Origin of the sequence: Nitrosovibrio sp. Nv17 (assembly GCF_900119085.1) — a bacterium.
In the GTDB taxonomy this organism is placed as follows: Bacteria; Pseudomonadota; Gammaproteobacteria; order Burkholderiales; family Nitrosomonadaceae; genus Nitrosospira.
In genome coordinates this window covers 1-55,697 of sequence record NZ_FPIQ01000006.1, presented here as the reverse complement: position 1 = coordinate 55,697, position 55,697 = coordinate 1, and the positions used below count along the sequence as shown (strand labels likewise).

Here is a 55,697-nt window from a genome sequence, read left to right as displayed (position 1 = left end):
CCTGTGGAATTTCGCGATGATGTGGAGATCATTAAAGGTGTGGGGATTTATCAACCCCGAACCATGATTATGTATGCAGAAGCCCAAAGTCCTGGAGGGATGTCATCGGCAGGGAAGAGGGGCTGGGCAAGATGCAGTTTCGTTGGATTCATTACAAAGTATCAGTAAAAGACGCTTCCCGCCGGGAACACCCACCCGTCGACCAGATGGTCCACCGGTACTTTCAGTGCGTGCGCGAGAACGGGCAGCACGGCTATCGCGCCGATTCCCGTTGCGCCCGATGAGCCGGATGCCGCCCGCCTGCAATCCCTTTCCAGTCAACGCGGGCGGCAGGCCATCACTGTCCACCGGAACGGGAAGTCCGCGATCCTCCCGAGCCCGAGGCTCCCGAGCCTCCCGTGGCCGAACTCCTGTTACCCTCTGCCGACCCGCCCTGCCCGGAGGCGGCGCCTTGCCCGGCCGGGCGTTCCTTTTCCCAGGTATTGTTCCTCTCGAGATTGTCCTTGGCGCCCCGGCCCTCCTTTTCCTCGATCGCCGCCTTGCCGGGCGATCCGTTCCGTTCCGTCTCCGCCGCATCCCGGCCGTGGCCCGTTCCCTCCGCGTGCGCGAAAGCGGCGAAGCCGGCTGCCAGGGCCGCATGCGCCAGGAATCGGATGAAGCGGTTCTTCAATGCAGCCATGCCTGTCATGATGGAACTCCTTTATTCGATGTGTGAGAAAACCGGCCCGGGCTTGCGGCCGGTCTTGAACGCGGCGGGGGTGCCATGGGCGTCCCCGCTGCCGGATCACGGCATGAAACTACCGGTTCTTGTGACTCTGCCGACCCGCTTCCGCATGCTGGGCGGAGGAGCCTCCCCGGGAAGCGCCGAGGTTGTCGCGGCTTCCGCCGCCGTGGCTGCTCTGGCCTCCTTTCCGGCCCGCCGCGCGCGCCTCCTCGGAGTCGAACTCGTGCGCGGTGCCCTTCGCGTGGGCGGCCTTGCCGCCCTTGCTGGCGATCTCGCGCTGCCTGCCTTCATCCATGGAAGCAAACCCACGGTTGCCGGTACCGCCCTGCTTGCGATCGTCGTCTCGATTTGAAGCCATTTTTTCCTCCAGATGAGAATATAAAGGCCCCTCTTCCTCAACACATTCGTTGTTCCCCACCCCTTCCGCTTTCCCGGAAGGATGGTTCCAGCATACTCCCGGACGCAGGATTCTCCGTTCGGTCGGTTACATACCTTGCCCTGCCGGCGGAATCCGCGCCTTCACGGCGTCGCGCCGGGACTATCGTCCCGCATCCGCCTGCGTTGACTACCGTACCGATCGACAGATGTTTATCGGTTACCTTCGACGAAACCCCAAGTGAAGGAAAAAGACAGGAGGGAAAAGGTGCGTTCCTGAGGCGCCGTGCAGGATGGCCGGGGCGGCAATCGGCCCATGGAACGGAACCGGCACCGGCAGGGTCAGGCGCACCGGCATATCGCCCGGCCCAGACGCCTCGCCGTTGCATGACACATCCCGCCCCGCGACACGGCCGCTCCCCGCGCCGGGCCGGCCTGCCATCCCGAGCGGATGGTTCGCCAGGCGCCCGAACATGACGGCCAACCCCGCCTCGGCAAGCCCACGGACATCGATCGTATCGTTGCGGTTCGCTCCCGCCGATTCTTACAGGCGCAACCGCTCCACAGGCATGCTCCCCGACGTCGAAGCCGCTGCGCCACTTGCGCCGGCATGCAGAAGTGTTATTCTAGGGGCTGTCAACAGGCGCCGGGAAACGCCTGCGGCCGTCATGGCCGGCCCGCCGCCGATCTCTCCGAAACCGATTTCCGGCATGCGATCCTTCCTTTCAATTCGTCATTCCAGCCACCTGGAAAACCCAGGCGTACCATGTTCCATCCGGCATTCTCGAAGATCGGGCACCGGAGCCGGGCCATGAGTTTCAGAAACCGCCCCCTGCCCGCGCTCGGCGCCGCCATGCTCGTGTCGATGGGCATGCTTGCCGCCCCGGCGGCCGACGCCTGTACGCGCCTCGTCTACCTCGGCGCCCATGACCAGGTGATCACCGCGCGTTCCATGGACTGGAAAACCGACGTCGGCACCAATCTGTGGGCGTTTCCCCGCGGCATGAAGCGTTCGGGCGAGGCCGGCCCGGATTCGATCCGGTGGATCTCGAAGTACGGCAGCGTGATCGCCTCGGGCTACGACGTCTCCACCACCGACGGCATGAACGAGGCCGGCCTCGTCGCCAACGTGCTGTGGCTGGTCGAGTCCTCCTACCCGAAACACGACGGCAGCAAGCCCGGCCTGACGATTGCGGCCTGGGCGCAGTACGTCCTCGACAACTACGCCACCGTGCGGGAAGCGGTCGAGGCGCTGGCACGGGAGCCCTTCGCCATCGTCACCGACGACGTGCCGGGGGAGGAGCGGCTGGCCACCCTGCATCTCTCGCTCTCGGATGCCGGCGGCGACAGCGCCATCGTCGAATATATCGACGGCAGGCAGGTCATCCACCACAGCCGCACCTACCAGGTGATGACCAACTCCCCGATCTTCGAGAAGCAGCTCGCCATGGAGGAATACTGGCGGCAGATCGGCGGCACCGTCATGCTGCCCGGCACGAACCGCGCATCGGACCGCTTCGCGCGGGCAGCCTTCTACGTGGAAGCGATTCCCGCAGGCGAAAATCCGGTCGAGACCATTGCCAGCGTCTTCAGCGTGATCCGCAACGTCTCCGTTCCCTATGGCATCGCCACCCCGGACCAGCCCAACATCTCCTCCACCCGCTGGCGCACCGTCGCCGATCACAAGCGCAAGCTCTATTTCTTCGAATCCGCCCTTACTCCGAATATCTTCTGGGTCGATCTCGCAAAGATGGATTTCTCCGAGCGGACGGGGAAGGTGCTGAAGCTCGACCTGGGGCCCAACCAGGCCCGCATCCACTCCGGCATGGCCAACGCCGAGTTCAGGGAAGCCGTGCCCTTCAGGTTCCTTGGACGGTAGGGGATTCGATCCCGGCGCGGCCATCCGCACATCGACCGCGTCAACCTCCCCAGCGGCCCTGCGCCGCATGCATGGCGCCTACCTTGCCCGCCGCTTGACGGCGTAGCCATACTGGATGGGCCACTCAGGCTCCATTCCCAGCGCCTGCTGCGCCTTGAGAGCCCAGTAGGGTTCCCGCAGCAGTTCGCGGCCGATGAAGACGAGATCCGCCTGGCCGCTGGTGATGATCTCATCCGCGTATTGCGGGTCGGTGATCAGCCCCACCCCGCCCGTTCGGATGTGGGCTTCCTCCCGGATCCGCCGGGCAAACGGAACCTGGTAACCCCTGGCCACGGGAATCCTGGCATCCGGGGCGGTGCCGCCGGATGACACGTCGACCAGATCCACCCCGAGCGACTTCAGTTCCCGGCAAAGAATGATCGATTGCTCCACGTCCCAGCCGCCATCGGCCCAGTCGGTTGCGGAGATCCGCACGAACAGGGGCAGTTCCGGCGGGATGGCTTCGCGCAGGCGCCGGGCCACTTCCAGCGGAAACCGCATGCGGTTTTCCAGGCTGCCGCCGTAGCCGTCCGTGCGATGGTTGCTCAAGGGCGACAGGAACTCGTGCATCAGGTAGCCGTGCGCCGCGTGCAGTTCGATCACCTTGAAGCCCGCGGCCAGCGCCCGGCGGGCGGCTGCTCCCCATGCCTCGACGTATGCCTCGATGTCCGTTTCCGACAGGGGCACGGGAACCGGATCACCGGCGTAGAACGGCAGGGGGCTCGGGCCGACCACCGGCCAGCCTCCTGCCGCCGCGGTCTTCAGGCTGCCGCCGCCCTTCCACGGAGCATCGCAGCTGGCCTTGCGCCCGGCATGCGCGAGCTGAATCCCCGGCACCGCGCCCTGCCTCTCCACGAACCGCGCAATGCGGGCCAGCGGCTCGATATGCTCGTCCTTCCAGATGCCCGTGTCTCCCGGCGAGATGCGGCCCTCGGCAGTGATGGCCGTCGCCTCCACGACCACGAGCCCCGCGCCGCCGACAGCCCGGCTGCCCAGATGCACGAGGTGGAAGTCGTCGGCGAAGCCGTCGTGGGCCGAATACATGCACATGGGCGACATCGCGATCCGGTTGCGCAGCGTCACGCCGCGCAGGGCAAGCGGGGACATCAGGTCCACTTCCGGAACTTCCCGGTCGTGCTCGCTCTGGCATTGCGTCCGGATGGCGGCACCTGCCGGCCGGCGATCGCCGTTCGAAGCGGCGGGGGCGGCAGCGGAGCCCGCCTTGCCCGGGGGATCGGAAGCTGCAGCCGCGCCGCGCGGGTTCTCGTCATGATGGGACATGGGTTTCTTCCTCACTGAAAGTTGCAGGCGACCTCATGGTCTGCCTGACACACCGGGGCGGACAATCGACGATCGGGCGCGCCGATCCCGGGAACGGGACGCCGCCCTCCAGATCGCGCTCCTATTTCCGGGCATTATCGAACGATATTCGCCATCCTGCACGAAACCAATGATTTTTTGACATTAACTGAATATTTTTCTCACATCTGGAATGATACCTTCATCGTTCGATCTTCCAGTTTTTCCAATGGTTATTTCTGAGGAGGTATTTCATGCCCAAGCCATCCGCATGGCGCCTGCCGCGCGCTCTTCTTGCTTATCCCTTTCTTTTCATGAGCTTCGCTGCACAGGCCGACATCCTGGACGACAAGCTCGAATTGATGGAGCAGCAGAGTCCCATCGACATCCGCTCGGACAATACCACCTACGCCCCGACGCTTCCCGCGCTGACATTCAATTTCAGTTCCAGCACTGCTCTGGACGTCATCAACAACGGTTCGCCGGGCGCGGAATCGACCGTGAGGGCCAACGTGCTCCCCGGGGCCGGCACCCTGACCACCTCGGGAGAGACCTGGAACCTCGTCCAGTTTCACTTCCATACCCCGTCGGAGCACCTGGAGAACAGCCAGGCCACCCCCCTGGAAATGCACCTGGTATTCAGCGACGCCGCGGATCATCTCCTGGTCGTGGGACGCTGGATCAACTACGGGGCAACCAACGTCTCGCTCGATCCCATTTTCTCCCAGTTGCCCCAGACCATCGATGACCACCTCGCGGTGAATGCCTTCGACCTCAATACCCTGCTCCCGGCAGACAACCTGCAATCCTTCCGCTACACCGGTTCGCTGACCACTCCCCCGTTCTCCGAAGGCGTGGCCTGGATCAATCTGGCCGATCCGCTGTACATGTCGCCGGGCCAGATCCAGGAATTCCAGAACCTTTTCCCCGACGGGGATGCGCGGCCGATCCAGCCGCTCAATGGCCGCATCATCCTGACCGACGTTCCGGGATTCGCCCAGCCCGTCCCCGAGCCGGAAACCTATGCGATGCTGCTGGGCGGCCTGATGCTGCTGGGATTCATGGCGAGGCGGCGCGCGTCGTCCGGCAATCCCGCCTGATGCCGGCGGAACTGCCGGAACCCTCCTGTCGAGCGTCATGAAGACCGCGGGTGCCTCGCATGCTGCAGCAGGGAGGTACCCTTTTGAAAACCGCCGCGACCGGCATGGCGGACCCGTGTCGGCTGCTCATGCGGGCAGGAGGGACGGAACGATGAAGGGGAAGAGATTCTTCCTGATTTGCGCCACCCTCGCCTTGATCGCCGTCGGCAGCCGCGGCGACTTGCATGCCATGGACATGAACCGGGCCATCCGGGACGCCAGGAGCGCAGCGGACTACGATGCGCTTGCAAGGTATTACGAAGATGCAGCGGCGGAAATGGACGCCAGGGTGGAGGAACACGAGGCGCTGCTGCAGCAATACGACGCGTACGCCCACCGCTACGGCCACCAGGCATCCTCCCTCCGGATGAACTGCAGCGCCTTGATCGACGCCTACAGGCTGGCTGCGGATCTGAACAGGAACATGGCGAGATCCCTTCGCCAGTTGACGGCGACACAGTAGCAGTCGATGCTCTCCTGCAAAATGGGCGCAACATTCACGCGTGCAGATCGACCACGGTCGGAAGTGCCGCGACCGGGTCACCGAGCTTGCGGCGGTTCGCGACGAGCCCGACGAAGCCGGCGAGCAGCAGCCAGCTGGTCGCGGGGAGCGGCACGGGGACCCCTTCCACGGGGAGCTCTACCGGGTCGGCGCCGTTGCCGGACGTGTCCCAGGAAAGCGAATTGATATCGTAGCTGACAAATCCATGAGTGACGAGGGCCTGGACGTTTGCGCCAGCTTCTGGGCCAGTCCGGCTCCTGTAAGCCAGGAACCACGTAGGAGCAACGCGGTTGCTGTCCGGGCGTACCCGGCCACCGACCTGCGCTTTCGCAGATACGGCGCAGCATAAGGTCAAGGCGAGAACGGGCTGCTGGCCCGTGAACGCCTTGTTTACCAGGTCCGCGCCGTCGCCGCTCAGGCCCGACAGCAGGCGAATCCGTTCCGCAACGCCTTTTGTGGCCTCGAAGATGGCATGGAAATGGTTTTCGTCCAGCAGCTCGGCACGGCACTAGTTCAGCACTTCCGCGTGAACGACACGTCTTCCCAGTGCGGCTTCCGGTCGTCCCGCTCGTGCGCGCGCGGCATCAAGTGTCGTTGCCTTGTCGGCGTACCCGACCTTGCCATCTTCGCGCACGTAGAAGTCGGAAAATGCAAGGACAACATTGAGTTCGTCACGCCGCCAAGCGAACGTCGTGCGATCGCGGGCGTGGTTCACCGGATTCATCGCACGGTTGATGAACATGATGAGATGGTTGCCGATCTGGTGCTGATTCCGTGCGTCGGCCAGCGCGTTGAACAACCGCTTCCACTTGATCATGCCGGGTGACGTGTCAGCGACCTCGATTTCTTGCAGCAGGCGCTCGATCTGCGTTCCGCTCAGACCTCGTTCGGTATCGGCGAGCACACGGCAAGCCGCTTCAAGATGTTGTGAGCTGAAAGGGTCGATGCGCGTCGCCAAACCTGTCTCCCTCAGGGGGCATCAGATGATGGCCTGCAAGCCCTTTTCGGCGATGATGTTCAGCAGTTTGAGTGCCGGGCCAGTGGGACGTGTTTCACCTTGCTCCCACTTGCGCACGGTCGATGCCGACGTATGCAGATGGAGCGCAAACACCGGCTGGCTGAAATTCAAGCCTTCGCGCAAGCGCTTGATGTCAGCAGCACCGAACTCCCGCACCGGAGGCGGACAAATAGCGTCGAATTCGCGCATCGTCACCTTGCTGATCGCTCCGGCTTCATGGAGCGCCGCCAGGTCGCCACGCAGCGATTCAATGATCTTGCTCACAATGCACCTCCACTAAAACACCCGACCGCAACGCCTTCGACAAGGCTTCAGCAGACAGTTCCAAGAACACCTTGCCGGCGAATTGCAGCGCCTTCTTTTCGTCCCGCGTGATGTTCGCCTTGTCGTTCTTCGGGAACCCATGCAGGAACACATAGCGATTGCCGATCCTGGCCGATACCAGCGTACGGTAGCCGCCGCTCTTGCCACCGCCGGGGCGGGCCACCCGCTTCTTGTAGAGGAAGCCGCCCAAGTCCGCGTCGATCAGACCGTCCTCCATCTCCTGAACCGCCTTGCACAAGGCGGCATCGGGCAACTTCTCACCCGCCTGCCACCGAGCAAAATCCTTCCGCTTGAGAATGCTCGTCATCTCGACGCCAGAACTATACCCAAAACGGGCACACTTATCAATACGTCCCCATGGGGTCGCCCGAGAAGGGGTGACACACCCGATTATCGTGACGGCGACACGACAATCGCAGCAAGGAAGGCAGAGGGTACCGTGCGCTGGATCGTCGGCGACACGGCCAGTGGCTCGGGTGCCGACCTGCGCTTGAGCGTACTGGTCAAGCCTGACCGGTGCGGCGCTGATCACATTGCTGGGCATCGGCGCCGAACTGGCCGCACCATAGAACCGCCAGGATGGCGACCGCATCGCGATCGCCGGGCGCGACAGCCTGCAGGACAGCATCAACCAGGTCGGGCAGGAGATGGCTCGGCGCAACATGAACATGCAGCCGACGCCGACCCTGCGGCCCGGGCTGCCGTTGCGGGTGCTGGTCTCCAGGGACATCGTGTTGCGTCCCTGCCAACCGCTGTTCTTCAACACCCGGAGCGCCATGCCATGAGCAAACCAAATGCCCTGAGCCTGGGTGCGTTGCCGGCAACGCATCAGTTCAATTCACCATTGCGGTGACCGCTGACCTCAAGGCATTACTCGAAGCCTATGCCGAGGCCCACGGCCACCAGCACGGCCCGAGCTGGCGGCCTTCATCGCGCGCGATCGGGGGCTTCAAAGCACTACAGGCGAAGGCCGCACGGCCGCGTCAGGGCGTATCCGGCCGGTCGGGATCGGGCGGCACCACGCCGACCCGGTAATCGGCCACGAAGCGCGGCCAGTCCGCGTGATCCGGCAGGTCGATGTCCTCGCTCACGATGACTGTGTCCTGCGCGCGCTCGAACAACGCAATGCTGGCGGCCGGATAGTTGTTGCGCGAGGGGTAGAGCACTTTGTCGAACAACGGCATGCCCCGCGCATCCTTCATTCCATGCACCTGGCGGGAGACCCATTGCGTGTGCAGGTAGCCGCGACTGGCGAGCTGCTCTAGGTTCAACCCGAAGACCCCCGCCATCACCCCGGCAACCGTGAGGTCGGCCAGGCGCAGCGGCTGCACCACGCCGACGGCACGGACCAGGCGACTTTCGACCTCGGCCGGCGCAATGGATCGACTGGTGTCCTTGTCCCATTCGTGCTGTGGAACACCGACTCCATCAAGGCGGTGGGCAAATCGCGTCCCAAGTACAGCACGCCGTAGTCCCGCGCCGGGGCATCGTAGCGATTGCTGCCGTTGCGGCCATAGAACAGCGGCGTGCCCCGGTAAGCCACGCGGCTCACGTGCTGCAGCAGATCCCCGGCATCAATGCGTTGCGAGGTAAGCGCGATGGCCATACCGGCGTCAGTGCACGCCAAGCACGTTGAACACCGCCCGGGTCACGGCTTCGAGCGATTCGGCCGCCACCGCTTCCACCGGCGAGCGTCCGCCCATCCCTTCGAGCGGCTCGGAGAGCGCGCGGTACAACGTCCACGTATCCACTCCGGGTGCGCCCTGCAGCACCGCCTGCGTCAGTTGTTGCCCGAGCGGGTCGAGCTGCCAGTCCGGCAGCCGTTGGCCGCGCGGCCCCACGTTCAGCGCCAGCAGGCGGCGGGCCTGGATGTCCTTGTAGATCTGCTGGCGGGACTTGTTCGCCAGCCGGGCGAAGTCGACCAGAGGCAGGTTGCATGGCTGCTCGAAGGCCGCCAGCAGGGCCGCACGGCCGCGCTGGATGTCGGTCTCGCCAGGATGCCAGCGGTCAGCGGCGCGCAGCGCGGATGCCTTGCGGGCCAGGGCCTGCTCTACCGATTCCGCCTCGATGGCCACGCCGGCCGAAACCAGATACTCCTGCAAGAAGACTTCCAGTTCGGCCGCGAAGGCCGGCGCGTTCCGAATGTCCACCGTATCGGTGAACCGCCGCACTTCATCCAGCGTCACGCGGGGCCGCTGGATGGTCTGGAATTCGAGGATCTTGGGCATGGCGACCTCCTGGGGAAGCGATAAGCGCCAATGCAATCTCTATTGTCTCGTTTGTCAACTATGTAATCCATTTGCACCATGGGCACCGCATCCGATTGTCCGTATGCCGCGGAGATCGCTGGAGGCCTTTCGAGACTCGACTTTTCGGGCATCACGGGAGTTGCTTCGCCATCCTGCTCCTGCTGCCGCCCCCGATCCGGTGCGCCCGCTCGATGAACTTATCCAGCTGCTCCGACGGCTTCCTGGCCCCACGCAGCAGGCAGGCGCGGGGCGGCGGTCCATATTTGGTGGTTTTCTATTGATTCATCAATCAGTTATCTCGTTACCTGCCTCCGAGACGGCGCTGCTGGCGCACGCATGCCAGGCCTTCTCAAAAAAAACCGCGGGGAAGACATCTCCCCGCGGCCCCGTGGTCGTTCCGTGGTTGCGGTACCGCGTGTCCGGCTTAGGATCTCCGGCGGCCGCTCGCGGCGCCCAGCAGGCCCAGGCCCGCCAGCAGCATGGCATAGGTGTGCGGCTCCGGCACCGGGGAGAGCACGAACAGCATGGAGCTGGGGCCTCCGGAATCCTCCGCCACCAGGTAGATACGGCCCCACTCATCCACCGTCACGCCCTCGATCGCCTGGCTGGTGATGCCGGAGAGATCATAGCTGCTCAACACGTTGCCGTTGCGGTCCGCCTCCACCAGCCGGCGCGAATCCAGGCTCAGGATCAGCAGGTTGTCGGCGGCGGGCGTGCCCGCCAGGGCGTCCACCGGCGAGAGCGTCTGCACGTCGGACAGGCTGGCCAGGCCCAGCAGGGAAGCGTCGAACAGCGGCGCCATGGTCGAGCTGCCGCCGCCCGCGGCGAAGCTCAGCGTGCCGGCGCGCACCTCCATCGGGGCCGCCTGCTTGACGCTGACGAAGCTGCCGTCGCGCGGATCGTAGCTGATGCCCTCCAGCCCGTTGTTGTTGTACGGGTGGTCGGCGACGGATGCCCAGGCGGCGTTCGCCAGCGAGACGCTGCCGCCGGCGGCGTAGGTGAAGCGGAAGGCGTCGTGCAGGCGCTCCTCGGCGACCACCAGGACGCCGTTGCCGAGATAGGTCAGCCCCTCCGCATCGCTGTGGCGGGTGGCGGACGGCCAGTCGCTGAACGTCATCGTCCCCAGCGTCGCGCCCGTGAGCGAGACCTCGATCACGCCGCCGCCCTCGTCGCCGACGAAGAACAGCGAGCCGCGATCGCGGGCGTAGGTGACGGCCGAGGCTTCCAGCCCCAGGCCGCCCAGCGTGTCCAGGTTGTGGCTGCCGATCAGTTGGTAGCTGCCCAGGTCGATCGAGCTTGTGGCCTGAGCCGGGGCGCAGGCCGCCGCCACGGCGAGCGTGGCGGCCAGATATGCGAATTTCATGGCAGCCCCTCCTCAGACCCGGCGCCTGCGGGCCATGGCGCCGACCAGGCCCAGGCCCGCCAGCATCAGGGCGAAGCTCTCCGGTTCCGGCACCGCCGAGATCAGGCCGGGAGAACCGATCTCCGCGCCGTTGAAGGCGGTGAACGCGCCGTTGACGCCCACCGCGCTCAGCTGCGAGATCGCGGTGCCGCTCAGCCCGGCGGCGTTGTCGAAGGAATACCCCGTGGTCGAACTGCCGAAGGTGACGCGTGTGACGAGGCCGCCGACGCTGTCGTAGATGTTCAGCGCATCCCCGCCCGTGCTCAGGCCCACGCCCGAACCGCCGTAGTTGCCGATTGCGAGATCCGCGGGCGCGTCGGCGCCGAACCATGCGCTCCTGAACGCGGCGGCAATGCCGGCGGCATTGGAGCCGCTCGAGTTGCTCTCGATGAAGATGACCGACTGCCCCGGCGCGATGCTGGCCACTCCGCGCAACGCCACCGCCGACGCGAACGAGTTGGAGTTGTCGTCCACCCGCCAGCCGCTGATGTCCACGGCCGAGGATCCCGTGTTGGTGAGCTCGAACCAGTCCGCCTCGTACACGGTGTTGCCGCTGGCGTAGGGCGCCGCTTCGGAGATGATGATGTCCGCATGCGCCTGGAAGGCGGCGGCGGCAAGGAGCAGGGCGGCAACGCCCGCGATGGGTTTCTTCAGGGATGTTTTCATGGTTTTATCCTTATCGATGGCATGAAATGGGAATAGGTATGACATGCATGTTTTTATGGCGCGGAGCGCCCGCGGGCGGCCCGGTGGGGGACACCGGCCCGGGCCGCCGTCGCGGCTTCCCGCGACAATAGGTACTATAGACGCCGGCATGCTTCACCGTGATGACAACGGCAAGGCGTTCGCGTAAGTAGATCGGACCAGCGGAAGGACGCGGGGGCACCGGACGCGTGCATGCGGGAAATGGATGGTGAGACCCGACGCCGCGGCCACGCCGGAGTAGAAAGCGGTAGGCACGCGGGCGATTACCGCCGCTGTAGCCGCAGCGGCTGCCGCATCATGCCGGGAACGGTTCTATGCGTCCTTGCCGCCCCGGCCTTTACCCGGCCTGAAGCCGAGGGCCCGCATCGCCGGCGCGAGCGGCTGCGCCGAGGCCGCGTAGGCGGCCCAGGGCCGGTCGCCCACCGCCAGCCGGGCGCCGGGGTCGGCCGCCGACCATGCCGGGGGATGGGCCAGCGTCTCCAGCTCCTCCCATGTCATCGGCACGGAAAGCCCCAGTCCGGAGCGGGCGCGCACCGACCAGGCGCAGACCGTGGTGGCGCCGCGGCCGTTGCGCAGGTAGTCGATGAAGATCCGGCCCACCCGGTTCCGCGGACCGCTGCGGGCGACGAACCGGTCCGGGATCGTCGCCGCGAGATGCGCCACGATCGCCTGCGAGAACTCCTTCACCGCCTCCCAGCCGCGCTGCCGTTTCAGGGGCACCACCACGTGCAGCCCCTTTCCGCCGCTGGCCTTGAGAAAGGACCTCAGCCCCAGTTCCTCCAGGAAGCCGCGCAGGAGCAGCGCCGCCTCCCGCAGCTTCTCCCAGGGCGCGCCGCTGCCGGGATCGAGGTCGAACACCATCCTGTCCGGATGGACGATGGCGTTCTTCGTGGCGTTCCATGTATGGAATTCGATCGCGTTCATCTGCGCCGCCGACAGCAGCCCCTCCCGGTCAATGATCCCGATCAAGGGCGGATGCCCGGGATCCAGCGCCGGATCGAGCGCCTTGATGCCGGATATTGCGTCGGGCATCGCCGCGCCGCTCATGTGCTTCTGGAAGAAATGCTGGCCTTCCACCCCGTCGGGCGCACGCAGGAAGGACACCGGCCGGCCGCGCAGGTGCGCCAGGATGAGGGGCGCGGCCCGGTCGTAGTAGCGCACCAGATCGAGCTTGGTGAAGCCGGTGGAAGGATCGATCACCCGTTCCGGATGCGTCACGTGCGGGAAGGCCGCGGCCGCCGCCGTGGCGGAGGCGGGACGCTTCGCCGCCGGCAGGGGTTGCTCCCGCGTCACGGCGCCGCTGTCCTTGTCGGCCCGCAGGCCGTGGAATACGGCGTGGCGGACGCGCCCCTCACGGGTCCATCCGCCGAAGGCGACCTCGGCCACCAGACGGGGCTGCACCCAGCGGGCGCCGGGCGGAATGGCGGAGGCATTGGGGCTGGAGACGAAAGGGCTGGCAGCGGCGGCGATATGCGACAGGCGCGCCGCCAGATCCCGCAGGGTTTCATCGCTGAATCCGGTTCCCACCCGGCCCGCATAGCGCAGCTTCCCCTCCCCGTCATGAAAGCCCAGCAGCAGGGAGCCGAGGCCGGCCCTGCCTCCCCGGGGATCGGTGTAGCCCCCGACCACGAATTCCTGGCGCTGCCCGCACTTCAGCTTGACCCATTCGCGCGAACGCCGCGACACGTAGAAGGAACCCTGGCGCTTGCCGATGACGCCTTCCAGCCCCATGCGGCACGCCGAGGCGAGGATGTCCCGCCCCGGCGCGCTGAAGGATTCGCTGAAGCGCACGGCTCCGGAACCGTGTCCCCGGCCCGCCACCAGCCGTTCCAGCAGCCGCCGGCGCTCGGCCAGGGGGGATTGCCGCAGGTCATGGCCCTGATGGAACGGCAGGTCGAAGAGATGGTAGACGATATCCTGCGTGCGTCCGTGCTCGAACGCATTCTGCAGCGCCTGGAAATCGGGGATGCCTTTCGCATCGGGCACCGCGATCTCGCCATCCAGCCAGCTGCTGTCCAGCGGCAGCTTGCGCAGCGCCTGCACCAGATGGGGCAGCCTGCCGGACCAGTCGTGCCCGTTGCGGGTGAACATCCGGATCTCTTCGTCCGCCACCCGGCTCAGGATGCGGTAGCCGTCGAACTTGATCTCGTATGCCCAGTCGCCGCCGTCGGCGGGGGGGCTGTCCACCAGCGTGGCCAGCTGCGGCTGCAGGGTGGCCGGCAGCTCGGCCCGCACCGCGCCGGCCGGCAGATCCGCGCCCGGGCCTGGACGCGGCGCGGGCGCGACGGGTACCTTCCTCCTGCCGGAAGCCGAAGACCCTCCCTTTTTTCCTCCATCCGGCGCAGGCCGTGCCTCCGCTTCCCCGATCACGCTTGCGGGCTGCGCCTCCACGACGCTGTACTCCGCGGCCGGGCGCGCGTGGCCGTCCTTTTCCTTGATGAGCAGCCAGGCATCCTGCTTTCCCTTGCGCGCCCCCTTCATGCGCACCAGCACCCATGCCCCCTTGAGCTTGTGCCCCTCCAGTTCGAACCTGAGCTTTCCTTCGCGGTAGCCGCGTTCGGGATCCTCGAGGGGCTGCCATGTCCCGCGGTCCCAGACGATCACCCTGCCGGCGCCGTACTGCCCCGCCGGAATCCGGCCCTCGAAGCGGTTGTAGGCAATGGGATGGTCCTCGACGTGGATCGCCATGCGCTTGTCCTGCGGATCGAGGCTGGGGCCCTTGGGAACGGCCCAGCTCTTCATGACGCCGCCCAGCTCCAGCCGGAAGTCGTAGTGCAGGCGGGTGGCCCAGTGCTTCTGGATGACGAACGGGCGCGGCGCCCCATGCGGAGCGGCACCTTCTCCGTGCCCCTCCGGCTCGGACGTGAGCGAAAAGTCCCGCCTGGCGCGATAGGGCGCGAGCGCGTCCTCCGCCTGCCGCCGCCGCATCAGCCGCTGCGGCGCGCCGAGGCACGGCCGCTGGAGGTTGTCGCCCTTCCCTCGCCCTTGCCGGCGGGCCGGCGGGTGGAGACGGGCGCCTTCCCTTCCTGCCCGGGACCCTTCTTCAGGCTTTTCCGCAGCAATTCGGCGAGGTCGACAATCTGCGCGCCACCGCCGGGCGCCTCAGAAGTCGACGGGACCTGCGGGCTCACCGCGCGGATGTCGCCCTGCTCCGCCTTGCGCCGCACCAGTTCCAGGATCCGTTCCCTGAACGCATCGTGGTAATCTCCGGGGTTCCAGGGTTCGCTCATCTCCGCGATCAGCTGGCGCGCCATCTTCAACTCCCTCGCGGTGACGCCCGCGGCGGCGGCGCCCTGCTCCGGCACCTCCAGTTTTCCCGGATCATGGATTTCGCTTCCCCAGCGCAGCAGGTTGAGGACCATCGCAGGGCCGGACGGCACCAGGGCCGCCAGGTGCTGCCGGGTCTGGATGACCACCCGGGCCAGCCCCACCCGCCCCGAGTCGCGCAACGCCTCCCGCAGCAGGGCATACACCTTGGCCCCCTTGTGGATGGGAACGACGAAATAGGGGCGGGCCAGGTACACGAAGGAAATCTCCTCGCCGGGAACGAATGCCTCGATGTCGATCGTCTGCGTCGCCTCCGGATAGGCCGCCTCGATCTCCTCCTGCTCCAGCACGACGTAGCGCCCGGCCTCGTGCTCGATCCCTTTCACGATGTGCTCCCTGCCCACCTCCTTCCCGGTTCTCTTGTTGATGCGGCGGTAGCCGACCGGATCCATGGTGCGCCGGTCGAGCCAGTCGAAATCCAGCGCCTCCTCGGAGGTGGCGGAGTGCAGCGCGACGGGAATATGGACCAGGCCGAAGCTGATCGCGCCCTTCCACAACGGCCGGCTGCCGGCGGCGGCCGCAGGCTTGGTCTTCATGTCTTCCGGGTCGCGAACCCGCGTGGATGGAATGATCGCATGCTAGCGGAGACGCGCGCCCGCGTACGTGCGCTGGCGCACCCGCCGCAGCCGGAAATGGAAAAAGGACGCTTCTGTGGGATGACGTACAGAGGGGAAGGACAGGCCCCCGTACCATGGAATCGTGGCGGAGGCGGAATGCCGCCGCGCGATTCTTCCGGAGGTGCAGCATGGCGGACAAGCTGGCAGATGGACGTGTCGAACGCGTCAAGGAGGTGCCCGCGCAGCATCAGCCCCGGCAGCCCGGGGTGGAGTCGGCGATGGCGCCCCCGCCCGATACCGATGTGCAGGCGTACCGCGGCAGCGGCAAGCTGGAATCGAAGGTGGCCCTCATCACGGGCGGGGACAGCGGCATCGGGCGCGCCACGGCGATCGCCTTTGCCAAGGAAGGCGCCGACGTGGCCGTGGCCTACCTCGAGGAGCACGGCGACGCGCACACGACGCGTGAAGCGGTGGAGGAGCAGGGCCGCCGCTGCCTGCTCATCGACGGTGATGTCGGAGACGAGGAATTCTGCCGCGAAATGGTCGAAAAGACCGTCGCGGATTTCGGGCACCTGGAGATCCTCGTCAACAACGCGGCCGAGCAGCACGTATGCCCCTCCATTGCCGGGATCACCGCCGCGCAGCTCGAAGGTACCTTCCGCACCAACGTCTACGCCATGTTCTACACCGTGAAGGCGGCACTGGCGCACCTGAAGAAAGGCGCGCGCATCATCAACACCACGTCCGTCACGGCCTACAAGGGCAGCCCCCACCTGCTGGACTACTCGGCCACCAAGGGCGCCATCGTGGCCTTCACGCGCTCGCTGGCGCTCCAGTTGGCGGAGCGCGGCATCCATGTCAACGCGGTGGCGCCCGGGCCGATCTGGACGCCCCTCATCCCGGCGACCTTCTCCGCCGAGGAGGTGGCCAGGTTCGGAAAGAAAGTGCCCATGGAACGGCCGGGGCAGCCCGACGAGGTGGCGCCCAGCTATGTCTTCCTCGCCTCGGCGGACAGCGCCTACATGACCGGGCAGGTGCTGCATCCCAACGGCGGGACGATCGTGGGCGGCTAGGGCGCGACACTCATGCGAACACCCGAACTCAGGAGGCGCAAATGAGCTATGAACACCATCCCGAGGGACTCGACCAGCTGACCGAAGGCAGGGAGCCCGCCCCCCGGCTGATGTCCGCCAGATGGCCGATCGGCGAGAACGTCTACAATCACCGGGGCGAAAAGCTTGGCGATATCAAGGAGATCATGCTGGACGTGCAGGAAGGAAAGGTAGCCTACGCGGTGCTGTCCTTTGGAGGATTCCTGGGCATCGCCGATAAGCTCTTCGCCGTGCCCTGGAACGCGCTGACCCTGAAGCTCGAAACCCTGGACCAGCGCTTCCTGCTGGACGTCGAGAAGGAGCACCTCGAATCCGCCCCCGGCTTCGACAAGGACGCCTGGCCGGATTTGAACGACCCCGCCTACGTCGAGCAGCTGCGGCTGTTCTATCAGGCGCAACCTTCCGGCACGTCCCGCCGTTCGGGCACGTCCCGCTAGACGGGCCGCCCGGAACCGGGCTGTTCCTCCCACGGCGCGGGCCTGTCCCGCGCCTGCAGGGCCGGCGTCCGTGCCGTCCCCCTCCCCTTCGATGCTTCCCCTCCGGCTTGCGCGCGCCATCCCTCCCTCCATGCTTCGCGGATCGGCGCCTGCGTCGGGTAGCGCACGGTAAAGGAGCGGATTCAGGCGCATGCTGGCTTCACCCAGATTTTAAAGGAGGCATCGCCATGGAGCGGAAAGTCAGCGACTTCATCGTGGAACGCCTGGCGGAATGGGGCGTCCAGCGGATATTCGGCCTTCCGGGGGACGGTATCGGCGGCATCATGGGCGCGCTGGACCGCGCATCCGGCAAGATCGAGTTCATCCAGGTCAGGCATGAGGAAATGGCCGCCTTCATGGCCTGTGGCCATGCCAAATTCACCGGCGAAGTCGGCGTATGCCTGGCGACCTCGGGGCCGGGCGCCATCCACCTGCTCAACGGCCTGTACGACGCCAAGCTGGACCACCAGCCGGTCGTCGCCATCGTCGGCCAGCAAAGCCAGTCGGCGCTGGGCGGCAGCTACCAGCAGGAGGTCAATCTCGCCTCGCTGTTCGCCGACGTCGCGCACGAGTACGTCCACATGGTCACGACGCCGGCACAGATGCGCCACGTCCTCGACCGGGCGATGCGCATCGCCCGGTCGGAACGGACGGTCTGCTGCGTCATCGTCCCCAGCGATGTGCAGGACGCCGCGTACCAGGGCCCGCCGCACGAGCACGGCACCCTGCACTCCGGTGTGGCGTGCAGCATACCCCGCGTCCTGCCGCGCACGGAGGATCTGCAGCGTGCCGCCAACATACTGAACGCCGGATCGCGCGTGGCGATCCTGGTGGGCGCGGGCGCGCTCGGCGCCACCCGGGAGATCGTGGAGATCGCCGACCTGCTGGGAGCGGGCATCGCCAAGGCCCTGCTCGGCAAGGCGGCGGTGCCCGACGACCTGCCGGCGGTGACGGGAACGATCGGCATCCTCGGCACCCGGCCCAGCGTGGAAATGATGACCTCGTGCGATACCCTGCTCATGGTCGGATCCGGCTTCCCCTATGCCGAATTCCTGCCGGAGGAGGGCCAGGCACGCGGCATCCAGATCGACATCGACGCCACCATGATGGGCATGCGCTACCCCATGGAAGTCAATCTCGTGGGCGACAGCGCCGCCACCCTGCGCCTGCTCATGCCCCTGTTGCAGCACAAGCAGGACCGGGCCTGGCGCGCCCGCATCGAGGCGAGCGTCGCAAAATGGTGGAGGACGGTGGAGGCACGGGCGATGGAATCCGCCAGCCCGCTGAACCCCCAGCGGGTGGTGTGGGAACTGTCGCGGCGCCTGCCCGATCACTGCATCCTGACGGGCGACTCGGGCACCTCGACCTTCTGGTACGCCCGCACCGTCAAGCTGCGTACCGGCATGATGGCCTCGCTTTCGGGCGGGCTCGCCACCATGGGCTCGGCCGTCCCCTACGCGATCGCCGCCAAGTTCGCCCATCCCGACCGCCCGGTCGTGGCCCTCGCGGGAGACGGAGCCATGCAGATGAACGGCATGAGTGAGCTGATCACCGCCGCCAGATACTGGCGCAAATGGCGCGACCCGCGCCTGATCGTCCTGGTCCTGAATAACCGCGACTTCAACCTGGTGACGTGGGAGCAGCGCGCCTCGGCGGGCGACCCCAAATTCGATGCGGCGCAGGATCTGCCGGACATCCCCTACGCCGAATATGCGAAGCTGATCGGATTGCGCGGCATCCGCGTCGACCGTCCGGACGCCCTCGCCCGGGCCTGGGACGATGCGCTCCAGGCGGACCGCCCGGTGCTGCTGGAGGCGTACACCGACCCGGACGTCCCGCCCCTCCCCCCGGAAGTGACCTGGAAACAGGCGCAGTCCTACTTCTCGGCCCTGGCCAAGGGGGACTCCGAGGCGGCGGGCGTGATGCGCGAGACGATCAAGCAGCTCTTCGCCTGATGGAGACGACGGGCCGGCACACTGCGCTCCGCCCGGCTCGCCGATCGCACCAGCCATGAACCTCGTCCAGATCCTGCTACCGCTCGCCGGCAACGACGGCAAGCGTTTTCCCGGCAAGCGGTTCGCCGCCGTACGGGAAGAGCTGATGGCCCGCTTCGGCGGACTGACGACCTACCTGCAGTCGCCGGCCAGCGGGCTCTGGCGGAGCGAGGACGGCGAGACCCTGCACGATCGCTTCGTCGTGTACGAGGTCATGGTGGAACGGCTCGACCGGGCGTGGTGGTCGACCTACCGGCGCGAACTGGAGAGGCGCTTCCGGCAGGATGCCCTCGTCATCCGCGCGCACGTCATCATCCTGCTGTAGCGGCGGCCTGTCCGGGCGGAACGTCGCGCGCCGGGCATATGCCCGCCATCTGTCAGCAGGCGGGCGCGAACCTTATCGAAGACCGTGCCTGCTTTGCCAGGACTGCATCCATGATCTTGTTCTGCGCGGTCATTTAACGTAATTCTGCGGCTTCTTCGCTCCGATCGCCCACGCCCGGCCGAAATCCGCCACCGATGCCGCGCCCGGTTTCCGGCGCGGCGCCAGAATCCCGATCAGCATCAGGCCCGCGAGCATCAGGGCGTAGGCCTCCGGCTCGGGGACCGCAGAGACGGCGACGAGAATCTGCCCTTTGTTGTTGATGTCGATTGCATGCACCAGAACATATCCGGCCGGCAATTCGGCCAGCAGACTCAGGTCGGTCATGCCCACGCCGTTGGGGCCGGTGATGAAGACGTGAGCGTCGCCCGCGGCCGTGAAGGAGTGCCCCACCACCTGTCCGAGGTCGTTGATGGCACCGACGGTACTCTGCGTTCCCCCCAGCGTCCCGAGGTCGGTCATGCCCACGCCGTCGGGGCCGGTAATGAAGGCACCCCACCCCCCTACAGCCGCGTTGTAGTAAGTTCCCGCCACCTGCCCGGCGTCGTTGATGGTCAAGCTGTACCTTCCTCCCCCCGTCCCGAGATCGGTCATGTCCACGCCATCAAGGCCGGTGACGAAGGAGTGAAAGCCGCCTACAGCCGTGGCGGCCGTTCCCACCACCTGTCCGGCGTCGTTGATGTCACGGGCAAAACTCTCACGCCCTCCCAATGTCCCGAGGTCGGTCATGCCCGCGCCACCGGGGCCGGTGATGAAGGCATGAAAGTAACCTGGATTCTCAGCCATGCGGAACTCCCCCGTCACCTGCCCGGCATCGTTGATGCCGTAGGCGGCGCTGTACCTTCCCCCCAGCGCTCCGAGATCGGTCATGCCCACGCCGTTGGGGCCGGTGATGAAGGCACGGACATCACCTGCGGCCGTGCCGGACCACCCCGCCACCTGCCCTGCACCGTTGATGGCAGTGGCGACGCTGCCGCGTCCCCCCAGCGTCCCGAGGTCGGTCATGCCCGCGCCATTGGCGCCGGTGATGAAGGCGTGATAGTCGCCTGCAGCCGTGCGGAACTCTCCCACCACCTGTCCGGCGTCGTTGATGGCGTAGGCGCCGCTGTGATCCCCCTCCAGCTTGAAATCGGCGAGCACCTTGCCGCTGGAATCCAGGATGAAATAACCTGCATAGGCAGGGAAACCCAGCGAGACAGGGGAAAGAAAGTAACCTGCATAGGCAGGCGGGACAAGGCACAGCCCGATGCCCAGGGCTGCCGCGGACATGAGGCTGCGAATGCTGGAATTACCGGCGGCTTTCATCGTTTTCCCTCCATGAAAATAAGAATTATTATCGTTCAAGCGCAGATTAAAACTGAGCAGGAGAAAAGTAAAGGAGTCGAATAGCCTATACAGCCGGGAATCCCGCATCCATCCGATCGTCGTCCCCCCAGAGGCGCAGCAGGGGGGAAATTCCGGGGCAGTGGGCGTGCTGCGCAACTATATCGACACCTGAACCGCCGGATTTCTCCTCCCGCAGCCCGGCCCCGAAATCTCGCTCCTTCCGCCGGCGAGCGGGGTGACCACGATCCGGGTGCCGATGCGTTCCTTGAGCGTCGGCACATGCGAAATCACCCCGATCAGCTTGCCGTCCTGCTGCAGATTCCCCAGCGTTTCCAGTGCGGTATCCAGCGCTTCTTCATCCAGCGTGCCGAAGCCTTCGTCCAGGAACAGCGAATCCACGCGGACGTTTCTGCTGGCCATGTGGGACAACCCCAGCGCCAGCGCCAGGCTGACGATGAAGCTCTCGCCGCCGGACAGGTTCTTCGTGGATCGGATCTCGCCCGCCTGATAGTTGTCGATCACGTTGAGCTCCAGCGGCTGGGCGTCGTCGCGGATCAGCAGATAGCGGTCGCTCATTTTCCGGAGCTGCCGGTTGGCATGGCCCACCATCATCTCGAACGTCAGCCCCTGGGCAAAATTGCGATACTTCTTTCCGTCCGCCGAGCCGATCAGTTCATGGAGATTTTCCCAGCGGCGGCACTCCGTTTTGCGGGCCTCGATCGCCGCCTGCGTCGCCTCCAGCCGCTGCCTGGCGGCAGCATTCTCGTCCAGCCTGTGCCGGACGCGGGCAATGGCTTCCCGCAGCTGTCTCAAGGATTCCTCGCCACCCCCGAGTTCCGCTTCCAGCGCCTCCAGCGATCTGTCGGTGATCCTTTTGGCAGCTTCCGCGGCCAGGCGCGCTTCCCTGTCCTTTCTTCTCGCCTGCAGGTCCGCTTGCCGTTCGTCCAGTTCTCTTGCCTTTGCGGACAGCGCGTCCCTCTGCTCGACACCGAGCCTCGCTGCATGAAATTCCTTTTCATCCGGAAAGCCCGTCGAGCCAAGCGCTGCCGTGAATCCGGCTTCCAGTGCCCGCAGTTCCGGGGCTCTCCGGTCGATGCGCGTTTTCAGCAACTCGACTTGAGTCCTTGCCGTATTCAATTTCTGCTGGAGATCATGGTGCAGGGCTCTGGCCTTCCTTTCCGCCTCCTCCAACGCGGAAACGTCCTTGTTCAAACGAAGCTCTTCATCATCAGGATTTTTATCGCCGTACAATTCCTTCCGCTCATCGCATCCGGCGGCGTAATCCTTTTTGAGGGACGCCAGATGTTCCCGTTTTTCGTTCAATGCAGTGCCTTGAGTTTCGATGACTGCATCCAGGCGCCTCGTCTCGCTGTCGAGACCCGCAATCAGTTTCTCGATCTCGGCCTTTTTCCCGATCTGCGCCTGCCATGCCTCGAGGCGCTCACGCAGCGACTCCAGCAGCGTCGCCACGCCGGCGTCCGGAATCTCCGCGATGCCCAGCGGCAGGAGCTTGGCGGAGACGGCGAGCCTGCGTCCGCCAAAATCGGCACGCCGGTTTTCCAGCCCTTCCTTCAGTTCGGCAAGGGCCTGCCCGGCCGCTTTTTCGCCATGGATCGCCAGTGCCTCCTGCTTTTCGGCGTCCGCCAGATTTGCACGGGCCGTGGCTTCGGCCGCTTCCAGCCCCCGGATAACGTTTTCCTGGCCCTCGGCCTGGCCTATCCGACTGGTGAGCGCCGCGATCTTCCTCTCGATTTCATCGGGAACAGGAACGTTGCCGGCCGCGTACGGGTGCGCCGTCGCACCGCAAAGGGGACAGGGTTTCCCATCCTCCAGATGGGCCCGATGGCCTTCGAGCTTCGCTATCCTGGTCAGAAAGGCCATTTCGCGAAGCAAGGCCTCCTTCTCGGCGCGATGCTCGCGCAACAGCCGCCCCTCCAGCAAGCGACCCAATAAATCCTTTCCCTGCCGCAGTCTTTCCGCGGCAGCCTCCAGCTCCCGCCTCCGGGTGCCGGACTGTTTCCGGCACCCGGCGAGTTTTCCTGCCGCCTGCTCCAACGCCGCCGCGGCCTTCTCCGCAGCGGCCGCCTTGCGGGCCACTTCGTCCTGCAGCAAGAGCAGGCCGCCCAGCTGCTCCTCGACGCCCGCCAGGCCGCCGACCAGCCACGCATCCTGCGCATGCTCCCTGAGATAATCTGCAGCCACCTTCAGGTTCTTTTCCGCATCGATGCGTTTTTGCTGCTCCCTGAGCCTGGCCTGCCGATCCGCATCGATGCGTGCGGCATCTTTTTCGCAGGCGGCTTCATCCTTCGAAACAGCCTTTTTCCGATCGGCAAGTGTCTGGTCGAGGGAGCGCACCTTCCTGATGAGCGGCGCGGCGGCTTCCCGTGCCGCCCTGGCCGCGGCGAGTTGCTGCTCGGCCGATTGCAATGATTCGGCATGTTCCCGGGTGGAGGACTCCAGCTGGGGAAGGGCCTCATCCCCGGCCTTCAGCGCTTCGCGATCCTGCGCCTGCTGGCTGCGGATGGCTGTGAGCGTGGCGTATGCGCCCTCCAGCAGCGCTGCCTGGATTGCGCGATCGAGCCGGGCGCGCTCCGGCTTGAAAATGTCGGCATCGCCTTGCAGCGCGCCCGCTTCCGCCGCCAGGCCGCCGACCTCCTGCCTCAGCCCCTCCACCGCCTTCAACCATGCGACGGACCTGCCCGTCTCCGCCGATCGCGCGGCTAGATCGGCCTCTTCCTTCCGCCTCGACGCCAGCTCCTGTTGAAGCTCGTTTTCCTGCACCTGATCCAGGATCGGGATGCCTGCCGTTTCAGCCTGGAGCAGATGCAGTTTTTCCCGTTCCTCGCGCTGGCGCTCATGGACGCGCATGGATATCCTGCTGTAGATTTCCGTGCCCGTGATCTGTTCCAGGATCGGCGCCCGCTCATCCGGCAAAGCCTGCAGGAAGGCGGCAAAGCCTCCCTGCGCCAGCAGCATCGAGCGGGTGAAGCGGTCGAAATCCATGCCGGTGGCCGTTTCGATCCGGCCGGCGACGCCCCTGACACTCGATTCCAGAATCCGGCCCGATACGTCATCGGCGATCTCGTGCTTCGGAGCCTGAAGCTCTCCATCGAATCTCTTGCGTGCCCGGCGCTGGCTCCAGTGACAGCGGAAACGGCCCGCCTGTGTCTCGAACGTCACCTCGGCGAAGCATTCCCCGGTCTGGCGGGACATGATCTCGTTCCCGCCCTTCGTCACCTTGCTCAGCCGGGGTGTCCGTCCGTAGAGGGCCAGGCAGATGGCGTCGAGGAGGGTCGTCTTGCCGGCGCCGGTCGGGCCGGTGATGGCGAAGATGCCGTCGGAGGCGAACGCCGGGTGCGTCAGGTCGATTTCCCACTCGCCCGCCAGGGAATTCAGATTCCCGAACCGTATCTGCAGTATCCGCATCGCGCCCTTCTATTCCGCTCGCATGTCTTCGTCATGGAGGGACGCGAGCGTCTCCCGATAGGCATGGATCAAGGCCGGCCGCTGTTCTTCGGGCACCGCGTGCGCAGCCAGGCAGCGCTCGAACACCTCGTCCACGCCGAGATCGTCCAGCGTTTCCTCCTCATGGATTCTTCCGAGCACGCGATCGACGATGCGGTTGTTCCGCACCCGGAGGATCTCCATGCGGCTGCCGGCAAGGGCCGCGTCCAGGCGCTCACGCAGATCGCCCACGACTTCCTCGCCCTCGTAGACGACTTCGAGCCACGCCTGCGAATCGGCCGCGGACAGGCTGCGAATCCGCGCCGAGATGCCGCTCCAGTCTCCCTTGACGCGTTCGAGCGCCTGGAACAGCGGCACCTCGATCAGCCGGACGGACGCCGCCGTGCCGCGGAATTCGACCTGGCAGACGCTCTTGCGCTGCCCGGCTTCCCCGAACCCCATGGGCAGCGGGGAACCGCTGTAGCGCATGGCGTCGGAGCCGCCCACCCGCTGCGGGACGTGGAGGTGCCCCAGCGCCAGGTAGTCGATGCACCTTGGGAAAATCCCCGTGGCCACGTGGGCCAGCGAGCCCACGTAGAGGTCGCGCACGCCGTCGCCCTCGACGGTTTCGCCGCCGGCGGCGAACAGGTGGCCGGTGGCCACGATGGGAATGCCGGCGCCAAGCTCCCCGCGCCTGCGTTCGGCCAGCGCGGCGACGGCGGCGTAGTGCCTGCGGATGCCGTCGAGCAATTTCCGCTCCTTGTCCTCGACGCTCTCGCCGGCTTCCGCCACGCGGATGTCCCTGTCACGCAGGTAGGGCACGGCGCAGACGATCAGTTCTGCTTCACCGCGCCCGTTCCGAAGCACCAGGACCTCGTCCTCGAGGGATTCGCACGCGCTGCCGATGACGTGGACATCGAGAGCCTTCAGCAGCTCCCGCGGGGCATCCAGGAACGAAGGGGAATCATGGTTCCCCGCGACGACCACCACGTGGCGGCAGCAGGAAGCCGCCACCCTGCACAGGAAGCGATAGTAGAGCTGCTGGGCGCGGTTGCTCGGGGCGCTGCTGTCGAAGACGTCGCCGGCCACGATCAGGGCGGCGGTTTCGGTGCTCTGGATCGTTTCCGCCAGCCAGTCCAGGAAGGCCTCGAATTCCTCGTAGCGCTTCCTGCCATGGAGGGTCCGGCCTATGTGCCAGTCGGAGGTGTGCAGGATTCTCATCGGGGCGCCCCGATCATCATGGATCCTGCTTCGACAGGCCCCGCGCCCGCCGCACCGGATTCACACGCAATGCACATCCTTTCGCTACCTCGTCACGAATGACTCGTCCTCGAACGCCATGGGATCGGTTCCATATGCGACGGCCAGTCCGGCAACGAGCGACGGTCTGGTCTCCGCTGCACGACGCCGCCAAACACGAATGTTGAGCGCTGGGTATCGAGATCGATTTTTCGCTGTCCTCCGAACGTCATTCGCAGTCCCGGGCATATCATCGGCAAACCCAAGAAACGCAGCAGCGGAACGCCTGTGTCGCACACTTCCACCGGGCTGCGTGTCATGAGGGTTGTCCTAATATATCATCGGAACAGCCTGACCGAGGTCCGATGTACGACCATCTGCTGGATGTGGAATCATCCTCATAAGAAACGGCCTTGTTTTTATAGGCTACGAATATTGGCAGGAGATATTCTTCCCTTGACACTTTATGGTGGTTCCACCATATTATCGAGATGCAGGAAGCTAGGGCCTGTTAACACTTGTTTCGTGGTCGCGTTGCTGTGCGAAAAGCGCGAGGGCAAGGCGCAAAGCGCAGGGCATAGCTGGCTATGGCCAAGCTTTGCAACGCCGCACTCGCGTTTTTTCGTGCGCAACCCGCAGGGACGGGACGGAATTTCACCCGGCCCATCGTTACTCGCCGTTTGCAGAGCCTGCTCTGCTGCACGGCTCGCGCCTCGTTCCAACTGAAATCCGTCACCGTCGCGAGCATGAAACAAGTGTTAGCAGGCCCTAGGAAAACGATAAAACCCGTGAAGTGGGTCGGCTCGAGTTTCAAGGATTTCCGCGCTTTTCCCGATGCGGTCAAAGATGAAATGGGTTATGCGCTGCACCAGGCTCAAACAGGCGGAAAAACCACCACTGCCAAACCGCTTCAGGGTTTCGGCGGAGCTGGGGTCCTTGAAATTGTAACCAACGAGATGGGGGATACGTTTCGCGCTGTCTATACAGTGAAATTCGCAACGGCAATCTACGTACTGCACGCTTTTCAGAAGAAATCGAAAAGTGGAACTAAAACACCGGTTGAAGACATGAAACTGATTGAACGGAGATTTAAAGCAGCTGAAGCCGATTACAGGCTTCAACTCGAAAAAGGGAAAAAATCATGACTCAGGATATTGAAAACACTATCATGCGCGGGTCTGAAAACATTTTCGCAGACCTCGGTTATGTCGATGCTGAGACACACCTGCTTAAAGCTGGCCTGGTGAGTCGTATTCAGGATGTCATCCATGCGCAGAAAATGACACAAACCGTTGCAGCAAAACGCATGGGGCTTAGTCAACCGGATGTGTCACGTCTGCTGAAGGGACATTTTCGGGACATCTCAGTAGAACGTCTTATGCGCATGCTGACCAAGCTTGGTTATGAGGTCGATATCGTAATCAGAGAACACGGCAAAAAGCCTTCGCGGCGAAATATCATTCGCCTGGGAGCCCTGGCCCACGCTTCAGCATAAACCCTCCATTGAGGGTCTGGATCAATAAATCTTATTAAGTGCGCGATGAAGGGTTACTCGATTCACGTTTGCAAGAACCCCCATATCCGGAACCGTTTCCCGCCGCTCACGGACATCTGCGCGGCATCACTCAATCGTCGAAGCGGCAGGCGTGATCCTCAAGGCTCAGGCTGGCGCTGCGCGCCCCCACGGCAGAGTTGTCTTTCTGTTCTCGTCACAGGTCTTCAGGCGGGATTCCACCTCCGCCCTGGCATCGGACGACACAGGCATCTCGTCCTGTTCCAGGCTTTCGGAAATCGGCTCCAGCAATTCCAGTTTCCGAGCTGGTGTCCGTTTCCTGATATCTTCCTCGTCGGCGACTTCATGGATGTCCCTGACATGCAGGAAAAATGTCCAGGAAGGAAGGAGCCGCGAAGGCGGGATAGACGCATCAGTCCAGCCGGATCGAGGGCCGCAGCCGGGAATTGAGGCAGTCGACCAGCCACAGCAGGCTCCCGCGCCAGAACCCGTGCAGCCGCGACTGGTGGCGCCGGTACAGCATGACGTGGCTGAACTGCGCCAGGCGGCCGCGCAGGGTCCCGCCCTCGAAAAAGCCGAACTTCCCCAGAGAGGCGAAGGCGTCGTAGTCCGCCAGGGAAACCATCGATCCGAAATCCCGGAACCTGAAGGGTGGCACCGGCGTGCCGCGCAATGCGCCCGGCAGGTGGCGGATCAGGTGCCGCGCCTGCTGGTGCGCGACCTGGGCGGTCGGCGGCAGGGGCCGCCCGGCGCCCGCCGGCACCAGACTGGCGCAGTCGCCCACGGCATAGACGGCAGGATCGCGCGTCGTCTGCAGGGTGGGACGGACCAGCAGCTGATGGCTCCGGTTCGTCTCCAGGCCATCCAGATGCGCGAGGAAGTCGGGCGCCTTGACGCCGGCCGCCCACACCAGCAGCGAGGCCGGCACGAAGCCGCCGTCCTCCAGCGCAAGACCATCCGCCCGCGCCGCGACCACGCCGGTCGAGATCCGCACGTTCACTCCCAGGCTTTCCAGCCGCGCCCGCGTCGCCTCGGAAATGTCCTGCGGAAAGGAGGCCAGCAGCCGCGCATCCCGCTCCACCAGGGTGATGCCGATGCGGCGCTCGAGTTCCCGCGCCCCGTACGCCACGGCCGCATGGGTCAGGTGCACCAGCTCGGCGGCCAGTTCCACGCCGGTGGCGCCGCCCCCCACGATCGCGATGTCCAGCCGGGCGTCCTGGCCCAGGCACTGCATCATGCGGACGCGGATTTCCCGGCTGAACGCATCCGCCTGCGCGCGCGAGTCGATCATGTGGCAGTGCTGCCTGACCCCGGGAATGCCGAAGTCGTTGGCCTCGCTCCCCACCGCCAGCACCAGGATGTCGTAGGCCAGGCATCGCTCGGGAATCATGACGCGTCCATCGGACGCCAGCAGGGCCGCGATGCGCACGCTGCGGCGCGCCCGGTCGAGCCCGCACAGCTCCCCCGGCTGGTAGACGAAGCCCGCATCCCGCGCCTGCGCCGCATAGGCGGTCTGCTGCTGCGAGACGTCGCTCGTTCCCGCGGCGATGGTGTGCAGCATGGGCTTCCAGACGTGGACGGAATCCCGGTCGACGAGAACGACGGACGCCGCCTCCCCCGCCTGCCGCCGGCGTCCGCGGCGGCCGAGCGCCGTGGCGATCTCCAGGCCCGCCACCCCGCCGCCCACCACCACGATGCGGTTCCCGTGCGGCTCGCTCATCCCGCACCCCGCATCCGGGGCGGGCAGCCGCGCATCCTGTACGGCGGACGTTCCATCTGCTTCAGGGATGAATGGGTATAATGGTGAAAAATAGCATACCTCTCCCTCTCCGGGCGTGGGACAGATAACAGAACGGGCGCACGCCTGGCATGCGACGAACGGAAAACGACACCCCGGGGACACGATCTTGAATGCGATCATGTCCCCATGGCCGGCAGCGGCGCGTTTCATGGCGTCCATCCCGCATACGGCGGCGGTGCTCGCCGCCGCCGCGCTCGCCGCAGGCTGCGTCACGCAGGGCGGCGCGCTCTGCGCCCCGGAACCCGCCATGGTCATCGGCCTCCAGGGCGGGGGCAGCGAGGATCTCGCCGTGCTGCCGCTGGACGCGGCAGGCACCACCACCCGCCTCTTCCTGCGCGAGATCTGCGACGGCACGGACGCCCCCCGGTGCAGGCCGGGGCAGTGGCGCGTGGGCAGCGTCGACGTCGGGAAGGATAACGTGCCGGCGTCCACGCGGCATGCGTGGCGGCCCGAAGGAAAGGAAGGGGAGCACACCTTCGAGCCGCTGGGCATGTCGCTGGTTCCCGATGACGCGCCGGGCGCCGCGACGCTGTTCATCGCCGACATCGGCAGGCGGGCGGCGGTGCGCATCTGGCAGCTGCGCATCGAGGGCGGTGAGGTGGTCGATGCCCGCCTCGCTGCGCCCGCCGACGCGGATGCGGGCAGCCGGCTCGCAGGGGCCAACAGCCTGCAGCCGGTGCGCGACGGCAGCGGTTTCCGCCTCTACGTCACCCGCTTCGACGAGTACGGCCTGCTGCCGTGGCGGCCCACGCCCTGGCCCGCGCTCGTGCAGGTACGCGACGGGCGCCTCCTGGAACCCGCGAACCAGGACTTCCGCAATGCCAACGGAATCATCGATGCCTGCCCCGGCTGCAACCACCTGGTCGTCGCCAGCTACTGGGAGCGCAGGCTCCGGTTCGCCTCGAAGAACAGCGGCGAGATCGGGGGCTACGCCTCGGCCGAGCTTCCCATACGGCCCGACAACCTCAGGCTCGACGGCGAGCGCATCCTCATCGGCGGCCAGCACCGCGTGGATCTGACCGCCCTCAACCTGCTGGTTTCCTCCCGCATCCCCTCGCCCTCCGCCGTCTATGCCGTCGACGCGCGGTCGCTCGGCCCCGACGCCGTCCCCACGTTGCTGTGGGAAGGCGGGTGGAGGCAGGGCCACTCCGTCACCACGGCGGTGGCGCTGCCGAACGAGCGCCTTGCCATCGGCCAGATCAACACCCCCACCATTCTCGTCGTCGACTGTTCCGCCCGCCCCTGAACGGCCGGCGCCGCGCCTTCTGTACGACAGCGTACGGAAAAATGCCGGCAACCGCTCCATATTGAAGGCCTGTCACGCGCATTCGCCGCACTGCCGGGGAAACCTCCACCGGGGAATATCTCGACTTCACCCGGAAAACGCGCGCCTTCCCCCGCGAATGCACTTCCATACCCCGTCCTGAAAGAGGAGTGAACCATGGAAAACGAGCGACCCGTCAACCTGCCATGGCACGGCCATGAAACCATCGCCGCGGTTCCCGTATTGCTGGCCCAGGGGCAGCAGCTCGAGATCACCCTGCCTGCGAACTACAACCATTCCCTGTTCGCCGCCCTGCATCCGCACGCCCCACCTGCCCATCCGGAGCAGATCGACGTCTCCGGCGGGCCGGAGCTGCTGACGGACATCGCCACCGTGGCCGGGCTGGAAGAATTCTCCGAGCTGACCGAGACGCTGAAGGCGGCGCGCGCCGGCGTGCGCATCGTCAGCCCGCCCACGATCATGATCGGATTCACGGGATCCTAGCGCATTCCGAGATGGCGACGGCCGCTGCGCCCGGATCCATTCCCATCCTGGTCCCGGGCCGGAACTGCTGGCGCGTCGAGCACGCGGCGCGGCTGGCCTTCCTGGTGGACGGAGCGGATTTTTTCCGCGCCTTTCGCGAAGCGGCCAAGGCGGCCCGGCGGTCGCTGCTGATCGTGGGATGGGACATCGACAGCCGGGTCGAGCTGCTCAGGGAGGCTGCCGCCCCCGGCGAACGGCGCACCCACGCGGAAGACGGGTTGCCTGTCGCCCTGGGCGATTTCCTGCACGCCCTGCTGCGGCGCAACCGCGACCTGCGCATCCACGTGCTGGACTGGGACTTTACCATGCTGTTCGCCCCCGCACGCGAGTGGATGCCCCTCTACAAGGAAAAATGGACAGCCCATCCGCGGCTTTTCTTCCACCTCGACGACCACCATCCCGTGGGCGCCTGCCATCATCAGAAGATCATCGCGATCGACGACCGCGTAGCCTTCGCCGGCGGCCTGGACCTGACCCGCGGACGCTGGGATACGTCCCGTCACGACCCCGGCGACCCGCTGCGCAGGGATCTCGCGTCGGAGGCCGTGCCCCCGCCCTACCACGACGTGCAGGCGATGGTGGAAGGCCGCGTGGCCGCCGCCCTGGGCGAACTTGCGCGCCGGCGCTGGCAGCAGGCGACGGGCGAAGCGCTGGAAGCTCCCGTCTCCGGTGGCGCGGCGTCCTCGATCCCCGTCTGGCCCGCCGGCCTGCCACCCGCGCTGGAAGATATCCCCGTCGCCATCGCCCGCACCCTGCCCCGCTACCGCGGCCAGGATGAAGCGCGCGAGGTGGAACGCCTGCTGCTGGACGCCATCGCCGCCGCCCGCCACGCCATCTACACGGAAGCGCAGTACCTGACCTCCACCCGCGTGGGCGCCGCGCTGCGGCAGCGCCTCGAGGAAGCCGACGGGCCCGAGATCATGATCCTGCTGCCGGAGCACACCGACGGCTGGCTCTCGCAGAACACCATGGACGTGCTCCGGGAACGCCTGCTGAGGATGCTGCGATCGGCGGACCGGCACCACCGCCTGCGCGTGTATTGCCCCTGCATCCCGGGATTGGGGGATCAGTGCGTGAACGTGCACTCCAAGATCCTGTTCGTGGACGACGAACTGCTCCGGGTCGGCTCGGCCAACCTGAACAATCGCTCCATGGGACTGGACAGCGAGTGCGACTTGGCCGTCGAGTCCGGGGACGACCCGCGCATACGGGAAGCGATCCGCGCCTTCCGCAGCCGGCTCCTGGCCGAGCATCTCGGCGTGGATGCGAGCGAGGTCGAGGCGCGGCTGGCTGCCACCGGATCGCTCATACGCGCCATCGAGGCGCTGCGCGGTGGCAGACGCACCCTGCTCCCGCTGGAAATCCCGACCGGCGCCGCGGAAGATGCATGGACGCCCGGTAGCGAGATCGTCGATCCGGACCGGCCGCTCGAAACCGACGGCTGGATCGGCGAGCTCGTACCGGAAGAGCGCCCGGCGCATGCAAGCCATCGCCACTGGCTCGTGCCGGGGATGCTGGCCGCGGTCGCAGTCCTCGCGGCCGCCTGGCAATGGTCGCCCCTGCGCGAATGGGCGGACGTGGACAGGCTGGCCGCCGCGGCGGGCGAACTGGCGCAGACACCTGCCGCACCCGCCGTGGCGATAGGGATATTCGTGGCGGGCGGACTGGTGGCATTTCCACTCACCGTCCTGGTGCTGGCCTGCATCCTGGTATTCGGGCCGTGGCCGGGGCTCCCGTATGCCCTGCTGGGCGCACTGGCGAGTGCGGCCCTCACCTACGGCGCGGGGCACGCGCTGGGGCGCGGCGCCGTCCGCAAGCTGGCGGGAAAGAGGCTGAGCGAGCTGAGCCGGCGCATTGGCCGCCACGGACTGGTCGCGGTGGCGCTGGTGCGCGTCGCGCCGGTCGCGCCGTTCACCCTCATCAACATGATGGCGGGCGCGTCCCACATCCGCTTCCGCGACTTCATCCTGGGCAGCGCGCTGGGGCTGCTGCCCGGCATGCTGGGCATCTCCCTGTTCGCCGACCGGCTGGCAGCCCTCATCCGGACGCCGGGACCGGCCGCCTTCGCGCTGCTGGTCGCGGCGGTAGCGGCCATCGCGGCAGGTTTCTGGTTCTTTCTCCAATGGGAAAGACGGCAGCGGGATACGCGCCTGAGGATACGCAAAGACTGACGCGGAGGCCCCATGAACGGCATTCGCACGACCGGAAGGCGGATCGATGAGTGAACTCAGCCTGGCCACCTACAACATCCACGCATGCGTCGGCACGGACGGCCGCTTCATGCCCGAGCGCACCGCGCAAGTGCTGCGGGAGATGGACGCGGACGTCGTCGCCCTGCAGGAGGTCGAGCACCACGAGGTGAACGGCGCGGACCTGCTCGAGTACCTTGCGGCAGAAACCGGGCTGGCTGCGATCGCCGCACCCAACCGGGTGCGCGGCACGCGCCACTACGGCAACGCGATACTCACCCGCCTGGCGCCGGTGCACGTCGACCGCGTGGATCTCACGCTGGCCGGCTGCGAGGCGCGCGGCGCCCTGGACGCGACCCTTGCGGGGAACGGGCGCCTGATCCAGGTGGTGGCCACGCACCTCGGCCTGCGCCCGCTGGAGCGCCGCGAGCAGGTAAGCGCACTGCTCAGGCTGTTCAGGATCGGGTCGGCCAACCTCTACGTGCTGATGGGCGATCTCAACGAATGGTTCCTGTGGGGGCGGCCGCTGCGCCGGCTGCACGCCCACTTCCGCGAGGCCCCGCACCGGGCCACCTTCCCCGCGTGGCGACCGTTCATGGCGCTGGACCGGATATGGGTGCACCCGAGAAACCGGCTCCGAGTCGTGGAGGTCCATTCCACCCGGCTCGCCCGTACCGCCTCCGACCATCTCCCGCTCAAGGGAATCGTGGAGATCTAGCGCCTGCATGCCTGGCCCTCTGCCTGCCGAGACCCTTCCCGGCCGTTCCGGAAAGCCCTGAACTGCCCTTCCGTATCCTCCTGCATCCCTCGAATCCCTTGAGGTTCCTGCAGCTCCAGCGTTCATCGCAGCCTCGATCCGATGGAAATATCCATCGGGAGGGAACTCGGTCGACTTCACAATGTCTTCACATATGGACAACATATTCTTAACAAATTGCCGACATCTGAGATGCTCCGTCGCTCAAAGGTGATTTGATCCTGAAAATGAGGAATGATCATGAAAAAAGGAAAATTTCTTGCCATTTCATACATCCTGAGCATGGCCGCGGCCATGATGCTGCTCTCGCCCGTGGAAGCCGCGGGGCATAGCGGGAGCAAGGAGGCGGGGATGGATCGCACCGTTGCGATCGTGAACCATCATGATGCCAGGGCAAAGTTCCACGAGGATACGGCTCTGGAAATGCAGGCCAGGGCACGGGAGCAGAAACGGCTCCTTGAACGGTATGAAACCAAAAGCTACCTCTACGGCCGCAGGGCCCAGGATCTCCAGGCACATACCGATGCGCTGATCCGCAAACTCGACCGGTCTGCGAAGGAGCATGTGAGAGAAGCCGCCCTGCATCGCCGGATGGCGGTGCAGTGCGCGGAGAATGCCTTCTGTGCCCCGAATCCGAAGGCCGAGCTCTGCTGAAATCCACTCCCCCGCTCCCTCATGGCCGGTGAGGCATCACCGCATGAGGGGCACTGGAAGCCCGATCCCGGCCGCCTCCTGAAAATGGATGGGATGGATGGGTCGCCTCACAGCGCGAGACCAGGCATTTTAAAGCGCACCCGCAGCCGGTAATTATTCACTCCCCGCGCCAGGGCGCAATGACTCGCATCGGCGGCATCTATCGGTTCATGCGTCACGCCCGGCGCCACCCGTCTCACCTGGCCGATATCATTGTGATGGGCGCCAGGCATTGATCTCCGGTTTCATATTACCTGCATGGATCGATGAGGCCTTCCGGCATCGAACCCATTCCCTGCCTCGGGGAATGCTATCATTTCCCATGATCCGCCATTCAGGCGGAGTCCCTTAGGAAATCCATATGCGAACATTCATTGCAATCGATCCCATGCGTGGTGCCGTCAACCAACTCCTGGCCGTCTGGTCAGGCATGGGGAGCGTGAATGCGCTGGCCGCCCTGCTGTTCGCACTGGGAATCGCGTCCCGCCCGGCATACGCCGACACGGCCAGCCTCGATGATGCGCGCATCGCGAACGTGGTCGTCACGGTGAACGATTTCGCGATCGCAGCGGGCAGGCTGGCGCAATCCCTCTCGGAGCGGGAATCCGTCCAGGACTACGCGCGGCGCATGGCGGAGGAACACGCCAGGGTCAGGGATTCGATGATGGAATGGGCGGGCAGGCTCAATCTCGCGCCCCGCGCCAGCGCCATCAGCCGGGAATTCAAGATGGATGGAAAGGCCGACCTCGCCCGGCTCAGGACATTGAGCGGGAAGGCATTCGACAAAGCCTATATCGAGCGCAACATCGTCCTCTACCAGAACGTGCTGGATGCCATCGACAACCAGCTGATGCCCAGTGCCGGCAGCGAGGAGCTGAAGGTGCTGCTGTACGGCCTGTTCTCGCCGTTCTCCCTGCATCTCGAAGACGCGCAGCGGATCCAGGAAGCGCTGGACGAGCCGGATGGGCAGCCTGGAGAGGAAGACCGCGCGCCAGGCTGACAGGCGGCCACAACGGGAATCTCGTCAGCCCGACGTGTTCCCCGTTCCATCGGCAGCACGGTATACCAGTTTCCTGTCCTCCATCTCGATGGCCAGCCGGTCCATGGCCTGGGCATGGAGGACATCCAGCCGGTCATAGACCTGGTTGCGGCAGGATACCGCCTTGAGCATGCCGCACGCGAGGGAGCGGCGTATCTCGCGCAGACCCACCCTTTCCCCGCAGTAGGCGCGGAGAATGCGTTCGATGCCGCGGCGATGGTGCAATCCTGTCCCGAAGCCTGCTGCCAGGTATTGAACCAGCGGCGCGATCCCGCCCGCCTCCCGCCCGAACTGGACGCGAATGTAGGCCAGGTGCAGCGGCGACAGCACGCGTTCGCACAGGGTGAGTATCAATGCCGCCTGGGCATGGCGGTCGTGCACGGTCAGTCCGGGATTTCCGGCTGAGCCTGCCACAGTACCGGCGGCACGCATGGCGTTGATCGAGGATATCTTGACGATCGGCGTGCTGCAGGTTTCGAACGCCCATTTCAGGGCATGCTCCGGGTTGCCGAATTTCATTTTTCATCCTCCTTGTGCTGGTATGAGGAGCAACGCCGGCCATGCCTGCGGCCTTTGGCGCAATACGTGATGCACTGCGATATCAGCTGGATCGTTTCCTGGTGGCGGCAGCCATGGCACGATTGCGCCTGTCTGCGCGCGGCAACCTGCTCCGGGTCTCCATATTCCCAATGCTCCAGCCCCTCAGGCCCATTCCGGTGCGCTGAGGATGCCGGCAGCATGGGCTTCATGCGGTTGCCCCCACCTGTTCTTCCCGGCCGGCCGCCGTACGGGCATCGGCCGCGGGTTCCACCTCCTGCTCTCCATCGGGGCAGCGGCCCCTGGACGGGGACGCCAGCGCATGGAGCCCCTCCTCCAGTACCTGGCATGCACGCCGCTCGTTTCCGATCAGCACGGGAGGATCGCTCTTGAAACCCTTCCGGCCGTTGTGGGCCGACGCGATGCCGGTCAGGCTGGCGGGATACGCCGGGGATTCGTTGCGCATGCGGAATCCGCGGTAGCGGTTCTCGAATTCCTTCGCGACGAACGGCCATTCGCTCTCGCTCCTGGCGCCCAGGGCGATCCAGCCGCCCATGTCCTGGATCACGCGGTGAATCAGCGCATCGTCGAACACGACGTCGCAATACGTTCCCACGTGCCGGATCGCACGATCCACCTTCGCCCAGGCCTGCAGGGCGGCGTCCTGGGTGGATCCCTTCAGCATGCGCACGATGTCGGCCGGCTTGGGAGGAAACTGCCCCACATCCGGGTTTGCCAGATGCCGGTTGAACGCTTCCACGATCGCGGTCAGGTCGTATCCCTTGAGCGCCCCCCACCATACGTCCAGCGCGAAATTGGAGACGCTTCGCCCATAAAAGCCCATCACGCCGGTCACGCCATCCTGGAACCGCTGGAATTCGTCAGTCCGCACGCGACACCTCCTCCTCAGGCTCCGATGTCTGCGCTTTCCCGTTTCTGAGCTCCGGCGGCCGCCACTCGTCGGTTGCCGCCCGGTTCGATGCTTCGAGAAGTTCCTGCCGGTTGGGCATGCGGCCCCGGTGCAGCACCAGCCTGGCCGCCTCCTCGCGCTGGCGCCGCACGGTGCCGACGACATAGGCAAAATTTGCCTTTCCCCTCGCAGCAGCGCTCCGTGCCGCCTGGACAAACTCATCCTCCGTGGCACCCGCTTTCAGCAATGCCAGCAGTACCGGATGATGCGGATTGCAGGCACGTACCCCATGCAACGCCATGCCTCTGCAACATGCGCCCGCCAGGCCGGGGGAAGTTCCGCCGGCACCGTCATCGCCATGATCCGTGCGGGAAGCATGGGTGAATGTCGGTAAGGAATCGGGGGGGCGCGCCGGATGGATGGACGATCCGCCGATACGTGTGTGGAAATCATCCCGGTCCCGGTGGAGTTGGTGCTGGTGCTGGGGAGCTTTCCCGGCGGATTCCCGTTCGGCACGTTGCTGGGAAATCCCTGCCTCCGGCTCGCAGGAAGCCATCGACAACCCCTCGGGTTCGCTTTCGTCGCCGGCCAGCCTGTGACGCGGCGGCCGTCCCCCCTTCCTGCCGTTGACTCTTGCAGCCTCGATGCGCGGCCGGGCTTTGGCGATCTCGCGATCCGCCCGGATGTTGTGTCGCAGACCGTCGTTCTCCGAAATGGGAAAGAATTGCTCCGCGACGGCCGTCACGGCCTGTTGCTCCATCCGCGTCATGGCCCTGCAGATTCTGAAAAGGGCGGGAAGCTCCCTGGGCAAGGGTTTTTCGACACTGAAGTAGGTATCCAGCAGCATCGTGTAGGCGCCGTGTTCCGCCAGGGAAAGATGGGCGGTATCGCGCTGGTAGTCGCCGCAGTAGCGTTCGTAATAGTTCATGATGAATCCTTGGGGCTGGATCTGGAGCAATGGAGGTACGGTTTTTCGGTCGAATTCGGTATTTACTCAACCGTTTTATTGAAAAAATGGTGCCTGTAGCCGTTTACAGCCGATATTACAAGATTAACTTGTACAAGTCAAGCAATTCTTGTAATCAGGCTGCAAGTCTTGCTTGTATGATGCGAGCAGGGCGGAGGTATTTTTCTGGCGAGTCAGGATCATGCGAGCATGGATATTGCCAAGATCATTCGCAAGGGACGCGAAAAACTGAACCTGAATCAATCCCAGCTGGCAAAGCTGGTGGGTGTTTCGCCGCAAGCCGTGCAGCAATGGGAATCAGGCGCGACGCAACCCCGTGGGAAACGCTTGAACAAGATCGCCGAGGTGCTGAAGCTGCCGCCGATGATGCCTTTTGGAGCCACTCTGCATCCGCCGGAGCATAAGGTGGAGGCGGTCATGGTGTCATACGGCGCGGTGCTGGAAAAATCGGCCAAGTTCGCTGTGGATGGGCAGTCTCCCGCCAAGGAGGCACTCATCAAGGAGGTGGTGGGTGCCATGCAACTCATGTCGGAAGACGACATCACCTGCCTCGTCATGATCAGCAAGGCGCTGGTGGCCGCCAAATCCAGGGAAGAGGCTGAGGAACTCAATCTGAAGCCTTTGCCCAAGCCGGATTTGGCGCCTCACCCGCCCCCGGCATTTCCTGCGCGGCGGATGCCCCCAAGAGTCAAGACACGGTGAAAGGCGGCAGGCGGACAGGCGGCAGTATCACCGGCACCAGCCCAACCGGAGGAAGTTCGACAGGCGGCGCAGGGATTGATCGCGCAGCCACGGAAATGCACGGCACGCATGGCAATCATCCGCCATGCCGATTAGAATAGCGCCATGTGCAGCATGCGGGCCATAGAGCGTGGAAGTCTTCGCGGTCCGGGGCAACCGCGACCGAAGAATGATCGATACACGCCGATGAAGAAACCGGACACACCCTACGACAATCTGGATATGCTCCTCGCCTTCCATGTCTCGGAAAAGGCGCGTGCCCGCCGGGAACGACACATCCTGCAATTCCCGGAGCATCTGCGCGCCGCGGAAACGCGGCGCTATACCCTGGAGCATGCGGTGAGGAAGGTGCTTGCCGAGACCGCCGAAGTCGCATTGCTGATCAAGGAACTCGAATCCCTGCCTGTCGGCGAATAGAAAATTCCCTTCAAGCCCATCAATCTGGATCCCTGGAGCCCCTCATGAAATCGATTGTCTTTATCCTGCTGGGTATGTTGATTCTTTCCTCCTGCGCCACGGGGATTAAAACGACGAAGCTGAGGGAAGGATTGACGAAGGATGAGGTCATCGGACTGGTGGGCAGCCCCGATGGCTACCAGCGCGCCGGGGAATCCGGAGAATACGAGGCCCTGCACTATATCGATCGGCGCACGACCGCCTGGTCATTTCTCGCGGGACCGTTCTATGATGTCCTGGATTATTCGGTGATCCTGAAGGACGGCCGCGTGATCGAGTACGGCCCTGGCAAGGCACAGCAGCGCGAGTCGGGCGAAACGCCGTTCAGGCGGATTCCATACCGCTAGCGCACCGCATTCTCCCCCTCCGTTTTCCCCGGGTTCATCGCGAAATGGCGTGAAGCGAATCAGGGGGGCAGGATGGGTTGCATTTCATCCATCCCCCATGGCTTGCGCATATCGCGACGAGGAATACTTCCTGGAAATCCGTGCCCCTTTCCCGGCAATCTTCGATGAACCCTGCTTTCTCCCCCAGGACATCTGCAAGCGTGTTGACATTTACAAGTTTTACTTGTAACATGGGAATGTATCGACCCGTGAAACGGACGTGTAATCCGAAGCATCGCCTCGCGATCCATGGAATACCCGGATCACGGGCCGGCCACTCCCGGCAAGCCGCCGCCGACAACCGGAATTTTCATGGGATCCTGGATCGAATCGTGGACCGAACACCAGCCGGCGCCGCTCATGCTCACCGACAAGGAAATACTGGACTGGCTGAGCGAATACTGCGAGCAGGCGACCTATAACCGGGCCACGCCGGAGCGGGCCGGGGGTTTCACCCTGTGCTGCGATGACATGAGGACGCACGCTCCCACCTTGCGCGCGGCGGCATGCCTGGCGGCGGCAAAATGGATAGAGATCAATGCGGGGCTTCCTGCGGGGCGGCGCAAGACGCCGGCTGATTGACATTGCGTCCTCGCTGGCCGAAGATCCGCCCATGATCCGCCGCCCTGCGGAAATCCCCGTCTCGCGGCCCGAAGCGGCCACCGACGATGCGCAACCCATGGATACAATGACCCGACCCATCCTCGTACCCCCCGGGGGCCACAAGAAGGTGCTGCTACACTCATGCTGCGCACCCTGCTCCGGGGAGGTCATGGAAGCGATGCTGGCTTCCGGCATCGACTACACGATCTTTTTCTACAATCCCAACATCCACCCGGAAGCGGAATACCTGCTGCGCAAGGATGAAAACATCCGTTTTGCGGAAAAACACGGCATCGAGTTCATCGACGCCGACTACGACACGGAGAACTGGTTCGCGCGGGCACGCGGCATGGAATGGGAACCCGAGCGCGGCATCCGTTGCACCATGTGCTTCGACATGCGCTTCGAGCGCACCGCGCTGCATGCGTTCGAACACGGCTTTCCCGTCATCACGAGTTCCCTCGGCATCTCCCGCTGGAAGAACATGGAGCAGATCAATGACTGCGGACGCCGCGCGGCGGGCCGCTATGCCGGGCTCAGCTACTGGGATTACAACTGGAGGAAAGGCGGCGGTTCGGCACGCATGATCGAAATCAGCAAGCGCGAGGAATTCTACCAGCAGGAATACTGCGGATGTGTCTACTCCCTGCGTGACACCAATCGGCGCCGCCGAAGCCAGGGACGGCCGCTCATCGACCTGGGCACCCGTTTCTATCACTTCGATGCCGCAGAGGACAAACCCTCGGAGCAGGCGGGAATCGATTCATCGAACTCGACGAATACCACTTGAGCCTGACACGCAGCCAAGGCATCGCCCGGCGGCTGACCCGGCGTACGCGGGATTCAAAAAAGAACCGGTGGAGGGAGCATGAATCCAGCCACCGGACAAGAGGGAATCGGATTTCGGAATACGCGCCACGCAGCATGCGTAGTGGAAGGCACTACGACAGCATGGACTGCCTGGCTGTCGTGATGGCCCTTCAGCATCGCAGGACGGCCTGTCCAGCCCGTCAGTCCGTCTTTCCTGATGGATTGCATTGTCCCTGAAAGAAATGTTCCGGCAAATCGGATTTCATCCGATTTGCATGTAGGAAACGGCGGAATCTTCATGTCGGAATATTTCCTACATGAAAACGGGAAAGCGGATCAAATGCTTTCAGCACCGATCGGGGTCGCGGGGCGCCGGCGCGCTTTCGCGCGCACCCAGAGGGACGGCCACGAAACAAGTGTAGGACCCGACGGCTCAATACTTTTGACCCAGCCCTGCAATCGGATGTGGCCAAATTGATCGAGCATCTGCGAACTGGGGACGTTGATTTCGCCGTAGAAGCGCAGGCTGCGATTGGCGGACATTCAAGCAATATCGCTGCGGCAGCGGGGTATGTGTCTTTGCTTTTGATTTCAGCCGAGATCGGCAACATGTCCACCGGTGGGCAAAATTTAGAATGTGTACACACGACCAAATCCGAGCAGGCCGTCGATGACCAAGAATAACAACAGGGATAACTTCACTCAAGCGACTAAGAAACGCCTAGCGAAGCAAGCCCGGTATCATTGTAGCAATCCTAGTTGCAGGAAGCTGACGTCAGCGCCGACCAGCGATGGCTTAAAGGAAATGAATATTGGAGTTGCCGCTCATATCTGTGCTGCAGCCCCCGGAGTTGGTGCGCGCCGCTATCGCGCCGATATGACGCCCGAACAACGGAAATCGCATGGGAACGGGATTTGGCTTTGCCAAGACTGTGCAAAGGCAATTGATTCAGATGATCCCATTTTCACCGAGGCATTTCTGCACACTTGGAAGCAGAAGCATTCTGAGGACATGTGGCGCAGCGTTATCGACAAGCTTCCCTTCGGCTCGACCATGCCGCCGACGGTTGCTGAGATCAGTGCACGCTTTCAAAATGCTGCCGCTGCAGATTTGGCCGTGTTTCGTCGAACACCCAAATGGCCAGGCACAAACGTGGCGCTTACGCTGACATTAAAAGTAAAGCACGTAAACGAGGCGCTTAGCACGCGCGCACTTGCCAACGCGGTAACCGCGCTGGATGACCTCATCCTTGTCGCCGCACCCGGAATGGGAAAGACGACAACCCTCTTTCAGGTCGCCGATGGTCTGTTGGAAATCGGCAATGGCACGCCACTCATCGTGCCGCTGGGAGATTGGGCCACCGAAGGCGAAGCGCTGCTCGCATCCGTCCTCAAACGCCCCGCGTTTAACGGGATTTCAGAGCAAGATTTCCGCACCGTCGCGACGAAACCTGGCGTCGTCCTGCTTCTTGACGGCTGGAACGAACTGGATGCCGCTGCACGCGAACGTGCGCGCGTGCAAATCACTGCCCTTAAAACTGAATTGCCAGAGCTCGGCCTTTTCATTTCCACGCGCAAGCAGGCCCTTGACATTCCGTTCGGCGGGACGCAGGTCGATTTACTGCCACTTGACGATGAGCAGCAAATGGAGATCGCGCGCGGTATGCGGGGCGAGGCTGGCGCACAGCTCGTCGATCAGGCATGGCGGACAGCTGGTGTCCGGGATCTTGTGACCATCCCACTCTACCTCACGGCACTTCTCTCGCTGCCAGAGGGCGCGCCTTTTCCTACAACAAAGGAAGAAGTGCTACGGCGCTTCATTGCCGCACACGAACAGGAAGCCCGCCGTGCGGCGGCGCTTCATGCCAAGGCCCTAGGCTTCCAGCAGGACTATTTGGACAATCTCGCCGTATTCGCCACCACAACGGCCAACACCGCGATCACGGACAGCAACGCGCGCAAAGCAGTTGCCGAGACCGCGCGGGTCCTGATGGCCGATGGGCAAATAACGATCGCCACACAGCCCGACACGCTGCTCGACACGCTTGTCAGCAATCACGTTCTGACGCGCTCCGGCGACACACCGGGCTATTCGTTCCAGCACCAACAATTTCAGGAATGGTATGCATCGCACCACGTCGAACGACTGATGCTACAGGCCGTCAGCGATCCGGCAGCGCGCGATAAGCTGAAGGCCGACGTGCTCGATCAGCGCCCGTGGGAAGAAGCAGTTCTGTTCGCCGTCGAACGGAGCGTACGTGGCGATGCCGCGCAGAAGGCCGCATGCAGCACCGCTATTCTCGCGGCCTTTGAGGTCGATCCCGTCCTCGCGGGCGAAATGATCTTCCGCGCCACCGACGACATTTGGGCACCGATCGGAGCCGAGATTCGCAGCCTCACCGAAAAGTGGCACGCGCCCGGCAAGGTGGATCGTGCCGTGCGTTTCATGATCGCTTCAGGCAGACCGGAATTCGGCGATTTTCTTTGGCCCCTAATTTCTCACGCGAACACTCAGATACACTTGCCCGCCCTCCGGGCGGCGAAACGATTTCGCACATCCGTGCTTGGGAACGAGGCCCTGGCGCGCATCGCAGCACTGCCACCGGAAATTCGCAAGAACGTGCTGCATGGAATTGCATCGCATGGCGGAATCGACGGCCTCGATCTTGCAACCGCAATCGCGAAGACTGACAGCGACCCGAACGTGAAGGCGACGGTGGTCGATGCACTCTCATTTCGACGGGCGGATCGCCACGTCGCCGACTTGCTTGCCGACGCGAGCGACGCGACCTACGACATCCTCGCCGAAAAGGGCCACCTCAACGACATTGCGGTTGATGCCGTCCAGCAGGAACTCCGGCGTGCGCACGAACGGCGCAAAGCCGCCGGCATTTCGCACTTCCAGCGCCTGCGTACGCTCGTCTACGCGCCGGGCGGAGATGACCGCGATACCGAGGTTACTGAGATTGTTGCCGACATGGAGATCGACCGGAAACGCGATGGCGAAATGCACCTGTTGTACGAAGTGCGAAAGCGCTATCCGGAGGCTCTCGCTAACGGGCTGCTGCGCCGCGTGCGCGAGCACCACGAACTCTTCTACGGCGCAGACGATATTCTTGCGGCCGCCGGATTTGCCCTTGAGGACGGCGCGCTGCTCGGGATCGCCCTCGAAGAAACAAGCCGCCACGACGACCGCGCCGAGGCCGCCGCTTCGGTGCTGGGACCAAACGCTGTTGGCCGGCTGATCGACGCGTATCTTGCAGCTGGGAAAGTCGTGCGCGACGCCAGCGGGAAGTACAACCAGGCGGCGGGTGATCGCTATCATGATCTGCGCGCCCGTATCGGCCACACGCCGGGCGCAAGTTTGGTGGCCGCCGTTCAGGCGCGGGCGGTAAACGCTGACAATGAGGAAATCGTCCAATTGGCCGAGCTGTTTTCCCGTGAGACCTATGGCGACGAAGAGCGGGCGCGGCCCTTCAATGAGGAAGGCTTGGCCGCAATCGGAGTGCTGGCGCGCGAATGGGCAGAGCGCATGCTCGCCGCTGGGGATGAGAAGCGTTGGCGAGTGGCTACCATTACAACGATGATGAGCCACGCGCCGTCCGTCGAACATCTTCCATTCTTGAAGAGAATGCTTGACGACAATTTACGTCGCTATCGAACTTTCCGCGAAAAAGCTACCGCGAGCGGCTGGAAGGATCGCGACGCTGTGCAAGAAGCGCAGCATCCACACATGCACGAGTACCAACGTGCGTTCTTGGCGATCAATGCGCCGGAGACCGCTGCGCTGATGGGAGAATACCTGACCGATGAACACTTTGGCGAGCGGGCGGCGCGTGTGCTGGCCGTCCAGTGGTTCGAGGCGAACGAACCCAAGGACGACAAGAAATTCCTGAGCGGCGAAGATTTCTCGCGCGTGGAAGAGCGCCGCGAGGCCCGCGCCGCCGATCCCGCCGCGACATCGGCCGAGGCGGAGGCGATCTTCGGCGCAATCGACACGTTGATTGTCGACGGTTCGACTGATGCGCAAGTGAAGCTGGGGGTTGCGCTCGGCATTGTCGGAACGCGGCTCCCGCACGGCCAGCGTGACCCGACGATCCAGAAGCTCATTTCTCTCGCGCCGAGGCAGGCGCGCGCAGCCTTGCTCTTGTCGCTGATCCTCTCTGGCGAGGACATCGACATCAAGCTCGTGGCCGACGGCATCGCTGAGACCTTTGAGGCGGCCAAGGAGGAGACTTGGATTCTGACTCAGAGCGACGCGTATGAGCTACGCGCTTGGTTACGCCTTTTGCCGTTCGCCACGCCTGTCACCGATCTGCCCACCATCGTGCGCGGCATGCCGGACGCGCAGCGCGATCCACGAATGCTCGAAGAGATGGTCGGCTGCCTCGGCAACTCGTCCTCAGATGACGCGGAAAATTTGATCTTCACGCTCGCCGAAGAAAACCCGCAGTTCTACCAGAACTACCAGTGGCGCTCGGCAGCGTTGCAGCTCGGCACTGTATCCGCCGCGTGTCGCCTCGTTGATTTGACCGTCAGCGGCGCGCTCGACGGCAGATCATACGACGGGTGGCATTGGCAACGCGAATTGGGTGGCTTGATTTCGGAGTTTCCAGAGGTGCGCACCTATGTCTACGGCCTCCTGAAGGATGGGCCAACTTCCAAGCAACTCGCCTTGCTCGCCAGCGCGGTCGCCGAAGCCCCTGGTGAGGACGGCGTGCTGATGCTGATTGATTTCGAAATGAAAACCGGACGTTCGTTCATGACATGGCGGTCGATCCAAAGCGCTGTCACGGAGCACGTCCCGGCGGAGAACTGGGAAGGTGTCTACAATGTCGTGCCCGTCCCGGCGATCGAGCTGCGCCGAAAGCTGCTGGCGATGACGGGCCGCGGTGGCAAGGATAACCCCGCTGCCCGCTGCCTCAACCTCATCGACAAGCTCAGGGATGACTTCGGCGCACCAGAATCGGAGCCGCGCCATCCCGATCTTGCGTCAGGGCGCTCGTGGCCAATCCTGACGCCCGATCCCGATGCAGAGGACGGGAGCTGATTGGTAAGCGCACAATCGCTCCTTGGAAGAGCAGACCATCGCAATCTCGGTCGCTGATGCCCATGACCATTCGTAGCCGAAGATCGATGTTATTATTACTTCTCACGTGCCCTAAAAGAGTGATGTCTCGTCCTTCCAATCGTTTTCTCATCGATGCTGTATATGCACATATATGATCTGGCAAAAAGCTTTGGTCCTGGCTAAACGCCTGCTTTCTTTGCTGCATCTAAACCTATCTGCACTTGTTTCAAGCTGATCATTTCAACTTCAATCTCATATTGATACGAAATATCTGAGAAAGGTGTTGTCCTCCAAAAAGCACTTTCTGCCCAATATGAGTTAGGAACGGCATGATATGGTGGCAGCCGTCTTGCTGATCTCCTGCTTCAGCGGGGGATGACCATGTCGCCCACCAGTTCGGTGAGCCGCTCCGCAGCCTGACCGAGAGTTTCGATGGAAGGGCGTTCGTCGCACAACGCGACGCCAATCTGTTTGAAGGAGTTGTTGGTCTTCATAGCATCGATCATCTGCTGGCCTACGGCAGTGACTTCTCGCCCCGAAACCTTGAGCTTGATTTCACCGGCCCTCAGCATGGCGGCCACCCGATGCCACCATCGCTGGCCGATAGCTAACTTGAAAAGTGTCAGAAATTCTATCATACTTCTGTCACTCAGGAGTTGTTCCATCATGCAACCTCTCGCCAAACACGTTCTGGAACACGCCGCCGGATTGCCAGAAGGTACGCCCTTGGTCGCGAAGGAGTTGCTGCACCTCGGGAACCGCGCCGCCGTGGACCAGGTTTTGTCGCGTCTCGTGCAGCGTGGCAGCCTGCTGCGCGTGGGCCGCGGCATCTATGTCTTGCCGGTCGAGAGCCGCTTTGGCTCCCGAGCACCCTCAACCGCAAAGATGGTTGAGGGACTGGCCAGCCAACGCGGGGAAACCATCGTGTCGCATGGCGCGGCCGCCGCTAACGCGCTTGGCCTCACCACCCAGGTACCGATGCGAGCAGTCTACCTGACGTCCGGCCCCAGCCGTCGCTTGAAGCTCGGGGCTCAGACCGTGGAATTGCGACATGCGCCGCTGTGGCAGTTGATCTTTCCAGGCCGCGCTGCCGGCGATGTGGTGCGGGCGCTGGCATGGCTGGGGCCGGATAAGGCCGGTGAAGCACTGCGTGCGCTGCGCACCAAATTATCGCCAGCCGAGATGAAGGAAGTGACGTCGGCGCGCGCACGCTTGCCGACATGGTTGGCACAGGAGATGAGTGCTCTGGTACCACATGGTTGAGTTCTTCGAGCTCTCTGCCGGCGAACGCCTGGAGGCCCTTGTTCAGGCCGCCAACGCGTCCGGGCGCCCTCCCCACCTGCTGGAAAAAGACATTTGGGTGGTGTGGTCCCTACAGCATCTCTTCTCCGCCCCCTATGCGCCCCATCTCGTCTTCAAGGGTGGCACATCCCTGTCGAAAGCCTATGGCATCATTCAGCGTTTCTCAGAAGATGTGGATCTCACCTATGATATCCGTACCATTGCTGCCGATCTGATCGGCGATGCAGATACTCCGCTCCCAGCCAGCAGGAGCCAGGAAAAAAAATGGAGCAAGGAGATCCGCTCCCGCCTGGTTGAATGGATAGGCACCGAAGTTAGCCCGCGGCTCCAGAATGACGTTGAGCGGCATGGCTTGCCCACCCAGGTCAGGACTGAAGGCGACAGAGTGCTCATCGACTACACCCCACTGACTTCTGGAACGGGCTATGTCCCATCGGTAGTCATGCTCGAATTTGGCGCTCGGTCTACTGGGGAGCCGTGGGAACTGCGCTCCGTTCACTGCGATGCCACTCCGCATCTGTCAGGGGTGGAGCTCCCTGAGGCGTCGGCGCAAGTAATGCGTGCCGAGCGAACCTTCTGGGAAAAAGCCACGGCGATCCATGTCTTCTGCGTGCAGGGTGCCTTCCGCGGTGGCAACCGGTTCGCACGTCACTGGCATGATATCACCCGATTGGACGACGCCGGCTTCACCGACGCGGCGATGGCGGACAAGACACTGGCGAAGGCGGTAGCCAATCACAAGAGTATCTTCTTCGCAGAGAAACATCCGAATGGTGAACCGATCGACTACCACGCCGCTGTCTCGGGCAATCTTCGCCTCGTTCCCAGCAATAGCGCCTTAGCCAAGTTGGCAGCCGACTATCAGCATATGGTCGACGATGGCTTGTTCCTCGACGAGGTCGAATCCTTTGACACCCTCCTTCGACAATGCCAAACCATTCAAGAGAAGGCAAACTCGATATGAGCCTTGGACAAGCGGGCACCCTGGACAGCATCGACATGAAATGGACGCATCATGATGGATCTTTCATCCATTGAACGGCGCACCGCAATGCGGTCGACAATCGCGTCCTCGATTCCTTCATCCGACAGGCCCAGGCAGTTCTGGCACAGGTACATGCGAAGCATCAACTCCAGTCCCAGCGGCGGGCGGCCACGCGCGCCACGGTAGTAGTACGGCTCGATCAGTGCATCAGCTCCGTCCACGGAACCAGCCGGTCAAGATCGGTCAGAAATTTCTCCCGGCGCGTCAGCTTGCAACGCGCCGGATATTCCATATCGGCAAAACTGCTCTGGCGTTTCATCGGAGTATCGCACAGCATCAGATAATTCGAATATTCTACAGCGCCAGACTTAAATCAGCGTTTCGCTAGCAGGCAAGGTCCTACGCCAGCCATGCGTCCAGCGCCGGACGCAACGCCTCGAACGAAAGATATCCCCTGGCCAGTACGGCATGATCCGATCCATCCTGGGCCACCAGCGTGGGAAAGCTCTGGATGCCCCACTGGCGCGCTCTCTGGAAATGATCCTGGGTCAGATCCCTGGCCGTATCGGAGTCGAGCAGCCGGGAAAAATGCTGCGCATCCAGCCCCACTTCCTCGGCCAGTTGCATCAGCACCGCCGGATCGGTCACGTTCCGCTGCGCTGCATAGAAGGCGGACTGCACGCTCCTGAAGAACGCGAACACCTCGCCGGGATGCAGCAGGGAGGCAGCCACCACGGCGCGGCTGGCAGGCTCGGTATCGTAGATGAATCCCGGCGGCAGGGCGCCTTCGAACTGGAAGGGCTGCCCCGTCGCCTGTCGTACCGCATGCCAGTGATGCAGGATCTCCTCGCGCTGCGCCGCGGGCAGGGCATGCCGGGTGCCCGGCCGCAGGCCGCCCAGCAGCAGTTCCATCCCCAGCCGATCCCGGTACTCGCGCCGGATCGCCTCCACCACGGGCGAGAACCCCCAGCACCATGAGCACATGGGATCGGCGACGTACCAGAGTGTCTTCCGGTTCATGGTGCGCCTCTCCCCGGCCGATGCCCGGCGATCGATCCGCAGCCGGTTGCCACGCGTGCTACCCGCCCTGTTTCCCGACGAGGGTGAAGTAGCTCGTCATCAGGTTGCGGTAGTTGGGAAGATGGCGGGAGAACAGCGCACCCAGGCCCTCGATGTCGTTGCGCCAGTCGCGGTGCAGTTCGCAGGCCACGCCGAACCAGCTCATGATCTGCACGCCGGCTGCCTGCATCCGCAGCCAGGCGGCATTGCGCGTGACCTCGTTGAAGGTTCCGGAGGCGTCGGTCACCACGAATACCTCGTACCCCGCTTCGATGGCGGACAGCGCCGGAAAGGCCACGCAGACCTCCGTCACCACGCCGGCGATGATGAGTTGACTGCGGCCGGTGGCCCGGATCGCGTTGACGAAATCCTCGTTGTCCCAGGCATTGATGTTGCCCGGCCGTGCCACGTAGGGCGAATCCGGGAACATCTCCTTCAGTTCCGGCACCAACGGGCCGTTGGGCCCCTCCTCGAAGCTCGTCGTCAGGATGGTCGGCAGCTTGAAGTAGCGGCCACATGCCGCGAGGGCCAGCACGTTGTTCTTGAATTCGTTGGGCGAGAAGTCCTGCACCAGCGAAATCAGGCCCGCCTGGTGATCCACCAGCAGCAGGACGGCGTCATCCCTGGAAAGCCGGTTGTAGGTAAATGTCTTGCTCATCGCATGCTCCTTGCAGTTGTTGTCGAATCGGTATCCGAGAACGGGATCGGCCCCCGGTGTGTCCTGCCTGCTACTCGCTGAAAACGTAGGCGTCCATCGCCAGCACGCCCATCTGGAACTCGCGGTTGAGCCGCTCCACCCGTCGATACGCTCCCGCGGCGCCGAGCGCAACCAGGAACGGCACGAAATGCTCCGTGGTGGGGTGATTGCGCCGGGCATCCGGTGCCCGCGCCTGCCACTCCAGCAAGGCATCGATGTCGCGGGCCTCCGTCTTCCCGGCTACCCATTCCGCAAACCCGACTACCCAGTCGGGCGCATGTGCATGGCGTCCGTCGAAGGCCTCGCGCAGGTTGTGCGTCAGGTTTCCGGAACCGATCAGCAGGATGTTGTCCCTGCCCAGCGGCGCGAGCGCCCGGCCCAGTCTGTAGTGCCAGTCCGCATCGCGGCATGGCTGCACCGACAGCTGAACGACGGGGATGTCCGCCTCGGGATACATCAGCAACAGCGGATTCCATGCGCCATGGTCGAGGCCGCGCACCGGATCGACGGTGGTTGCGAATCCTGCCCGCACCAGCAGATCCCGCATGCGGGCGGCGAGTCGCGGCTGGCCCGGCGCAGGATAGCGCAGCGCGTACAGCGCTTCCGGAAAACCATGAAAATCGTGCAGGGTTTCCGGATGGGCCGCCCCGCCGACCACCGCCTCGCCGGTCTCCCAGTGCGCCGAAGCGACGACGATGGCATCCGGCCGCGGCAACCTTTCCGGCAGGCTGCGCAGGAACGCCGTCGTCGGCTCGTCCTCCAGCGCAAGCATGGGAGAGCCATGCGAGAGAAAAAGCGCAGGCATCAGGCCTCTTCCGCAATCGGGATACGTCCCATCCTGCCGCGCTGGTAGTCCATGATCGCCTGGCGTATCTCCTCGGCGCTGTTCATGACGAAGGGCCCGCTGCCGACGATGGGCTCGTCGATCGGCGCGCCGCTCAGCAGCATGACCGTTGCATCCCGGGAGCCCTCCAGGCGCACATGATCGCCTTCGCGGTGGAACAGGCCGACTTCCGCCGATTCCAGCGTCTCCAAGCCGTGCTCTCCTTCGAGGCGCACCGAGCCCTTGAGCACCGCCAGCAGGGTGGTGTGCCCGTCCGGGACGGGAAGCCGGATCTCGCGCCCGCCCGTCAGGCGCAAATCCCATACGTTGATCGGCGTGAAGGTTCGGGCCGGCCCCGCCACTTCGCCGAACGTGCCGGCGATCACGCGTGCGACACCCTGCCCGCCCGGCAGATCCACCACGGGAATCTGGCGGTTCATGATGTTCTGGTAGCGCGGGAGCGACATCTTGTCCTTCGCGGGCAGGTTGACCCACAGCTGCACCATCTCGAACATGCCGCCGCGTTTCGCGAAACCGCGGCTGTGCATCTCCTCGTGAACCAGGCCCGAGGCCGCGGTCATCCACTGCACGTCACCCGGACCGATCCCGCCCCCACCCCCGGAGCTGTCGCGATGTTCCACCTCCCCGCTATAGACGATGGTCACCGTCTCGAACCCGCGATGGGGGTGTTCGCCCACGCCCAGGCGCTTGTCGGTGGGGGGAAACACCATCGGCCCCGCGTAGTCGAACAGCAGGAAGGGGCTGAGCTCCGCTCCCAGGCTCGAGTACCCGAACAGGGTGCGCACGGGGAAACCGTCGCCGACCCAGTGCTGTCCCCTGCTGCGCTGGATGTGCCGCAATTTCTTGACTGCCGTTACTTCGATGATGTCCATGATGCACCTCCTTCATGTCCGGAATATGTTCCCGGTAGGCCTGTCCATGCGCCCGGACCGCCGTATACTTCCGTTGCGGGAGCGTTGGGGAAAGCATATCCTCTTCCAGCCGGTCCTGGAACCGGCCCTTTCCCGAAAACCACGTTCGGAGGGACCGAACGACGAACCCGATCCGGTGCCCGGGCAGGGGAGGCTGAAGAACATGAAGTACCGGCTCGACGACATTCTCACTTTCCTGCAGGTCATGGAAACCGGCAGCATCAGCGCGGCCGCCAGGCAGATGGGATTGTCGAAGTCCGTCATCAGCCAGCGTATCGCCGATCTCGAGGCCGCCTTGAAGACCCGGCTGCTGCAGCGCTCCACCCGGGGAGCGGTTCCCACGGAAACGGGCATTGCCTTCTCCCGGCACGCGCGCGCGGCCATGCGGCAGCTCGATCAGGCGGCGGAAGAGATCGCCGGCCAGGACGGCGGGCTCTGCGGATCGCTGCGGGTCGCAGCCCCCATGACCTTCGGCACCCACTACCTGGGACCTGCGCTGTTCTCCTTCATTGAACGCCATCCGCAACTGCAGCTCGCACTGGAACTGGACGACCGGCTCGCCGACCTGAGTACGGGCTATGACCTGGCAATCCGCATCGGGCGGCTGCAGGATTCTTCCCTGGCGGCCCGCAAGCTTGCGACCAGCCGCCGCATGGTCTGCTGCAGCCCCGCGTACGCGCGGCGCGCGGGATTGCCCGCGACCATCGAGGATCTTGCCGGTCACGCATGCATCGGCTACACCAATGTGTCGCCGGGACGGATATGGCGCTTCGAACCGGAAAAAGCCGGCGGCCCATCCCGTTCGCTGGCGATACGCAGCCGCATCGTCGCCAACAACGGCGAGTCGATGCGCGACGCCGCCATCGCGGGGCTGGGTATCTCCATCCTGCCGGTCTTCATCATCGCCAGGGCCCTGCGGGACGGGCGGCTGGTCGATGCCCTGCCGGGCGTGCGCCCGCTTCCGGACACGATCTATGCCCTCTACCCGCAGAACCGGTACCTGCCGGGGAAGGTGCGCGCCGTCATCGACCACCTGCTGGCGCAGTTTGCCGATGCCCCGCCCTGGGAACGGCTGCTCGACACGGGGGCGGCGCCGTCCCCGGAGCAGGGCGTGCAACGCGCCTGACGATGCCCTCCAGCGGATGCACGGGGCATACGGGGGTGCGCACACGGCCGCGGGAGAGGTGCCGGACAGCGAAAAAAAACCGCGATGGGGAAAAAAGAATTGGCTGGCTTGCCCCGAGGGGCCTGGCTGGCTGAAAGGCCATTGGGTAGGAGAACCCAACGGCAACGGATAAGCCTACACTGATACACGGGTCTTGCGATCGGGACATCTGTCCACGGGAGGGGGCTTCCCTTCGAAAAACGTCCCGATCCGCGTAACGATCCCCAGCCCTGACAAGACGGGAAATCCCACGCATTATCATCACGAGGCAAGAATTCTTGCAATCAATAATGATAACGATTATTATTATAATTAAGAATTGTAGAAATGCAAGTTTTTTTATAAGGAATAAACAAACCGAACAAAGCGAGCGTGTGAAACGGGACGCACGACCTGAACAGCCGCCTTCGGAAGCGGTCGGGCGGACTTCATCGTTCACCGCCGGAACCCTGATCATTTCCGGCCCCAGGGCACCCCCGGATCGCCATGTCACGCAATCTTGATCGGTGCGTAATCAGATCGTCATCTTTTTTTTGTACGCTTCACTGCGACAACATGCCGCATTCCACAGCCATGCCTTTTCGATCACACTATGCGGTGCGGGATCGGCGTGCGGGATGGATTCGCATCGGTAGAAACAAGACGTTTCGTCTGACGGAAAACAGAATCATGAGTGACGACATTCCAATTCATGATTTGAACATGACTAATAAATCAATACCGATTCCATGTCGCAGGGTAATCTAGCAGCCTGCCCCCTCTGCCGCAATCAACCAGGAGCATCGTCGAACATGAACTCCTTCTCCTCTCTTCCCGCCGACCACCTCAAGCGCTACGCGCGCATCATCCAGGAAGGTATCGCAGTACGCAGCCACTTCGACCTGCTGAAGTGGCTGCAGGGCGAAATGCAGCACTACCTGCCGCACGAGATCATGCTCGCCGTCTGGGGCAATTTCAACTCCAGCGTCATTCAGCATGACGTCATCTCCGCGCTGCCCGGCGTCAGGACCGACCACTCCAGCCCGGCGCGGTTCTCCCCGCTGCTGGGGGATTTCCACAGGCGCTGGGCGGAGGGCGGAAAAACCCCGTATGTGCTGGACATAGGCGCCTCGGGCATCCTGTTCGAAGGCTGGCGGCTGCAGTGTTCTCTTGGCAAGGCGCTGCGTGGGATGCGCAGTGCGCTGCTGCACGGCATCAGCGACCGTCGCGGGCGCCACGACTGCCTGTACGTGATCTTCAGTTCGCGCGACACGCTCGATGGCGGCACGCTTGCCGCCATGGAGATCCTGCTGCCCTACCTCGACACCGCCCTGCGCGGCGTGGCGCCCCTGCCGCAGCGCACCTATCTGCCGGAAGGCGCGCAGGAGACCGAGCACCACGGACTGAGCGAGCGCGAAAGCGAGATCATGGACTGGGTCAAGCTGGGCAAGACCAATGCGGAGATCGGCAGCATCCTCTCCATCAGCGCCTTCACGGTGAAAAACCACATGCAGCGCATCTTCAAGAAACTGGACGTCTACAACCGGATGCAGGCCGTATCCAAGATCGAGCGCAGCCTGAGCCATGGCTGAAGCCAACCCGGCCTTTTCCGCCTCCCGGGTCTCGGCGCGCGCCGAGGAACCGCTGGGCAACAACATGCTCAGCGCCGTGGAGGCCATGCTCGACCCCTCCATGCTGGCGCTGTCGCTGTGGCTGATCGGCGTGAGCATCGAGGGCGAACTGCAGCCCCCCTACCTGATCCTGGCGGTGATCGTGTTCTCGATCACCTTTCCCGGCACCTCGCGCCTGCAGTTCTCGCTCAAGCGCCTGGTGTTCGACGTGCTCTACAGCTGGTTCTGGGTGATGACGCTGCTGCTGCTGCTGGGCATCGCCACCGGCTACGTGCACGAGTTCTCCCACCAGGCGCTGGTCGCCTGGCTGTGGCTGGCGCCCTTGAGCCAGATCGGCGCCCACCTGGTGCTGCGCGCCGCCGCCCCCACCCTGCTGGCGCTGCAGGGGCCGCCGCAGCGCGCCATCATCGTCGGCCTGAACGACCAGGGCGCCGCCCTGGCCGGGCGCATCCACAAGGCGCGCTACTCCAAGATCGCCCTGTCGGGCTTCTTCGACGACCGCAGCCCGGATCGCCTGAGCCGTGCCGAGGACAGCCCGCTGCTGGGCAGGCTGCACGAACTGCCGGGCTTCGTCAAGACACAGCGCATCCAGTTCATCTACCTGTCCCTGCCCATGGCCTCACAGCCGCGCATCCTGCACGTGCTCGACGAACTGAAGGACACCACCGCCTCGATCTACTTCGTGCCCGACATGTTCGTCACCGACCTCATCCAGGGCCGCAGCGGCACCGTCTGCGGCACCCCGGTCATCTCCGTGTGCGAATCCCCCTTCACCGGCTCCAACGGCTTCATCAAGCGCGCCAGCGACATCGTGCTCTCCCTGCTGATCCTCGCCCTCATCTCCCCCCTGCTGCTGCTCGTCGCCCTCGCCGTGAAGCTCGACTCCCCCGGCCCGGTCATCTTCAAGCAGCGCCGCTACGGCCTGGACGGAGAGGAGATCCTGGTCTACAAGTTCCGCTCGATGCGCGTGTGCGAGGACGGCGAGACCATCCGCCAGGCCAGCCGCGAGGACAGCCGCATCACCCGCGTCGGCGCCTTCCTGCGCAAGAGCTCGCTCGACGAGTTGCCCCAGTTCATCAACGTCCTCCAGGGACGCATGAGCATCGTCGGCCCCCGCCCCCATGCCGTGGCCCACAACGAGACCTACCGCAACCTCATCAAGGGCTACATGATCCGCCACAAGGTCAAGCCCGGCATCACCGGGTGGGCGCAGGTCAACGGCTACCGCGGCGAAACCCGCACCCTCGACAAGATGCAGGCTCGCATCGACCACGACCTCGACTACCTCAGGAACTGGTCCCTCAAACTCGACCTCCATATCATCCTGAAAAC

56 protein-coding genes and 4 pseudogenes (1 of these 60 running past the window's edge) are annotated in these 55,697 nt (G+C 64.2%); 31 read left to right on the top strand and 29 right to left on the bottom strand.

Annotated features, from left to right (window positions below; genetic code table 11):
• Window positions 1–168 carry the 3' end of a hypothetical protein gene (locus tag BT108_RS13505; protein WP_143142404.1) on the top strand. The gene continues 255 nt to the left of window position 1, outside the view, so only the last 168 of its 423 coding nucleotides appear in the window; its start codon lies off the left edge, out of view; its stop codon occupies window positions 166–168.
• 169 nt (window positions 169–337) lie between these two features.
• Here the strand turns inward: BT108_RS13505 and BT108_RS05185 are convergent, their stop codons facing one another.
• Entirely contained in the window at window positions 338–688 is a 351-nt protein-coding gene (locus BT108_RS05185) for a hypothetical protein (RefSeq protein ID WP_072293478.1), read from the bottom strand.
• A 109-nt stretch (window positions 689–797) separates the two neighbouring features.
• The gene (locus tag BT108_RS05180) at window positions 798–1,082 is read right to left on the bottom strand and encodes a KGG domain-containing protein (RefSeq protein ID WP_072293477.1); all 285 of its coding nucleotides are present in this window, start codon (window positions 1,080–1,082) and stop codon (window positions 798–800) included.
• An 828-nt stretch (window positions 1,083–1,910) separates the two neighbouring features.
• Between BT108_RS05180 and BT108_RS05175 the strand changes: the two genes are divergently transcribed.
• Window positions 1,911–2,978 carry a linear amide C-N hydrolase gene (locus BT108_RS05175; RefSeq protein ID WP_072293556.1) on the top strand — a complete coding sequence of 356 codons (1,068 nt, stop codon included), beginning with the start codon at window positions 1,911–1,913 and terminating at the stop codon, window positions 2,976–2,978.
• A 78-nt stretch (window positions 2,979–3,056) separates the two neighbouring features.
• Here the strand turns inward: BT108_RS05175 and BT108_RS05170 are convergent, their stop codons facing one another.
• Window positions 3,057–4,124 (bottom strand): NADH:flavin oxidoreductase/NADH oxidase, encoded by a 1,068-nt coding sequence (locus tag BT108_RS05170; protein ID WP_083566242.1) that lies wholly within the window; start codon window positions 4,122–4,124, stop codon window positions 3,057–3,059.
• Between the two features lie 446 nt (window positions 4,125–4,570).
• Between BT108_RS05170 and BT108_RS05165 the strand changes: the two genes are divergently transcribed.
• Together BT108_RS05165 and BT108_RS05160 are read left to right on the top strand one after the other, a co-directional pair.
• Window positions 4,571–5,416, top strand: a complete 846-nt coding sequence (locus BT108_RS05165; protein ID WP_072293476.1) for a carbonic anhydrase family protein — start codon at window positions 4,571–4,573, stop codon at window positions 5,414–5,416.
• 151 nt (window positions 5,417–5,567) lie between these two features.
• Window positions 5,568–5,918, top strand: coding sequence for a hypothetical protein (locus BT108_RS05160; protein WP_072293475.1), 351 nt, complete (start codon window positions 5,568–5,570; stop codon window positions 5,916–5,918).
• A gap of 34 nt (window positions 5,919–5,952) precedes the next feature.
• Here the strand turns inward: BT108_RS05160 and BT108_RS14125 are convergent, their stop codons facing one another.
• The 5 genes and pseudogenes from BT108_RS14125 to BT108_RS05140 form a co-directional block, all read right to left on the bottom strand.
• Complete coding sequence (locus tag BT108_RS14125) at window positions 5,953–6,072, bottom strand: VPLPA-CTERM sorting domain-containing protein (RefSeq protein ID WP_255369626.1); 120 nt, start codon at window positions 6,070–6,072, stop codon at window positions 5,953–5,955.
• 225 nt (window positions 6,073–6,297) lie between these two features.
• Window positions 6,298–6,453 (bottom strand): annotated as a pseudogene (locus BT108_RS14285) (TIGR02391 family protein); the annotation flags it as partial.
• A 12-nt stretch (window positions 6,454–6,465) separates the two neighbouring features.
• A complete protein-coding gene (locus tag BT108_RS05150; protein ID WP_218184821.1) occupies window positions 6,466–6,915 on the bottom strand; it encodes a hypothetical protein in 450 nt (149 codons plus the stop codon).
• 21 nt (window positions 6,916–6,936) lie between these two features.
• Window positions 6,937–7,239: a helix-turn-helix domain-containing protein gene (locus BT108_RS05145; protein WP_072293474.1), complete on the bottom strand. Its 303-nt coding sequence runs from the start codon at window positions 7,237–7,239 to the stop codon at window positions 6,937–6,939.
• Window positions 7,223–7,606, bottom strand: a complete 384-nt coding sequence (locus BT108_RS05140; RefSeq protein WP_072293473.1) for a type II toxin-antitoxin system RelE/ParE family toxin — start codon at window positions 7,604–7,606, stop codon at window positions 7,223–7,225. The genes BT108_RS05145 and BT108_RS05140 overlap by 17 nt, the downstream gene beginning before the upstream one ends.
• Window positions 7,607–7,726: 120 nt before the next feature.
• Here BT108_RS05140 and BT108_RS14280 point away from each other — a divergent pair.
• Window positions 7,727–7,822: pseudogene (locus BT108_RS14280) on the top strand (P-type conjugative transfer protein TrbG); the annotation flags it as partial.
• A pseudogene (locus tag BT108_RS05135) lies at window positions 7,812–8,084 on the top strand (TrbI/VirB10 family protein); the annotation flags it as partial. The pseudogenes BT108_RS14280 and BT108_RS05135, both read left to right, overlap by 11 nt.
• Window positions 8,085–8,282: 198 nt before the next feature.
• On the opposite strand, the gene BT108_RS14275 reads toward BT108_RS05135, so the two are convergent.
• From BT108_RS14275 to BT108_RS05105, 7 genes are all read right to left on the bottom strand, one after another.
• Entirely contained in the window at window positions 8,283–8,588 is a 306-nt protein-coding gene (locus tag BT108_RS14275) for a hypothetical protein (protein WP_369816935.1), read from the bottom strand.
• On the bottom strand, window positions 8,588–8,905 hold the full coding sequence (locus tag BT108_RS14270) for an RES domain-containing protein (protein ID WP_369816934.1): 318 nt from the start codon (window positions 8,903–8,905) through the stop codon (window positions 8,588–8,590). Before BT108_RS14270 ends, BT108_RS14275 begins: the two co-directional genes overlap by 1 nt.
• A gap of 7 nt (window positions 8,906–8,912) precedes the next feature.
• Window positions 8,913–9,527 carry an integrase gene (locus BT108_RS05125; RefSeq protein ID WP_072293472.1) on the bottom strand — a complete coding sequence of 205 codons (615 nt, stop codon included), beginning with the start codon at window positions 9,525–9,527 and terminating at the stop codon, window positions 8,913–8,915.
• 445 nt (window positions 9,528–9,972) lie between these two features.
• Window positions 9,973–10,911 carry an SdiA-regulated domain-containing protein gene (locus BT108_RS05120; protein WP_072293471.1) on the bottom strand — a complete coding sequence of 313 codons (939 nt, stop codon included), beginning with the start codon at window positions 10,909–10,911 and terminating at the stop codon, window positions 9,973–9,975.
• 12 nt (window positions 10,912–10,923) lie between these two features.
• Entirely contained in the window at window positions 10,924–11,616 is a 693-nt protein-coding gene (locus tag BT108_RS05115) for a lamin tail domain-containing protein (RefSeq protein WP_083566227.1), read from the bottom strand.
• Window positions 11,617–11,967: 351 nt separating this feature from the next.
• Window positions 11,968–14,583 carry a DNA ligase D gene (ligD, locus tag BT108_RS05110; RefSeq protein WP_072293470.1) on the bottom strand — a complete coding sequence of 872 codons (2,616 nt, stop codon included), beginning with the start codon at window positions 14,581–14,583 and terminating at the stop codon, window positions 11,968–11,970.
• Complete coding sequence (locus tag BT108_RS05105) at window positions 14,583–15,518, bottom strand: non-homologous end joining protein Ku (RefSeq protein WP_072293469.1); 936 nt, start codon at window positions 15,516–15,518, stop codon at window positions 14,583–14,585. The genes ligD and BT108_RS05105 overlap by 1 nt, the downstream gene beginning before the upstream one ends.
• A 209-nt stretch (window positions 15,519–15,727) precedes the next feature.
• On the opposite strand from BT108_RS05105, the gene BT108_RS05100 reads away from it, so the two are divergent.
• The 4 genes from BT108_RS05100 (at window position 15,728) to BT108_RS05085 (ending at window position 19,446) form a co-directional block, all read left to right on the top strand.
• Window positions 15,728–16,612, top strand: coding sequence for an SDR family oxidoreductase (locus BT108_RS05100; RefSeq protein ID WP_072293468.1), 885 nt, complete (start codon window positions 15,728–15,730; stop codon window positions 16,610–16,612).
• A gap of 41 nt (window positions 16,613–16,653) precedes the next feature.
• Window positions 16,654–17,088, top strand: coding sequence for a PRC-barrel domain-containing protein (locus BT108_RS05095; RefSeq protein ID WP_072293467.1), 435 nt, complete (start codon window positions 16,654–16,656; stop codon window positions 17,086–17,088).
• A 227-nt stretch (window positions 17,089–17,315) separates the two neighbouring features.
• A complete protein-coding gene (locus BT108_RS05090; RefSeq protein ID WP_072293466.1) occupies window positions 17,316–19,082 on the top strand; it encodes a thiamine pyrophosphate-requiring protein in 1,767 nt (588 codons plus the stop codon).
• Between the two features lie 55 nt (window positions 19,083–19,137).
• Window positions 19,138–19,446 (top strand): hypothetical protein, encoded by a 309-nt coding sequence (locus BT108_RS05085; RefSeq protein ID WP_072293465.1) that lies wholly within the window; start codon window positions 19,138–19,140, stop codon window positions 19,444–19,446.
• Between the two features lie 129 nt (window positions 19,447–19,575).
• Here BT108_RS05085 and BT108_RS05080 read toward each other — a convergent pair whose 3' ends face one another.
• The 3 genes from BT108_RS05080 to BT108_RS05070 form a co-directional block, all read right to left on the bottom strand.
• Window positions 19,576–20,808 carry an HAF repeat-containing protein gene (locus BT108_RS05080; RefSeq protein ID WP_072293464.1) on the bottom strand — a complete coding sequence of 411 codons (1,233 nt, stop codon included), beginning with the start codon at window positions 20,806–20,808 and terminating at the stop codon, window positions 19,576–19,578.
• Window positions 20,809–20,985: 177 nt separating this feature from the next.
• Complete coding sequence (locus BT108_RS05075) at window positions 20,986–24,255, bottom strand: AAA family ATPase (RefSeq protein WP_072293463.1); 3,270 nt, start codon at window positions 24,253–24,255, stop codon at window positions 20,986–20,988.
• A gap of 9 nt (window positions 24,256–24,264) precedes the next feature.
• On the bottom strand, window positions 24,265–25,494 hold the full coding sequence (locus BT108_RS05070; RefSeq protein WP_072293462.1) for an exonuclease SbcCD subunit D C-terminal domain-containing protein: 1,230 nt from the start codon (window positions 25,492–25,494) through the stop codon (window positions 24,265–24,267).
• A gap of 605 nt (window positions 25,495–26,099) precedes the next feature.
• On the opposite strand from BT108_RS05070, the gene BT108_RS05065 reads away from it, so the two are divergent.
• Window positions 26,100–26,657, top strand: a complete 558-nt coding sequence (locus BT108_RS05065) for a type II toxin-antitoxin system RelE/ParE family toxin (protein WP_369816932.1) — start codon at window positions 26,100–26,102, stop codon at window positions 26,655–26,657.
• Entirely contained in the window at window positions 26,654–27,007 is a 354-nt protein-coding gene (locus BT108_RS05060) for a helix-turn-helix domain-containing protein (protein WP_072293461.1), read from the top strand. The genes BT108_RS05065 and BT108_RS05060 overlap by 4 nt, the downstream gene beginning before the upstream one ends.
• A 165-nt stretch (window positions 27,008–27,172) precedes the next feature.
• Here BT108_RS05060 and BT108_RS14265 read toward each other — a convergent pair whose 3' ends face one another.
• A complete protein-coding gene (locus BT108_RS14265) occupies window positions 27,173–27,349 on the bottom strand; it encodes an addiction module protein (RefSeq protein WP_369816942.1) in 177 nt (58 codons plus the stop codon).
• Between the two features lie 88 nt (window positions 27,350–27,437).
• Complete coding sequence (locus BT108_RS05055; protein WP_072293460.1) at window positions 27,438–28,745, bottom strand: NAD(P)/FAD-dependent oxidoreductase; 1,308 nt, start codon at window positions 28,743–28,745, stop codon at window positions 27,438–27,440.
• A 199-nt stretch (window positions 28,746–28,944) separates the two neighbouring features.
• On the opposite strand from BT108_RS05055, the gene BT108_RS05050 reads away from it, so the two are divergent.
• From BT108_RS05050 to BT108_RS05025, 6 genes are all read left to right on the top strand, one after another.
• Window positions 28,945–30,072: a hypothetical protein gene (locus BT108_RS05050; RefSeq protein ID WP_143142403.1), complete on the top strand. Its 1,128-nt coding sequence runs from the start codon at window positions 28,945–28,947 to the stop codon at window positions 30,070–30,072.
• A 195-nt stretch (window positions 30,073–30,267) separates the two neighbouring features.
• On the top strand, window positions 30,268–30,594 hold the full coding sequence (locus BT108_RS05045; protein ID WP_072293458.1) for a hypothetical protein: 327 nt from the start codon (window positions 30,268–30,270) through the stop codon (window positions 30,592–30,594).
• 11 nt (window positions 30,595–30,605) lie between these two features.
• Complete coding sequence (locus BT108_RS05040; protein ID WP_072293457.1) at window positions 30,606–32,804, top strand: VTT domain-containing protein; 2,199 nt, start codon at window positions 30,606–30,608, stop codon at window positions 32,802–32,804.
• 46 nt (window positions 32,805–32,850) lie between these two features.
• Window positions 32,851–33,540: an endonuclease/exonuclease/phosphatase family protein gene (locus BT108_RS05035; protein ID WP_072293456.1), complete on the top strand. Its 690-nt coding sequence runs from the start codon at window positions 32,851–32,853 to the stop codon at window positions 33,538–33,540.
• 279 nt (window positions 33,541–33,819) lie between these two features.
• The gene (locus BT108_RS05030; protein WP_143142402.1) at window positions 33,820–34,233 is read left to right on the top strand and encodes a hypothetical protein; all 414 of its coding nucleotides are present in this window, start codon (window positions 33,820–33,822) and stop codon (window positions 34,231–34,233) included.
• A gap of 400 nt (window positions 34,234–34,633) precedes the next feature.
• Window positions 34,634–35,272 (top strand): DUF4142 domain-containing protein, encoded by a 639-nt coding sequence (locus tag BT108_RS05025; RefSeq protein ID WP_083566225.1) that lies wholly within the window; start codon window positions 34,634–34,636, stop codon window positions 35,270–35,272.
• 24 nt (window positions 35,273–35,296) lie between these two features.
• Here BT108_RS05025 and BT108_RS05020 read toward each other — a convergent pair whose 3' ends face one another.
• Window positions 35,297–35,830 carry a hypothetical protein gene (locus tag BT108_RS05020; protein ID WP_072293454.1) on the bottom strand — a complete coding sequence of 178 codons (534 nt, stop codon included), beginning with the start codon at window positions 35,828–35,830 and terminating at the stop codon, window positions 35,297–35,299.
• A gap of 41 nt (window positions 35,831–35,871) precedes the next feature.
• On the opposite strand from BT108_RS05020, the gene BT108_RS13790 reads away from it, so the two are divergent.
• The gene (locus BT108_RS13790) at window positions 35,872–36,036 is read left to right on the top strand and encodes a hypothetical protein (RefSeq protein ID WP_177257257.1); all 165 of its coding nucleotides are present in this window, start codon (window positions 35,872–35,874) and stop codon (window positions 36,034–36,036) included.
• Window positions 36,037–36,056: 20 nt separating this feature from the next.
• Here BT108_RS13790 and BT108_RS05015 read toward each other — a convergent pair whose 3' ends face one another.
• Together BT108_RS05015 and BT108_RS05010 are read right to left on the bottom strand one after the other, a co-directional pair.
• Entirely contained in the window at window positions 36,057–36,740 is a 684-nt protein-coding gene (locus tag BT108_RS05015) for a DUF6475 domain-containing protein (RefSeq protein ID WP_177257256.1), read from the bottom strand.
• Window positions 36,730–37,686, bottom strand: coding sequence for a YdaU family protein (locus tag BT108_RS05010; RefSeq protein ID WP_072293453.1), 957 nt, complete (start codon window positions 37,684–37,686; stop codon window positions 36,730–36,732). The genes BT108_RS05015 and BT108_RS05010 overlap by 11 nt, the downstream gene beginning before the upstream one ends.
• A gap of 228 nt (window positions 37,687–37,914) precedes the next feature.
• On the opposite strand from BT108_RS05010, the gene BT108_RS05005 reads away from it, so the two are divergent.
• The 7 genes from BT108_RS05005 to BT108_RS04975 all read left to right on the top strand — a co-directional run bounded on the left by BT108_RS05005 (window position 37,915) and on the right by BT108_RS04975 (window position 45,771).
• A complete protein-coding gene (locus BT108_RS05005) occupies window positions 37,915–38,427 on the top strand; it encodes a helix-turn-helix domain-containing protein (RefSeq protein WP_072293452.1) in 513 nt (170 codons plus the stop codon).
• Window positions 38,428–38,652: 225 nt separating this feature from the next.
• Window positions 38,653–38,883: a hypothetical protein gene (locus tag BT108_RS05000; RefSeq protein ID WP_072293451.1), complete on the top strand. Its 231-nt coding sequence runs from the start codon at window positions 38,653–38,655 to the stop codon at window positions 38,881–38,883.
• A 44-nt stretch (window positions 38,884–38,927) separates the two neighbouring features.
• Window positions 38,928–39,269 (top strand): hypothetical protein, encoded by a 342-nt coding sequence (locus tag BT108_RS04995; RefSeq protein WP_072293450.1) that lies wholly within the window; start codon window positions 38,928–38,930, stop codon window positions 39,267–39,269.
• Between the two features lie 351 nt (window positions 39,270–39,620).
• Window positions 39,621–39,890, top strand: a complete 270-nt coding sequence (locus BT108_RS04990; protein ID WP_072293449.1) for a hypothetical protein — start codon at window positions 39,621–39,623, stop codon at window positions 39,888–39,890.
• A gap of 106 nt (window positions 39,891–39,996) precedes the next feature.
• Window positions 39,997–40,701: an epoxyqueuosine reductase QueH gene (locus tag BT108_RS04985; RefSeq protein ID WP_218184820.1), complete on the top strand. Its 705-nt coding sequence runs from the start codon at window positions 39,997–39,999 to the stop codon at window positions 40,699–40,701.
• Between the two features lie 494 nt (window positions 40,702–41,195).
• Entirely contained in the window at window positions 41,196–41,405 is a 210-nt protein-coding gene (locus tag BT108_RS04980; RefSeq protein ID WP_218184819.1) for a hypothetical protein, read from the top strand.
• A gap of 328 nt (window positions 41,406–41,733) precedes the next feature.
• Entirely contained in the window at window positions 41,734–45,771 is a 4,038-nt protein-coding gene (locus BT108_RS04975; protein ID WP_255369625.1) for an NACHT domain-containing protein, read from the top strand.
• 386 nt (window positions 45,772–46,157) lie between these two features.
• Here the strand turns inward: BT108_RS04975 and BT108_RS04970 are convergent, their stop codons facing one another.
• Entirely contained in the window at window positions 46,158–46,460 is a 303-nt protein-coding gene (locus tag BT108_RS04970; RefSeq protein WP_072293447.1) for a hypothetical protein, read from the bottom strand.
• On the opposite strand from BT108_RS04970, the gene BT108_RS04965 reads away from it, so the two are divergent.
• Window positions 46,459–47,055, top strand: a complete 597-nt coding sequence (locus tag BT108_RS04965; protein ID WP_072293446.1) for a DUF6088 family protein — start codon at window positions 46,459–46,461, stop codon at window positions 47,053–47,055. The two genes, BT108_RS04970 and BT108_RS04965, sit on opposite strands and share 2 nt — an antisense overlap.
• Window positions 47,048–48,058, top strand: a complete 1,011-nt coding sequence (locus BT108_RS04960; RefSeq protein WP_072293445.1) for a nucleotidyl transferase AbiEii/AbiGii toxin family protein — start codon at window positions 47,048–47,050, stop codon at window positions 48,056–48,058. Before BT108_RS04965 ends, BT108_RS04960 begins: the two co-directional genes overlap by 8 nt.
• Before the next feature lie 74 nt (window positions 48,059–48,132).
• On the opposite strand, the pseudogene BT108_RS04955 reads toward BT108_RS04960, so the two are convergent.
• From BT108_RS04955 to BT108_RS04935, 5 genes and pseudogenes are all read right to left on the bottom strand, one after another.
• Window positions 48,133–48,398: pseudogene (locus tag BT108_RS04955) on the bottom strand (transposase); the annotation flags it as partial.
• Window positions 48,399–48,478: 80 nt separating this feature from the next.
• On the bottom strand, window positions 48,479–49,099 hold the full coding sequence (locus BT108_RS04950; RefSeq protein ID WP_072293444.1) for a DsbA family protein: 621 nt from the start codon (window positions 49,097–49,099) through the stop codon (window positions 48,479–48,481).
• 58 nt (window positions 49,100–49,157) lie between these two features.
• A complete protein-coding gene (ycaC, locus tag BT108_RS04945; protein ID WP_072293443.1) occupies window positions 49,158–49,796 on the bottom strand; it encodes an isochorismate family cysteine hydrolase YcaC in 639 nt (212 codons plus the stop codon).
• A 70-nt stretch (window positions 49,797–49,866) separates the two neighbouring features.
• Entirely contained in the window at window positions 49,867–50,640 is a 774-nt protein-coding gene (locus tag BT108_RS04940) for a DODA-type extradiol aromatic ring-opening family dioxygenase (RefSeq protein WP_072293442.1), read from the bottom strand.
• Window positions 50,640–51,551 (bottom strand): pirin family protein, encoded by a 912-nt coding sequence (locus tag BT108_RS04935; protein ID WP_072293441.1) that lies wholly within the window; start codon window positions 51,549–51,551, stop codon window positions 50,640–50,642. Before BT108_RS04935 ends, BT108_RS04940 begins: the two co-directional genes overlap by 1 nt.
• Window positions 51,552–51,753: 202 nt before the next feature.
• Between BT108_RS04935 and BT108_RS04930 the strand changes: the two genes are divergently transcribed.
• From BT108_RS04930 to BT108_RS04920, 3 genes are all read left to right on the top strand, one after another.
• Window positions 51,754–52,716 carry a LysR family transcriptional regulator gene (locus BT108_RS04930; protein WP_072293550.1) on the top strand — a complete coding sequence of 321 codons (963 nt, stop codon included), beginning with the start codon at window positions 51,754–51,756 and terminating at the stop codon, window positions 52,714–52,716.
• A gap of 830 nt (window positions 52,717–53,546) precedes the next feature.
• Entirely contained in the window at window positions 53,547–54,326 is a 780-nt protein-coding gene (gene epsA, locus BT108_RS04925; RefSeq protein ID WP_072293440.1) for an XrtB/PEP-CTERM-associated transcriptional regulator EpsA, read from the top strand.
• Window positions 54,327–54,390: 64 nt separating this feature from the next.
• On the top strand, window positions 54,391–55,697 hold a 1,307-nt coding region (locus BT108_RS04920), incomplete at its 3' end, for an undecaprenyl-phosphate glucose phosphotransferase (protein WP_255369632.1).

Coding starts and splice junctions, on each gene's coding strand:
- BT108_RS05070 (WP_072293462.1), bottom strand. CDS start 25,494: ATGAGAATCCTGCACACCTCCGACTGGCACATAGGCCGGACCCTCCAT.
- BT108_RS13790 (WP_177257257.1), top strand. CDS start 35,872: ATGCCTGCGGCCTTTGGCGCAATACGTGATGCACTGCGATATCAGCTG.
- BT108_RS05170 (WP_083566242.1), bottom strand. CDS start 4,124: ATGTCCCCGCTTGCCCTGCGCGGCGTGACGCTGCGCAACCGGATCGCG.
- BT108_RS04985 (WP_218184820.1), top strand. CDS start 39,997: ATGACCCGACCCATCCTCGTACCCCCCGGGGGCCACAAGAAGGTGCTG.
- BT108_RS05035 (WP_072293456.1), top strand. CDS start 32,851: ATGAGTGAACTCAGCCTGGCCACCTACAACATCCACGCATGCGTCGGC.
- BT108_RS04960 (WP_072293445.1), top strand. CDS start 47,048: ATGGTTGAGTTCTTCGAGCTCTCTGCCGGCGAACGCCTGGAGGCCCTT.
- epsA (WP_072293440.1), top strand. CDS start 53,547: ATGAACTCCTTCTCCTCTCTTCCCGCCGACCACCTCAAGCGCTACGCG.
- BT108_RS05075 (WP_072293463.1), bottom strand. CDS start 24,255: ATGCGGATACTGCAGATACGGTTCGGGAATCTGAATTCCCTGGCGGGC.
- ligD (WP_072293470.1), bottom strand. CDS start 14,583: ATGCGGCGGCGGCAGGCGGAGGACGCGCTCGCGCCCTATCGCGCCAGG.
- BT108_RS05050 (WP_143142403.1), top strand. CDS start 28,945: ATGTCCCCATGGCCGGCAGCGGCGCGTTTCATGGCGTCCATCCCGCAT.
- ycaC (WP_072293443.1), bottom strand. CDS start 49,796: ATGAGCAAGACATTTACCTACAACCGGCTTTCCAGGGATGACGCCGTC.
- BT108_RS05060 (WP_072293461.1), top strand. CDS start 26,654: ATGACTCAGGATATTGAAAACACTATCATGCGCGGGTCTGAAAACATT.
- BT108_RS05080 (WP_072293464.1), bottom strand. CDS start 20,808: ATGAAAGCCGCCGGTAATTCCAGCATTCGCAGCCTCATGTCCGCGGCA.
- BT108_RS05065 (WP_369816932.1), top strand. CDS start 26,100: ATGGCCAAGCTTTGCAACGCCGCACTCGCGTTTTTTCGTGCGCAACCC.
- BT108_RS05175 (WP_072293556.1), top strand. CDS start 1,911: ATGAGTTTCAGAAACCGCCCCCTGCCCGCGCTCGGCGCCGCCATGCTC.
- BT108_RS05085 (WP_072293465.1), top strand. CDS start 19,138: ATGAACCTCGTCCAGATCCTGCTACCGCTCGCCGGCAACGACGGCAAG.
- BT108_RS05125 (WP_072293472.1), bottom strand. CDS start 9,527: ATGCCCAAGATCCTCGAATTCCAGACCATCCAGCGGCCCCGCGTGACG.
- BT108_RS05020 (WP_072293454.1), bottom strand. CDS start 35,830: ATGAAATTCGGCAACCCGGAGCATGCCCTGAAATGGGCGTTCGAAACC.
- BT108_RS05120 (WP_072293471.1), bottom strand. CDS start 10,911: ATGAAATTCGCATATCTGGCCGCCACGCTCGCCGTGGCGGCGGCCTGC.
- BT108_RS05160 (WP_072293475.1), top strand. CDS start 5,568: ATGAAGGGGAAGAGATTCTTCCTGATTTGCGCCACCCTCGCCTTGATC.
- BT108_RS05090 (WP_072293466.1), top strand. CDS start 17,316: ATGGAGCGGAAAGTCAGCGACTTCATCGTGGAACGCCTGGCGGAATGG.
- BT108_RS04995 (WP_072293450.1), top strand. CDS start 38,928: ATGAAATCGATTGTCTTTATCCTGCTGGGTATGTTGATTCTTTCCTCC.
- BT108_RS05140 (WP_072293473.1), bottom strand. CDS start 7,606: ATGACGAGCATTCTCAAGCGGAAGGATTTTGCTCGGTGGCAGGCGGGT.
- BT108_RS04970 (WP_072293447.1), bottom strand. CDS start 46,460: ATGATGGAACAACTCCTGAGTGACAGAAGTATGATAGAATTTCTGACA.
- BT108_RS04990 (WP_072293449.1), top strand. CDS start 39,621: ATGGGATCCTGGATCGAATCGTGGACCGAACACCAGCCGGCGCCGCTC.
- BT108_RS04940 (WP_072293442.1), bottom strand. CDS start 50,640: ATGCCTGCGCTTTTTCTCTCGCATGGCTCTCCCATGCTTGCGCTGGAG.
- BT108_RS05105 (WP_072293469.1), bottom strand. CDS start 15,518: ATGAAGACCAAGCCTGCGGCCGCCGCCGGCAGCCGGCCGTTGTGGAAG.
- BT108_RS14270 (WP_369816934.1), bottom strand. CDS start 8,905: ATGGCCATCGCGCTTACCTCGCAACGCATTGATGCCGGGGATCTGCTG.
- BT108_RS05055 (WP_072293460.1), bottom strand. CDS start 28,745: ATGAGCGAGCCGCACGGGAACCGCATCGTGGTGGTGGGCGGCGGGGTG.
- BT108_RS05025 (WP_083566225.1), top strand. CDS start 34,634: ATGCGAACATTCATTGCAATCGATCCCATGCGTGGTGCCGTCAACCAA.
- BT108_RS05005 (WP_072293452.1), top strand. CDS start 37,915: ATGGATATTGCCAAGATCATTCGCAAGGGACGCGAAAAACTGAACCTG.
- BT108_RS05100 (WP_072293468.1), top strand. CDS start 15,728: ATGGCGGACAAGCTGGCAGATGGACGTGTCGAACGCGTCAAGGAGGTG.
- BT108_RS04950 (WP_072293444.1), bottom strand. CDS start 49,099: ATGAACCGGAAGACACTCTGGTACGTCGCCGATCCCATGTGCTCATGG.
- BT108_RS05185 (WP_072293478.1), bottom strand. CDS start 688: ATGACAGGCATGGCTGCATTGAAGAACCGCTTCATCCGATTCCTGGCG.
- BT108_RS04975 (WP_255369625.1), top strand. CDS start 41,734: ATGTGGCGCAGCGTTATCGACAAGCTTCCCTTCGGCTCGACCATGCCG.
- BT108_RS04930 (WP_072293550.1), top strand. CDS start 51,754: ATGAAGTACCGGCTCGACGACATTCTCACTTTCCTGCAGGTCATGGAA.
- BT108_RS05010 (WP_072293453.1), bottom strand. CDS start 37,686: ATGAACTATTACGAACGCTACTGCGGCGACTACCAGCGCGATACCGCC.
- BT108_RS05000 (WP_072293451.1), top strand. CDS start 38,653: ATGAAGAAACCGGACACACCCTACGACAATCTGGATATGCTCCTCGCC.
- BT108_RS05165 (WP_072293476.1), top strand. CDS start 4,571: ATGCCCAAGCCATCCGCATGGCGCCTGCCGCGCGCTCTTCTTGCTTAT.
- BT108_RS04935 (WP_072293441.1), bottom strand. CDS start 51,551: ATGGACATCATCGAAGTAACGGCAGTCAAGAAATTGCGGCACATCCAG.
- BT108_RS05045 (WP_072293458.1), top strand. CDS start 30,268: ATGGAAAACGAGCGACCCGTCAACCTGCCATGGCACGGCCATGAAACC.
- BT108_RS04965 (WP_072293446.1), top strand. CDS start 46,459: ATGCAACCTCTCGCCAAACACGTTCTGGAACACGCCGCCGGATTGCCA.
- BT108_RS14275 (WP_369816935.1), bottom strand. CDS start 8,588: ATGGCGGGGGTCTTCGGGTTGAACCTAGAGCAGCTCGCCAGTCGCGGC.
- BT108_RS05180 (WP_072293477.1), bottom strand. CDS start 1,082: ATGGCTTCAAATCGAGACGACGATCGCAAGCAGGGCGGTACCGGCAAC.
- BT108_RS05030 (WP_143142402.1), top strand. CDS start 33,820: ATGAAAAAAGGAAAATTTCTTGCCATTTCATACATCCTGAGCATGGCC.
- BT108_RS05115 (WP_083566227.1), bottom strand. CDS start 11,616: ATGAAAACATCCCTGAAGAAACCCATCGCGGGCGTTGCCGCCCTGCTC.
- BT108_RS05040 (WP_072293457.1), top strand. CDS start 30,606: ATGGCGACGGCCGCTGCGCCCGGATCCATTCCCATCCTGGTCCCGGGC.
- BT108_RS05095 (WP_072293467.1), top strand. CDS start 16,654: ATGAGCTATGAACACCATCCCGAGGGACTCGACCAGCTGACCGAAGGC.